The organism is Chitinophaga pinensis (genome assembly GCF_007896845.1).
GTDB classification, from domain to species: domain Bacteria; phylum Bacteroidota; class Bacteroidia; order Chitinophagales; family Chitinophagaceae; genus Chitinophaga; species Chitinophaga pinensis_C.
The window spans coordinates 1-57,671 of the sequence record NZ_VOHS01000008.1 but is presented as its reverse complement, the minus strand read 5'-3'; the positions used below and the strand labels follow the sequence as shown (position 1 = coordinate 57,671).

Below are 57,671 nucleotides of genomic sequence, written 5' to 3'. Positions count from 1 at the left end.
TAGCAGGCTGGATTGATTTTACGGATGAGATCAGGCCTGATGCTGCCCAGATGGTGCAGCTGTTACAACATAGAGGGATTAAACCAGTCCTGCTGAGTGGAGATACAGAAAGAAAATGCCGGGAACTGGCAGCACAGGTGGGTATCACGGAAGTCTTCGCCGGACAGACACCGGAGCAGAAATTGCAGAAAATAGATGCATTAATGAAAGAAGCCGCCGTGGCCATGGTCGGTGATGGTATCAATGATGCTCCTGCGCTTGCAAGGGCCAGTATTGGTATTTCACTGAGTGATGCTACACATGTAGCCATGCAGAGTGCGAATGTGATCCTGCTGAATAACCGTCTGTCCTCATTGCCTCTGGCACTGGGACTGGGACGGCATACTTATCTTACTATCAAACAGAATCTCTTCTGGGCATTTATTTATAACATCATTGCTATTCCTTTCGCTGCATTTGGCGTATTAAGCCCTATTTCCGGCGCCGGAGTAATGGCACTGTCAGATATCGTGCTGGCAGTGAACTCAGTCAGATTACGCTATAAAAAGGTGGTCTGAGTATTGCTTCCTGTAGGTGCAGATTCTTTATTTTTACACCTGCTCAGATATGCTTAATCCGTCCGACATACTCAAGAAGTTCTGGGGATACGAACAGTTCCGTCCTTTACAGGAAGATATTATACAATCGATCATCAACGGAAAAGATACCCTGGCATTGCTGCCTACGGGTGGTGGGAAGTCTATTTGTTTTCAGGTACCGGCCCTGATGAAACCGGGATTGTGTCTGGTAGTGACGCCTTTGATTGCGTTGATGAAAGATCAGGTAGCAAACCTGCAAAAGCGGAATATACCGGCTGCAGCAATTTATGCCGGTATGTATTATCAGGATGTGGAACGTCTGCTGGAAGAAGCCCGCAGAGGGAAATATAAATTTTTGTACGTTTCTCCGGAGCGTTTGCAGAGCAATCGTTTTCTGGAATATTGTGACGGGATGCCGGTGAACCTGCTGGCGATTGATGAAGCACACTGTATTTCACAATGGGGATATGATTTTCGTCCCGCCTATCTTGAAATAGCAGCTATCAGGGGCTATTTTCCCGGAGTGCCGGTACTGGCACTTACTGCATCCGCTACCCCTGAAGTACAGCAGGATATCTGCAAAAAGCTGCTGATGAAACAGGCCGCAGTATTTACCAAAAGCTTTGCCCGCGCAAATCTTTCCTATAGTGTTATTGAAGAGGATAATAAGCCTGAAAAGCTGAAGCATATCCTGCAAAGAGTGCCGGGTAGTGCAATCGTCTATTGCCGTAACCGGAAACGCACCCGTGAGATTGCCGATATGCTGGAACAGGAAGGTATTGGCGCTACTTATTACCATGCGGGACTGACCGGGGAGGAACGTACCGCACGACAGGAATTGTGGATCAATGGACGTATACGGGTGATTGCCTGTACCAATGCATTTGGTATGGGGATCGATAAACCAGATGTGCGGGTAGTGGTGCATTATGACGCCACAGATGCGCTGGAAGCTTATTATCAGGAGGCTGGACGCGCAGGCAGGGATGAAAAGAAAGCTTATGCAGTACTTTTATACCAGCAGCAGGAACTGAATGAAATGGTGCAGAATATGCAATTGCAATTTCCTGAAATACCTGCTATCCGTGAAGTGTATCAAAGTCTGGTAAACTATCTGCAGGTGGCTGTGGGTAGTGCAGAAGGGGTGTATTATGACTTTGATATTAATGATTTCGTAAGAAGGTTTAATCTCAATATAACGACTGCCTACAGCGCATTACGCATACTTGAACAGGAAGGTATATTGCAACTTAGCGAAAGTGTGTTTATGCCTTCAAGAGTAGAGTTTGTGATCAGTAAGCAAACACTCTATGATTTTATAGATCTCCAGCCTGACTTTGAATCGGTCACGCAGACATTATTACGCACGTACGAAGGCATCTTTGATACGCCGGTGCCTGTGTATGAAAAACAACTGGCACGCATACTAAGGAAGCCGGAACTGCAGATTGTACAATGGTTACAACAATTGCATCAGAGGAGTATTATCAGCTATAACCAGCGTAAGGAAGAACCGCAGCTGTGTTTTTCGCAGGAGCGCGTATCTGCGCAACACCTGCAGATAGATGCGGGAAAAATAAAAGAGCGTATGCAGGCATATAAAGCGCGACTGGATGCCATGCTGGACTATGTAGGGAACCGGGAGATCTGCCGCACGCAATTGCTGGTCAGATATTTCGGAGAGAAGGATACAGCAGCATGTGGTACATGTGATGTGTGTATAGAGAGGCGGAAAAAGCCGCTTGAAGCAAAAACGGGCGCGACAATTGCGAGTCAGCTGATTGCAGAGTTAGGGACCGAACCGGAAGATTGGAATGTAGTAAGGAACCGGCTTTTAGCTATAGACGAAGATACACTGCTGGAAGTGATGCAGTTCCTGATTCTGGAAGAAAAAGCCGCCAGGGATGCTGATGGAAAGGTATATCTCAGATAATATGATTTTGTATAAAAGCGAAAGCCGTACACGTGAAGGGTACGGCTTTCGCTTTTATACAGACTGATTGTTTTACAGTTTGACGATACTGCCGGTTTTACTGCTTTCAAAAGCGGCTTCAATAACGCGGATCACATTGACAGCGTCAGTTGGTTCAACCGGTACAGGCGCACCATTGGCAATGGCTTCATACATGCCATCGAAGAATTCCAGATAGTTGCCTTTGGGTGATGGCAGATATTTTCTGATGACCTCTCCATCTTTCTCTGTGTGTATCAGTCCCCATTCATGAATACCTTCTATACCCCATCCTGGCGCACCGGGCATAAGTCCCTGTTGTAGCATGGTCTCCTGTGTGTCGGCCTTTGTTTTGATGAAAGAACCTTTACGACCATGGAACTGATAGGAAGGAATAGGTTCTCTGGTGATATAGCTGCATTTCAGGCGGACGCGCAGTTTATCATAAAAGAATACCAGTTCGAAGTAATCATCTACCAGTGAATCTTTACGGATGATACGGATATCAGCCCAGATACCATCAGGCATACCGAAGAGTTGCAGTCCCTGATCTACCAGATGAGACCCGAGGTCATACAGTCCGCCAGTGCCGGGGAGGGCAGCTTCTTTATGTTTTTTATAACTGAGTTCTTCGCGATAGCGGTCATAGTGTATTTCTGCTTCCAGAATATCTCCCAGATCACCGCTGTTTATTACTTGTCGTACGATTTTGAAATCACTATCAAAGCGTCTGTTATGATATACGCTCAGTAAAAGACCTTTGCTTTTGGCCAGTTCCACCAGTTCCTGTCCTTCTTTGGATGCAACGGTGAATGGTTTTTCTACGATCACATGTTTGCCTGCTTGCAGAGCCGCTTTGGTGTATTCGTAGTGTGTATAGTTCGGCGTATTTACAACGATCAGTTCCAGGCTTTCATCCTGGAGCATCTCTTCTACACTTTTGTACACTTTTACATCAGGATATCTTTCCTGAGCCATGTGTTTACTTCTTTCCACTACAGCCGTGAATGCAAATCCGGGATGTACATGAATAAAAGGTGCGTGGAAAACGTGGCCTGACATGCCGTAGGCGCATATGCCGGTTTTGATGATTTTTTCCATGTAATCTTTAGTTTGATCTATTGAGGCAATAAGATAGTGAATCTTGAGAAATCATTGTCAATAAAATGTATGACAGGTAGGAGCGGGGATAAAAATGCCCGGCAGTAAGACGTGTGTGACGCCGCTGCCAGGCAATAAGGTGATTGTAGCAAGGTTTAGTTCTGTACCGTTCCGGTCAGATGTAATTCTTTTTCCTGGTCAATTCCTTTGATCTTTACCCAGATCGTTTTGTTTTGTTGTCCAACCGAGTTGGCAGAATAAGTAGTAGTTACTTTTCCTGTTTTACCTGGCAGCACGGGTTCTTTCGTCCATGTGGGGGCAGTGCATCCGCAGCTGGTCCTTACATTTTCAATCAGCACCGGTTGTTTCTCCACGTTGGTAAATTCAAAGTTGACAGTAACAGGTTTGTTAAAAGCAGTGGTACCGAAGTCAACATTTTCCTTTTTGAATTTTACTTTGCTGTCTGCTGGGTGTTCCGGAGTGGTAGAGGTATTCGTCTGAGCCTGGGTGTATAAGAAAAAGAGGCTGACGAAAAGGGTTAAAGCTAATTTCTTCATGTTATACTTTTGAGGGTTTATAGATAAAGTAAATTTAAAGAAAATGTGGTAAACGCTATAAAGGATTTATTTTAGCTATCTGAAGCCCTTTTTAAAAACCCTGAAATATGTTACCGATACAACAACTTACTGCCGCCGGATTTGGCGCTTACCGTACATCAGTTAACCAGCAGGAACATCATGAAGCCCTGCTTGCTGCCATATATGCCGGATGCAATCTGCTGGATACAGCAGGTAATTACCTGAATGGCGCTTCTGAGCGATTGATAGGAGAGGTCCTCTCAGCACATCAGCTTAGAGAAAAAGTATTTATTGTGACGAAAGCGGGTTATATACAAGGTGAAAGCCTGCCCCTGTTAGACAGGGTAGACAATAAGCTGCTGGAAGATGAAGTGATTACTTTCTCTGAAAGAATGAAATATTCTATTCATCCGGTGTACCTCGAATTGCAGTTAAAGCTATCTATGGAGCGCATGCAGGTGGATTATGTGGATACATTTCTGTTACATAATCCTGAACATTACTTCCGGCAAACAACAGTACCATTGAGTAGAGATGAGTATTATCATCGCTTCAGAAAAGCATTTGAATGGCTGGAAGAACAGGTGAGCAAAGGAGTTATAAGGTACTATGGTGTCAGTTCCAATACCTTTCCTTTTGATACAGTTGCAGATGACACAACAGACCTTGACAGATTACTGGATATTGCGCGTAGTATTAAGTCCGGCCATCACTTTAAGTTCATACAATTTCCTTTTAACCTGATAGAGCAGCAGGCGCTTACGCCGCATCATAATGGCCGTAGTCTTATTGCTGCTGCAAAAGAGAATGACATTATCACAATTGCAAACAGACCACTCAGTAGTCAACAAGGAAATGAAATAATCAGGTTTGCATCTTATGAGAAAGAGACAGCGAAATTGCAGGAGGAAAAAGACGTATTATTGGTTGAAAAGGCAATTACGTTGATACAACAACGCATGATCAGGAATGGTCTTGAAGAGGATGCATTGTCACTGCCTGTTGTGAAAATTATTAATGACAGATGGAGGAGTATGGGGACGCCAGATGCCGTGGAGCAAGTATTTCAGACGCATTTGTATCCTTTACTCAGAACGTTGTATGACAACAATATTCCGATTACACATAAACGCATCTACGAAAAATTGAAGCAGTTGTGTAAAGATTACTCACGAAAAGAGCTCACATTGAAAGCAAATGCATGGAGAGAAAAATTTGTCCAAAATGGCTTTTTACCAGATAATGATAAACGAAAAATTTCTGAGCTCGCTTGCGAGTATTGTCTGAAAGCCGGTATGGATCACGTTTTGGTAGGAATGACAAAGAAGAGTTATGTGAAATCTACTGAGCGTTTGTTCTCAATGCGTGACTAAATTTTTTTGGAGGATTGGAAAATGTTACTAAATTCGTTTTGAAGATTGAAGAAAGGAAGTAAGAAGTGTTGCCCAATAATTAAGACCCATAACATAACATCCACAACACTATGTTACCCCTCAATATCACGCGGAGACCGGATCAATCAACAGATTTTATTGATGATCTCAAGCTGCAGGATAAGTTGGAAGAACTTGCGCAAACAATAAAAATACTGGTATACAAGGAGGACGAAAATATCATATCCCTACTGGACATCAATGATGATGATATCTTTCTGGAACCACTGTTATTTGCCCGGTTTAATAACGCAACAGCACCCAATTGTCCTTCACTGGAACAGATCCTTTTTGGATACATTTCTGAAGAACTGCGCCCAAATTCGTTTACAGCGACATTTGATCCGCATGGTATAGCTTATCTGCCTAAGATGGGAAGCATTTGCCTTACCGGTGCAATCCATGTAGAAACGGCGCAGGTGCGCTATAGAGGAGGAACAGCCTTTGAAGTAAGAGATGGTGATACATTGCTGCCACATACTTTTGTGCCGCTGCAGATGGTTGGTGATTTTGAATTGTTGCCATTTAATCATCCACTTTTTTATAAGTATTTTGTCCCTGTACGTGAAGACGCTGAAGTAGATGCATCAGCGATCGATACCTACAACATCAGCGTGTTACAGCGCAATAATCTGGAACGTGCATTGAAGCTCATAGAAACGCACTGTCCTGTCTTTTACAGGTTATCCTGTATGACAAACAGTAAGATCGTGATCTTTAACAGCGAACCAGTGAACAGCTTTGCTACGAAAGAATTACAAGGAACTGTCTTCCTGAATGCAAATGAAAACAGCAGCGTCGCTTTCTTTCTGGATGATCTGATACACCAGTGGTCACACAATATGCTCAACGCTTACATGTTCAATATGGACGAGTATTTTGTGATCAATCCTGAACTAAAACTATTATCAGATTATTCGGGGATAACAGCTGACAAAAGAAATATCTACGATGCTTTCCATGGAATATTTACCGTGGGACAACGTGTGAAATGTTTTGATGTTTTGTTTCGGATAAAGGATGCATTCTCCAAAGAGGAACGCCATGAACTGATAGCCCGATACTGTGACCAGAGCCGCAGATACAAGACCGGTATGCAGAAAGTTGTTTTTTCAGAAGTCTATACCGATGCAGGAGAAAATCTCTATACATCTTTGCATGAAGGTATTGAACATACACTGGAAAACATCAGACATATACTGGATCGTGCGGACTTCTCCAATCAGGTTTCCAGGTTTAGTTATCCTAATTTTTGTCTCTTAAATGATTACTCAATAACCAGCGAATAACCAATAGATCCTGTTCCGATTTGCTTTTAAATGAAAACCTATGATGAGCGCTTGTAAAAAGACAGCGTCACTGTTAGTATTGTCTGTACTCATTCACCTACAGGTGTTAGCCCAGTTACAGATAAGAGGAACAGTGAAGGAGGATAGTACGCAGTTACCTATCGCATATGCTAAAATTACTGTGTTGAATCTGCCCGATTCGACAATAGTTGCCAATGCCGAAAGCGATGCTGCAGGTGGCTATGATATCAAACACCTGAAGAAAGGTAACTATGTGCTCAAAGCAGTATTAATCGGTTACAGGGAATTAGCAGTTCCATTGAATCTGTCTGGTGTTGATAACAGTCCTGTAGAACAGCTACTGGTATTGAAAAGAGATCCCCGTTTGCTAAAAGAGGTGACGATCGCATCGCGTAAGCCACTGATAGAATATAAGATTGATAAGATAGTACTGAACGTAGAGAAGAGTATTCTCACCAACGGTAATTCAGTGTGGGATTTACTTGGTAAATCGCCCGGCGTTGAAACAAGTGGCAGTGCAGTGTCTATACTCGGTACTACCGGTGCTGTAGTGTTGATCAATGGTAAGTCAACTTATCTGCGCGGAGAGCAGCTGAGTAACATGCTGAGAGGTATGGCAGCTGATCAGGTGAGTCAGATAGAGATTATCAAACATCCATCTGCCCGCTATGAAGCAGGACAAGGGGTTGGTGTGGTCAATATCAGAACCGTAAAGAATCAGGCAGAAGGCACAAACGGAACGGTGTCTTTTACATATGGACAGGGAAAGTATGATAAGTATAGCCCTGCGTTAAACCTGAATTACAAAGTGGGAAAGCTGAATGCTTATGTGAACTATTCTTTCATGAGCATCAAAGATTATCAGCGGCAACCTTCTTATGTAGATTATGCAGATCAGGCAGTACCGGTTTACTTCGATCAGCAACAGTATGCACGTACAGTCAATAAATCACATACGCTGATAGGAGGACTGGATTACACGATCAATGCGAAACATACCATAGGGTTTCAGGTTAATGCACAGCGCGTACGCAGGAAAAGCCTGTATGACAACGATACCTATATTCAAAGTAAAGGCAACATCGACTCTATTGTACATACCAACAGTGCTATCAGATACCCTTCAGGTGTGCAGTTGTATAATGTGTATTATAATCTGACAATGGGTACGAAAGGATCGCTGAGTGTAAACGCAGACTATGCACATTACAACGCAGACAATGGACAGGACTATTTCTTTTCCTACTTCAATCCCAATATGGAAGAGCGTAAGCCATCTGCTTACTTCAGAAATGAGGCGCCTGTAAAATTGAATGTGAAGGGTATTACGGTTGACTTTACAAGAAAACTGAAGAATGATTATACCCTTGAGTTAGGTGCCAAAAGCACATGGATGGAGAATAACAGCGATCTCGTTTATGCAGAATTGCAGGGTGATAAATACAGAGTAGATACTTCACAACTGAATAAGTTTGATTATACTGAAAATGTGAACGCTGCCTATTTTAATCTTGAGAAGGCATTTAAGAAATGGACAGTAAAGGCAGGCACACGTGTGGAGCAGACCATTGCAAAAGGCAGTGTATTGCGGCAGGAAGATATCGTTGATAGAAATTATTTCAGGGTGTTCCCTTCTGTGTTCGCACAGTATGTGGTCAATAAAAACCATGAGTTTAATTTCTCTTACACCACAAGTTTTGAGCGGCCGAACTATAACTATCTCAGTCCACTGGCTATCCGGAGAGATCCGAACGCCTATTCAACGGGTAATCCTTTTCTGAAACCGTCTTATACCAATACACTGGAACTGGCTTATATATTCAAAAAGAAGTATCGCGCAGCAATCGAGATAGATCAGATCAGAGACAGAATTGAACAGTCAGTACAGCAGCATTATGATTTACAGTCATTGCAGAATATCATTGCGAATATTGATTACTGTTATTACTACCGTATATACTTTATTATCCCTGTCACAGTCACGAAATGGTGGCAGAGTAATATCACCTGGAATAACTACCTGATACAGTATAAGACACCTTATCTGAATGGTACTTATAATATAACCAAACCGGTATTCTACATCAACGCCAATAACACGTTCCCTATATCAAAAAGTGTGACGGCTGAGATGACCGCTTATTACAGAACACCATCGTTGAATGGTCTCTATGAAGTGGGTACACGTTTCTTTGTAGATGCTGCTATCCGTAAAACATTTTCTGCAAAGTTTGCAGCTGTGTTAAGTGTGACGGATATCTTCTATACCAACAGGTGGCAGTGGGACATCAACTATCTGGACCAGCACTCCGGATACAAGACCTATACCGATTCAAGAGTTGTTAAACTGAACCTCAGTTACAAGTTTGGCAACAGTAAACTCAGAACTGCCAAAAGACATACCATCGGTATTGGCAGTGAAAGGGACAGAATGAAATAATTGTTATTTACAATACAAAGGGTTTTACAGAGGAAGCCGAAAATCTGCGACAGAGTAGGCGTTAACCAAATAAACGTTCATTGTATGAAAATGGGTAAAAACAGCTCCAAAGCTAACGAAACAAAGAAAAAACTGACCATCGAAGAGCTGAAAGCAGCAGCACAGTCAGTGAAAGCAGAAGATGCTCTGGCAAAAATCGTAGGTGGTACACTCGCATCTTGCCACACTACGCTGGAAGCAGCATCTGCGCTGTAATTGAAAAAACGTAAGAGTGTAAACAAGGGCAGTAGTAATACTGCTCTTGTCTTTTTCCCTTCACCAATAACCCCGCAATATGGATAACGAATTAACAACGTTCCATGCCGGTGATACGATCGTTGCCGCCAATGCAGGATGGACCTTCTCTGGTAAAACTGTGGCTGCCTTTGATACACACGCTCCCAAGTCGATCCCCTTATATCATGAAGGTCATGACCTCATCGTAAAATTGTCAGATTTCTTTTTGTCAGACGATTCCGTTTGTTATGAAATAGGTTGTTCAACAGCCGAACTTACAAAACAGCTGGCCATAAACTGTCAAAACAAAGATGTTGAAATCATCGGTATAGACAGAGAAGCTGATATGATCAGCGCTGCAAAAGAAAAGTGCAGGGAGTATCCGCAGGTTTCCTTTATACATGATGACATTCTGGATATTGATCTGAAAAAGAGTGATCTTATTATCCTCTACTATACACTACAGTTTATTAAACCCAAAGTGAGGCAACTGGTAGTGGACAAAATATACAATGCCCTGAATTGGGGTGGTGCATTGATCATGTTTGAAAAGGTACGGGCAAATGATGCACGCTTTCAGGATATTGCTACCAGCCTCTATACAGAATTTAAGCTGGCACAGGGTTTCACAGCTGGTGAGATTCTTGCCAAGAGCAGAAGCCTGAAAGGCGTATTGGAACCTTTTTCTACTACTGGTAATAAAGACCTGCTGACAAGAGCCGGTTTTGTAGACATCCTGTCTGTGATGAAATATGTTTGTTTTGAGGGTTTTCTTGCTATAAAATAATTCAGATGATTACATATACTGACATTGCTGCTGATCAGATGATCTGTCTGCAATGCGGAGCGCCTCTTATAAAGGAGGAGACATACAGTTGTGCTGCGTGTCATAAAGACTATCCACATCTTCATGGTGTGCCATTGTTTGTGAGCAACGAAGAAGAATATATTGCCGGTATGGCAAAACAATATGCAGATTTCGCCCAGCAGAAAGAAGCCGAGCTGGGAGAGCTGGAACAGGCTTTTGAAAACAGACCCTTACGGCAGGTATACTGGCAGCAATTGAGAAAAGCGTTGTCGGGTAATAATGAGCTGATAGGAACTCTGGTCAATATGTTATGTGAACGTGCGAGTCCTGCTGCCTTACTCAGGACGAAGTCTTCTCCGGTAACGGCTGCTGTCCTCAAGGATTTCCAATATCTGAAAAGAGACTGGTGCTGGCTGGAAGAAGGTGAACTACAACTTTCAGAAATTCTGGGACCACTTGAAGAAGTGATCAATGAGGCTATCAGTGACAGGGAAAATATCCTTGTTGCGGGAGCAGGTGTAGGACGTATTGCCGTAGAACTATGCGGTTATTTTGAAAAGGTATATGCGACTGATCTTTCCTTTTCTATGCTCTGGTTCTTTCAGCAGTTGTTGAAAGGTGCCAGTATCAATTTTCATGAAATCAATTATGCTAATATATTACAGGATACATATGTAGCCAGAGAACTGACTGCCAGTTATCATGCACCATTCAGCGGATATACACTGCCTGAGGTAAACGATAAACTGTTCTGCTATATTTCAGATATCCTGCATTCTCCACATAAAGATGGTAGCATCTCGGCATTCTGTTCCGCTTATTTCACGGACGTACTTGCCCTGAAATTGTTATTGCCCGAAGTGAAACGACTGTTGAAGCCCGGTGGGGTATTTATTCATCTGGGGCCATTAGGATATGGCTTTGAGGATGTTGGTGAGAAGCTTGCGGCTAACGAGATCAGGGCTGCTTTTATAAGGGCTGGTTTTGAAGTGGTACGGGAAGAAGTGATCAGGTGTAATCATCTGGAATCGGATTTGTCTATGCAGACAGTTACCCTGAAAAACTGGCTGGTCGTGTTTCGCAAGATGGAGTATGTGCAGCAGCCGATAGTGGATGCAACTATATTCGGTGTTTGTGAAGGGATAAAATATGAAGTCAGAGGCCGGCTGGAAGAAGATATTCCCATGGATCAGATCATGATCCGTACGGCTGACGGAGAGGCGGTCATCATCGCCGAACTTGCTTTTGATATACTTCGCTTTCTGGCAACACCACAGACTTTCGAAACATTGATCTCACATCTGGATAGTTGTTATGAGATTGAAGCACCTTCTATGATCGCAGATGTATTGCTACACCTTGAATCACTGAAAGTGATCAACAGAATCTAATTATCTTAAATCGTATATCAGTTGATCAGATTTTCCTCATTTCCGTTCTTCAGGCAGCTGGACCAGATGGACTGCGGAGCAGCCTGTCTGAAGATGATCTGTGCATTTTACAAAAAGAATTATTCCATTCAGCAGCTCAGGGAAATGTCAGGTATTACCAGACAGGGTGTCTCCGTGCTGGGGCTTTGCGATGCAGCAGAACAGATCGGGATGAAAACCCTGGCGCTGAATATAAGTTTTGAGTCATTGGTCAATGACGTGCCGCTGCCTTGTATCGTACATTGGCGGCAACGGCATTTTGTAGTGGTTTATAAAACAGATGATAAACACATCTGGGTAGCAGATCCTGCTTTTGGTAAGGTGAAGTATACCCACGCGAAGTTCCTCGAAGGCTGGTTATACAATAAGAAGATTAAGAAAGAAGAAGAGCAGGAGGGTTTTGCCCTATTTTTAGAGCCTTCAGCAGAGTTTTATAACAAAGAAGGAGAAGTAGCGGGCAGGCCACTTGATCTGCGATTTTTGCTGCCTTATTTGCGTACACACAAGCAGATACTCTATCAGGTAATGATCGGAGTACTGATCCTTTCTTTTATACAGGTTGTCTTCCCTTTTCTGACAAAGGCATTGGTCGATAAAGGTATCCGGTTTAATAACCTCAATTTTGTGTACCTGATTCTGGCAGGGCAACTGATATTATTTCTGTCTCAGACTGGAGCCGAAATAGTACGTCGATGGTTGTTGCTGTACATGAGTAAACGTGTAAATATTGCTATTGTTTCAGACTTCCTTGTGAAGATGATGAAACTGCCAATCGCATTCTTTGACTCCAAAATGATTACTGATCTTATTCAGAGGATAGAAGATCAGAAGCAGATAGATACTTTCTTGTCCAATACCTCTCTCAGCGTACTGTTTTCTCTTATCAATATATTGTTGTTTGGTACGGTGCTTTGCGTATTCAGCTTCCCATTATTCCTCATCTTTCTGGCGGGTAGTACTTTGTACTTCAGTTGGATCATGCTGTTTGTAAAGAAGAGGGCTGTCCTAAGTTATAAAAGGAGAGACGAGTCAGTAGAAAACAGGAGCAGCATTCTTGAGATCATGCATGGTATTCAGGAAGTAAAACTAAATAATAGTGAACGTCGCCGCAGATGGGAATGGGAGTCTGTTCAGAACAGGGTTTACAACACAGCGGTGAAAGAACTACGACTGGAACAATTACAGGTAGTGGGTGGCAATTTCCTGTTACAGCTGATGAATATCATTATCACTTTCGTGGCTGCGTGGTCAGTGATCGAGGGAAGGATCACACTGGGTGTGATGCTGGCAACACAGTATATTATCGGGCAACTGGCTACACCGCTGAATAGTTTTGTGGCATTTATTCATGGCGCTGCGGAAGCACGTATCAGTATAGAGCGTATCGGCGAGGTGCTGAATGTGGAGGAGGAAGATAAACAGAAGAATGTTTTCGATGTCTCTGATCAGGATGATGACCTTGTACTCGATAATGTGTCTTTTCGTTATGGCAGCACCAGTTCCCGGCTGGTACTAAAGAATATCAGTCTGACTATCCCGAGGGGAAAAGTAACTGCTATAGTGGGTACCAGCGGTAGTGGAAAAACTACCCTGATGAAATTATTACTAAAGTTCTATGATCCTTCTTCCGGCAGTATCAGCCTTGGAGATAAATCACTGGAAGCCTTAGACAGCCGTCACTGGCGTAGTAACTGTGGCGTGGTAATGCAGGACGGATTCATCTTTGCCGATACTGTGTTACGCAATATCACAGAGTCCGATAATGATTACACCATTGATAAAGAAAGATTGCAACAGGCAGTGCATGTTGCCAATATAGAAGACATGATTGAGCAATTACCTTCCGGTTATCATACCAATCTGAGCCATGGCGGTATTGCTTTGAGCGGGGGAGAATATCAGAGGGTGTTGATTGCACGGGCTGTTTACAAGGGACCTGCCTTTCTTTTCTTTGATGAGGCGACCAGTTCGCTGGATGCTAACAATGAGAAGGTGATCATGGAGAATCTGCAGGAGTTTTTTAAAGGCAGGACGGTCGTCATCATCGCACATCGTCTAAGCACTGTAAAACATGCAGATAAGATCATTGTACTGGATAAGGGGGAAATCATAGAGGAAGGCGATCATACAGAGTTAGTGGCCCTGAAACAACACTACTTCAAACTTGTAAAGAATCAACTGGAACTGGGAAAATGATAAAGCGATATAAAGCCATTGATGAGGTACCCGAGAAGGGAGATTTTGTACTTGAAGTACAGAAGGACAAGCCTCACTGGTTACTGAGGTATGGTAACCTGTTTATCCTGCTATTTCTGGCTGCGGGAATCTGTTTATTCCTCTATTGGAAAGACCGGATATAAAGAAAAAAGGCCGGCACATGGCCGGCCTGTATAAGTATTTGTACGCGGATCAGAACCAGCTGCTGCTTTTTTTGTTGCTTTTACCACCAAGACCAAGCGCCCCGAGCAAACTGCGGGTAATGATGTTGGCAGCGGTACGTCCTACCTGTCTGGCGGCAGAACTGGTCAATACAGTTTCCAGCACACTCTTTTCTTCTTTTTGTCTGCCTCCTTTTGACGCAGGCTTTTCCTGCTTTTCTTCGGCCGATTTTTCGGCTGCTTCCTGCAGCTTGGCAGTTAGTATCTCGTAGGCACTTTCATTGTCTATTTCCCGGTTATATTTCTTTACCAGTTTAGATCCATTTACCAGTGCATCCGCTTCTGCATCGGTCAATACGTCCATACGGGAGCGGGGCGATATTAACATGGTAGCGGCGAGTGGTGTAGGCTGCCCTTTTTCATTCAGACAGGTAAAGAGGGCTTCGCCAATACCGATCTGTGTCAGCAGGTCATCCGTCTTATAGAATTCAGAGATCGGATAGTTTTCAGCGGTCTGTTTGATCGCCTTTCTGTCATTCGCAGTAAACGCGCGCAGCGCATGCTGTACTTTCATACCGAGTTGCCCCAATACGGAAGGAGGTACATCCATCGGGTTTTGTGTACAGAAGAATATACCTACGCCTTTAGAGCGGATCAATTTAATAATGGTTTCTATTTGCTGCAGAAGAGCTGTGCTGGCTTCCTGAAATATCAGGTGTGCTTCATCGATGAACATCACCAGTTTTGGTTTCTCCAGATCGCCTTCTTCCGGAAGGGTAGCATAGAGTTCGGCCAACAGGCTTAACATGAAAGTTGAGAACAGCTTTGGGCGATCTTGTATATCGGCTACTCTCACGATGGAGATTACACCCCGGCCATCATCACTGATATGCATCAGGTCGTCCACTTCAAAGGAGGCTTCTCCGAAGAAGCGGTCTGCACCCTGTTGTTCCAGTCCGATCACCTTCCGCAGGATAGTACCGGCAGAGGTAGTAGATATTTTACCGTAGTCTTTTTCCATTTCGGCTTTGCCTTCGTCACTGACATATTGTAGTACTTTTTTAAAGTCTTTCAGGTCCAGCAGAGGAAGTTTGGTATCATCGCAATACTTGAAGATCATGGATACCAGTCCTTCCTGAGTATCGTTCAATTCGAGGATCTTAGAGAGTAGTACGGGGCCGAATTCACTTACAGTTGCACGGAGACGGGCACCTTTTTCATTACTGAGAGAGAGCAGTTCCACGGGGTAGGCTGAAGGAGACCAGCTGCCACCTATTTTTTGATAACGCTCTTCAATTTTTGCGTTGTTGGTGCCGGCGGCTGCAACACCACTCAGGTCACCTTTGATGTCCATCAGCAGCACAGGAACGCTGGCGTCACTAAGTGCTTCTGCTATGACCTGCAGGGTTTTTGTTTTACCGGTACCGGTGGCGCCGGCAATGAGACCGTGTCTGTTGAGTGTTTTCAGGGGTATGAATACATCAGCGCCGTTTACAACTTCGCCATCCAGCATGGCGCATCCAAGCTTAACGTGTTCACCCTTAAAGGAATAACCGTTGCGGATATATTCCAGAAATGCTTCTTTCGTTGCCATGGTGTGCAAATTTTTACTGAAGATAAAGAAAAGCGATTTCGGACAATAGTGCTGCACAAAAAATTACGAATGCCCGGTGAGGATGTTTTATCCGCACCTGACATTCGTAATAACTAACGGTGTAATTGCCGTTACAGATCTTCTTCGCGTTCCAGAAGCAGAATAGCGCCCTGTGGAACGATATAGTATTTTTCGCCCTGATAAGATACCTCGGTAGAACCACTCAGCAGGAAGATAGCGAGGTCGCCTTCTTTTGCCTGCAGCGGAATATATTTCACTTTCTCTTCTTCTGGTTTCCACGCTTCATCCTCTTCGGAAGGAAGTGGAAGGGCATATCCGGGACCTGTTTTGATAACGTATCCCTGTTGTACCTTTTCCTTTTCCTGCATGCCGGGAGGAAGGTATAAGCCGCTGTCTGTGCGTTCATTCGGAGTGGTCAGTTTGATCAGCACCCGGTCTCCTACAACAATTAGCTTCTTCAATTTATTGTCTTGAGTCAAATGTATAGCCATGATAATATAACCTCCGGTAAGGGTATTGCAAAATGTGTGCAGCAGGCATGTGCGGTGCCAATATGGCACTGCTTATACATCAGACAATCTGAATGTATCTGCTACACGGATGCCTTTTTCGGTCATCTGCAAAGTGCAACACTCTGTTACAGGATCGTGTTCAAAAAACAGAATATATTTATTCTCAACGGCCTCCTGGAGGAAATTTTTTTTCTCCTGAAGGGTTGTCATGGGAAACATATCGTAAGACATGATATAAGGAATAGGAATATGTCCCTTGCTCGGCAGCAGGTCAGCCATATACAGGATCGTTTTATCCTTGTACTGGATCTGTGGCAGCATCATGGAATCAGTATGGCCGTGTACAAAGCGGACGTTAAAATCGTTGCTGAAAGGAATGCCCTCTTCTCTGGGAATAAATTTCAGCTGACCGCTATCCTGTATAGGCAGGATATTCTCTTTCAGAAATGAAGCTTTTTCACGTTCATTCGGCTTTGTTGCCCATTGCCAATGTTCTTCATTGCTCCAGTAGGCGGCATTTTTGAATGCAGGTACCAGTTTATCACCCTGTCTTTCAATACAACCTCCACAATGGTCGAAGTGCAGATGTGTCAGAAATACGTCTGTAATGTCATTGCGGCTGAAACCATGTTTCGCCAGTGAATTGTCAATGGAATCGTTGCCATGCAGGTAATAATGGCTGAAGAACTTTTCATCCTGTTTACTACCAATACCGGTATCTATCAGGATCAGGCGATCTCCGTCTTCGATGAGCAGACTACGCATGGCCCACGAGCACATGTTGTTTTCATCAGCCGGATTCAGCTTATTCCAGATACTTTTAGGTACAACGCCAAACATAGCGCCGCCGTCCAGTTTAAAATTGCCAGTCTCTATTGTATATAACTTCATGGTGTTGTCTGTTGATTGCCTGCTGAAGTTCGTGCATTTCAGCTTTTTGCGGCGAGGCTTTTTTGTTTTTTCTGTGCTGATAGCAGCCAGATCAATCCAATCACAAAGAAAACGATCAGCGCCAGTACGGAGTTACGCATGCTGCCGGTAAGCTCGTGGATGTAGCCGAATGTGGTGAGTCCGACAGTGATGGATAACTTCTCCACGACGTCATAATAGCTGAAGAAGGAGGTGGTATCTTCTGTTTCGGGCATCAGTTTGGCGTAAGTGGAACGGCTGAGAGATTGCACACCACCCATTACCAGTCCTACAGCAACAGCCAGCATATAAAAATCGTTGGCGGTCTGCATGCGGTAGCCGGCAAGGCAGATACCGACCCATAGTACGATTACAACCATCAATACGGGCAGGTTACCGAATTTACCGGAAAGCTTTGCCATACCCCATGCACCTAATATTGCCACTACCTGAATGGCAACAACTGCCACGATCAGGTTGGTGGAAGGCAGGTGTAGTTCCTGACTGCCAAAGATGGTAGCTGCCATCATTACTGTCTGGACACCCATGCTGTAAAAGAAAAAGCCGCGCAGGAAGTTTTTGAGTACGGGCATCGTTTTTACCTGAGCATATACTTTTTTGAGTTCATGAAAGCCTTCGGTCAGTGCACCGGCTTTATGTTCCTGTATGGTTCCTTTGGAAGCAGGCAGCCGCAGGAAGGTGATCTGTGCGAAGCCTATCCACCATATACCTGTAAGCAGGAAAGTCAGACGAACAGCATCTCCGTCGCTGAGACCAAATGGTTTTACTGCCACCAGTACAAATCCGATCAGCTGTAATATTACGCTACCGATATATCCCATAGCAAAGCCTTTGGCACTGATCCGGTCACGGTCTTCCACGGCAGCCAGTTCAGGCAGGTAGGAGTTATAGAACACAAGACCGCCGCAATAACCAAGCGTGGCGAGGATAAAGAATATGACACCATATTCCACATTAGCGCCCCGGAAATTGTACAGTGCGATACAGCTCAATCCACCCAGCCAGGTGAACAGCATGAGATATCTTTTCTTATTACCTCTCGTATCGGCGATGGAGGAGAGGATAGGAGACAGCAAAGCGGCCAGAATAAATGCGGCAGCCATTGCATAATCGTAGAGTGCAGAGTTGACGAAGTATTTACCAAAGAAGGAGATATTATCGCCTGTTTCAGCGGAATGGGTTGCTGAGGTAAAGTAAATAGGGAAAAAAGTGGTGGTAATTACCAGGTTGTACACGGAGTTCGCCCAGTCATACATTGCCCAGCCATTGATTACTTTTTTACTGGCAGTTTGCATATTGAGTAAGTAAGTTATTGATCAAATATAAGAAACAAGACATTGGCAGCAACGGTCGGGGCTACTACCGGAGGGGAGCTTATTTATAATCCTGTATTCTGATGTGGTTGGGACACATGAAATATTCCTGTTCATCATTGGAACTGACAATGATCATGCGGTCACCACTGTAGTCAGTAATAAGTTGCTGATAAAGCCGGATACCTGCGGCATCGAGGTTGGTACAAGGTTCATCCAGCAGCAGCACGGGTACATCAGAGAAAATGGTCAATGCCAGTTTCAGGCGTTGTTTCATGCCGGATGAGAAGTTGCGGACCTGTTTGTGCATGGATTTCTCCAGACCGACAATGGCCACGGCGTCAGCGGGAGTAATATTGGGAATGAAATTTTTGAATTGCAGGTGGAATTGCAGACTTTCTGCGAGTGTAAATTCTTCCACCAGTTCAAGATAGGGAGCAGCGATGGCACAATGCCGGAAGAACTGATCATGACTGAGCAGTTCTTCCGGAGTGCTATAGGTAACAGTTCCTTCGTTTTGATGAAGGTGACCACTTATAACCTGTAATAGAGTAGATTTTCCCGAGCCATTGGGACCCAGTATGGCATATCGTCCGCCCTGTTCGAAGGTAGCGGAAACACGACGGAAGATCCAGTCGTAGTTAAAGCGTTTGCCTGTCTGGTCGAGCGTTATTTTCATTCGTCGCCGGCTAGTGACGTATAACCTTTCATAATGCCCCGGCCGGATTCACGGATAAAGGAGAGTATTTCATCTCTTTCGTCAGTGGCAGGATATTCTGCTTCGATGATACTGATCGCTTTGGAAAGCTTGTATCCTTTCACGAATATCACGCGGTATATGTCAAGTATGTGATTGATCTTTTCGAGTGAGAAACCTCTTCTTTTAAGACCGATGGAGTTTACACCTACATAAGACAGCGGTTCACGCGCTGCTTTTACGAAAGGCGGTACGTCTTTTCTTACCAGGGAGCCACCTGTAACAAAGGCATGATCGCCTATCTTACAGAATTGCTGTACGGCTACCATACCTGCAAGTACCACGTAGTCTCCTACGGTGATATGACCTGCCAGTGTAGTGCTGTTGGAGAATACGCAGCTGTTGCCAACTTCGCAATCGTGAGCAATATGGCTATAGGCCATGATCAGGCAGTTCTTGCCGATAACGGTTTTCCATTTGTCCTTGGTTCCACGGTTAATGGTTACATACTCTCTGATGGTGGTGTTGTCTCCTATTTCGGTTGTGGTGTCTTCGCCTGCAAATTTGAGGTCTTGCGGGATAGCGGAAATTACAGACCCGGGGAAGATACGGCAGTTCTTGCCGATCCTTGCGCCTTCCATAATAGTGACGTTTGAACCGATCCAGGTGCCTTCACCGATTTCAACATTTTTGTGAATAACGGTAAACGGATCGATTTTCACGTTTGGCGCCACCTTAGCGTCCGGGTGAATGTAAGTAAGCGGATGGATCATTGCTATGGTTTAGCTTTCTCTTGTTTTAATGATTTGAGCGGTCAGGTCACCTTCGGTTACTACCTTGTTCCCTACAAATACGGTTCCTCTCATTTCCACTATACCTCTCCTGATAGGGCTTAGTAATTCCATCTTCAGGATCATGGTATCTCCCGGAACTACTTTCTGCTTGAACTTACAGTTGTCTATCTTAACGAAGTAGGTATCGTAATTATGAGGGTCAGGAACGGTGCTGAGAGCAAGAATGCCACCACATTGTGCCAAAGCTTCCACCTGAAGTACGCCCGGCATAACCGGATTACTGGGGAAGTGTCCCTGGAAGAATGGCTCGTTGAAGGTAACGTTCTTGATACCTACTACCTGCGTATCAGTAAGATCGATGATCTTGTCCACCAGCAACATCGGAAAACGATGCGGCAGTGTTCTTTCAATACGTGGTAAGTCGAAGACAGCTGGTTTATTAGGATCGTACACAGGCATATCTTTGATATGCTTGTTCTTCTTGATATATTGCTTGATCTTACGGGCAAATTCCACATTGGAAGCATGTCCGGGACGGTTAGCAATGATATGCGCCTTGATAGGAACGCCCACCAGTGCCAGGTCACCTACGATGTCCAGCAGTTTATGACGTGCCGGTTCATTCGGGAAGTGAAGCTGGATATTATTGAGGATGCCTTCTCTTTGTGCTACACTGATATGTTCACGGTTGAATACTTTTGCCAGATGGCCCAGTTGTTCTTCACTAACCGCTTTATCTACGATGACGATAGCATTGTTGATATCGCCGCCTTTGATCAGATTGTTGGATATCAGGTATTCCAGTTCGTGCAGGAATACGAAGGTGCGACATGGCGCTACTTCCTGTTTGAAATCCTGCAGACTATTAAGATTAGCGTGCTGTGTACCTAATATCGGTGAGTTGAAATCGATCATGCAGGTGATGCGATAGTCAACAGCTGGTAATGCTACCATTTCTACGTTCTTTTTATCGTCGTAGAAGCTGATGTTGGTATCAATTGTATACCATATTTTTTTCGCATCCTGTTCTGCAATACCTGCTTCCTCTATTTTCTGGATAAAAGGGTAGGAACTACCATCCATAATAGGAATTTCAGGACCATCGATTTCGATGTGTACATTGTCTACTCCGGTACCAACCAGTGCAGCCATAATGTGTTCTATCGTACTTACGCGGGCGCCATTGTGTTCGAGCGTTGTGCTGCGGGATGTATCCACAACATAATCCACATCGGCTTTTACTACAGGTTGCGCCGGCAGATCCACACGTTGAAACCTAATACCATAACCGGGGTTAGCCGGCTTCAGAGTCATATTTACATGGGCTCCTGTGTGTAAACCAACACCCGATATCGTAACTGGGTCTTTTATCGTGTGTTGGTTAGACGACTGTTGATTATCCATATTTTTTTATAACTGTTTGTCCTAACTTTTAATCATCAAACACCTTCCCGCACGGAAAGCAGTTGTTTAACCATGTCTTCCAATTCCTTCACACGCTTTTCCAGATCGGGCAAATTTCTAAAAATTGCCTGACTTTTTAAGGAGCTTTTATAATCAAAAGCAGGAGATCCCATAAGGGCTGAATTCGGTTCTGCAATAGATTTGGACAGGCCACTCTGTGCATTGATCTTGGTTCCATCAGCCAGCTGGATATGTCCAACCAGACCAACCTGACCACCGATCACACAGTTCTTACCAATTTTAGTGCTACCGGAAATACCGGTCTGTGCTGCGATAACAGTATTGGTGTCCACATCTACGTTGTGCGCGATCTGGATCAGGTTATCCAGCTTTACGCCCTGACGGATGATAGTAGAACCCATTGTTGCACGGTCAATGGTTGTATTCGCGCCGATCTCAACATCATCGTGGATGATAACATTACCGATCTGAGGTACTTTTTTATAAGTGCCATCAGGCTGAGGTGCGAAGCCAAAACCATCTCCTCCGATTACACAACCGGCGTGCAGGATTACCCGGCTACCCAGTACACAGTTTTCGTACACTTTTACGCCGGGAAAGAGAGTAGTATCATCTTTTACGATCACATTATCTCCCAGATATACGCCGGGGTAGATCTTCACATTATTGCCGAGCACAACATTCTCACCCAGATATGCAAAAGCACCGATGAAAACGTTCTGTCCGGTTTTTACAGACGCAGGAATATGAGACGGCTGTTGAATACCCGTCTTATTACTCATGATCTGCTTATATTTTTCAAGTAAAAGGGCGAAGGCGCTGTAGGCGTCTTTTACCCTGATAAGCGTCGATTTTACAGGTTTTTCCGTTACAAGGCTCTCATTCACTATCAGTATGGAGGCATTGGTCGTATAGATAAACTCTTCGTATTTAGGATTGGCGATAAAGCTGAGCATCCCTTCACCCGCCTCTTCGATCTTGGCGATGTTGCTCACTTTTACGTCCGGGTTGCCTTCCAGCTTACCATCCAACATGGTAGCCAATTGTAATGCGCTAAACTGCATAGTTATTAATTAATAATGTTATCCGAATCTGACCAGCTATCAAAACGCTCAATTTGCCTATCGTATTTTTTTTATTCTTAATTGATAATTAGCCATTCATCAGATTTTTGGATGACAAATGTAGAATTTTTTTACGGGTATAGCCAGAGTATGACTAATCAGGGCATTATCAATGGAGGAAATGTCTTTTACGGTGCCGTCTTTGAAAAGAATGTTAATCTTCTCATTATTCATATTATATGTGCTGAGGCAGGCAGTTCCGGTAAAAACAAAATAATCCAGGTCAGCGCCACTGATGCCATATTCCCGCTGTACCTTTTGTTTCAGCAACTGGATACTTTCCATATCAAATGCCTCACTATTCAGGACGCATTTAAATAAGTTCCTGTCAATGAGCCATTTACATAATAAGGAGAGTACTTTGTCAGGATGTTGCGACCAAACTTTAATGGCCCCCATAATATCATAGTCATCCAGCAGGCAGAACTGCTGCAGACAGGACGGTTCCTGTTCAAAGTTGGCAGCGGTAATATTATGGTATAGAAAATATTGCAGCGCCGGTGAGGCAAAGAGCGTATCTCCCTGTAAAGCCAGTTCTTTGGCCCTGCGCAATATCTTAACCAGCAGATTCTCCGCGCTCAATACTGTTTTATGCAGGTATACCTGCCAGTACATCAGCCTCCTCGCTATAATGAACTTTTCTATTGAATAGATCCCTTTCTCTTCCACCATGAGCTCACCACGGTGTACAGTCAGCATCTTTATAATCCTGTCATAGCTGATTACCCCTTCGGAAACACCCGTATAAAAGCTGTCCCTGTTGAGGTAGTCCATTCTGTCTACATCCAACTGACTCGATACCAGCTGGTGCAAGAAAGTCTTGTGGTACCGGCCGTTGAATATCTCTATTGTCAGCGTCAGTGCCCCATTCATCTCCTTATTCAGCTCCTCCATCAGCCACTGGCTGATTTCTTCATGCGATACGCCTTCAATAATGCCGTTCTCCAAAGCATGTGAATACGGTCCATGACCTATATCATGCAAAAGTATGGCCATCTTTGCAGCAACCTCTTCTTCTTCCGTTATCTCCACTCCCTTCCCCTTCAGTTCGGAAAGCGCACAACACATCAGATGATAGGCTCCCATACTATGATGGAAACGGGTATGCATTGCGCCCGGATAAACCAGATGCGCCAGCGCCATCTGATGGATCCTGCGCAGGCGCTGATAATATGGATGGGAAATCAATGTAAAGATCAGTGGATGGTCGATCGTAATGAAACCATATACCGGATCGTTTACAATTTTACGCTTGCGTTCTGCCATTGACCGTTCTCCTTTAGCCAGACAAAGCTACGTTAAGGAATTATTATCTGTAACTTTTTCTAATGTATAGACGCACGAGGGGAGTCTTTCCCCTATCTTACCCGCTATTTTAACTATTTTTATGATCGAAATTATTAATATTTGACGACAGCTTACAGAACATGTTGTTTTTTAACAATTTATTGTGTCCCCCGAAAGGCGGAGGAACGGTTTTTGACCAAATGAAATGTTAACTTGAGTACTATAGTTGTCAGCGCCAACTATTCTTTACCTTACTATAAATACCATACTTGAATGAGTCAAATAAATATACTTTGGGTAGATGATGAGATAGAGTCACTGAAATCACAGATCATGTTCCTGGAAACAAAGGGTTATAAAGTTTCGGCACTCACCAATGGGTACGATGCGCTTGAGTTCCTGAAGGAACAGGTGGTAGATGTGGTTCTGCTGGATGAGTCTATGCCGGGTATAACCGGATTGGAAACGCTGGGTAAGATCAAAGAGATTGATCAGCAGATTCCGGTTGTGATGATCACCAAGAATGAGGCAGAGAATGTGATGGACGAAGCGATCGGTTCACAGATCACAGATTACCTGATCAAACCCGTGAATCCTAATCAGGTGTTATTGTCCTTGAAAAAGATCATCGACAACAAGCGTCTGGTAGCTGAAAAGACCACCATCGCGTACCAGCAGGAGTTCCGTAGTCTGTTTATGGCGCTTAACTCCAATCCTGACTATAATGAATGGATGGATATTTATAAGAAGCTGGTATACTGGGAAATGGAGATGGGTAAAACCAATAGCCCCGAAATGCTGGAAGTGCTCAATACCCAGAAGGCGGAGGCAAATACCGAGTTCGCCAAATTTATCAGCCGTAATTATGCCAGTTGGGTGAGTCCCAAGGCGAAGGACGCGCCGGTTATGTCGCATACCCTGTTCCGGGATAAGATCGTTCCTGCCCTTGATAGCGAGGTGCCCAATTTTGTTATTATTATAGATAACCTGCGTCTGGACCAGTGGAAGGCAATACTGCCTATCTTCCTGGAATCGTTCCGGCTGGTGCAGGAAGATACTTTTTACAGTATTCTGCCTACTTCAACCCAGTACAGCCGTAATGCCATCTTTGCGGGAATGCTGCCTATAGACATTGAAAGCCGTTTTCCGCAGGAATGGAAAAATGATGATGAGGAAGGAGGGAAAAACCTTCATGAGGAACACTTCTTTGCTGATCAGCTGCGTCGCCTGAAAATGGATACACGGTTTTCCTATACAAAGGTGACCACCCATAACGACGGGCAACATCTGGTTAACAATATTCATAACCTGATGGCCTATCCATTGAATGTCATTGTGTACAACTTTGTGGATATGCTCAGTCACGCGCGTACAGAAATGGAGGTCCTGAAGGAGCTGGCAGCAGATGAAATGTCTTACCGCTCTATTACCGCCAGCTGGTTTGAACACTCTCCGCTGCATCAGGCGCTGAGAAAACTCTCAGACAAGAAAATAAACCTGATCATTGCGACTGATCATGGCAACGTACGTGTAAAAACACCGATCAAAGTAATAGGAGACAAGCAGACCACTACCAATCTTCGTTACAAACATGGCCGTAACCTTAACTATGAGGCGAAGGAAGTACTGGCGTTCAGAGATCCTAAGGAGGCCGGACTACCAAGGCCCAATGTGAACTCATCTTATATCTTCGCCAAAGAAGACGGCTATCTCTGCTATCCTAACAACTATAATTACTTCGTTAATTTCTACCGGAATACTTTCCAGCATGGCGGTATTTCACTTGAAGAAGTGATTGTGCCGGTAGCCAGACTGGTGAGTAAATAGGAGCTCCCGACTTTTTCTTTATTTTTGTCGAATGAATTTTAAAGTCACGCCCAATAACCTGACCCGCCTCGAAAAAATATTTGGAGAGGCTAAGTATGAGTTGCGTTTCGAAAAAGGAACGTTTAACTCAGGCTATTGTGTACTTGAGCACAAGAAGGTGGTTGTAGTCAACAAATTCCTTAATCTGGAAGGCCGTATCAATACCCTCCTTGATATCCTTGGTGGCATGGAACTGGATGAAACCATGCTGTCTCCTGAGTCCCTGAAACTGTACAAACAGGTGCTGGAAAACAGGAATGCTCCGGAAGCAGAAGACAATACCGAAGAAAAATCACCTTCACCCGAACAACCTTCAGAAAATTGAAAGTAACCTTTTTAGGCACAGGTACATCACAGGGCGTACCTGTAATCGCCTGTGGCTGTCAGGTCTGCACTTCCTCCAACTCAAAGGATAAGCGTCTCCGCAGCAGCATCCTGATCAGTGATACGCCCGCCGGCAATATTGTGGTAGACACCACACCGGATTTCCGTTATCAGATGTTGAGAGCCGGTGTAAAACACCTTGAGGCGGTCCTGATTACCCATTCACATAAGGACCACATTGCCGGTATGGATGATATCCGTGCTTTTAATTATTTCCAGCAGAGGGCTATTGATATTTATGCGACCGAATTCAGTCAGCAGGTGATCCGCAATGAGTTTTCCTATGCATTTGCGGAGCAGAAATATCCCGGTATTCCGGAGTTAGATCTGCGTACACTGACCAGCGCGCCTTTCAATGTCAACGGACTGGATATTACCCCTATCAATGTAATGCATCACCTGATGCCGGTGATGGGATTTCGTTTTAATGATTTTACTTATATCACGGACGCCAACTTCATCGCCGAAGAGGAAAAAAAGAAGATTATCGGCTCCAAAGTGCTGGTATTGAACACCCTCAGAAAAGAAAAACATATCTCCCATTTTACGCTTGCCGAAGGCATGGAGTTAGCCAGAGAGCTGGGCGTTCCACAGGTTTATTTTACACATATCAGTCATCAGCTGGGATTACATGAAGAAGTGTCCGCAGAACTGCCGCATGGCATGGCGCTCGCCTACGACGGACTGGAAGTGATATTGTAACTTTCTGCCGGTAATGGCCGTTTTACTGGAAATCCTCATCTATGCGATTTGTATCTGTTTCACTGTCGTTAACAGGGCTGTTCCTGTTTCTCTCTGCCTGTGATAAGAATAAGGATAAATCCGCATTAGAAAAAGGACTAAAAAGAAGTGACGGATTGTGCTTCTTCAGTATCAGCAACGATACATATTACCTACAACTGATTAAAATATCCCTTACATGAAACCTTTATCAGCGATGATACTGATAAGCAGCCTCCTGATGGTAGCTCCCGGCTGTAGCAAAAATGACGTTCAGGAAAAAACAATCCTGCAGAAAGGATTAAGAGGTAAGATTGTCTATTCCTCCTGTGCAACAACGGTTGTTCAGGTGATGAATAAAGATATTGGTACGGATTGGACCAATTGTCATGATCAGAAGACCTACCAGCATATCATCGGTGTAAATATTATCAACAGGAATGGCATAGCGGCAGAAGCTGAATTTAATTTTAATATCATCGAAAGAGAACCAGAGATGAAATGCGATATGGGTGATTGTGGCCCTATTAACTATGAGACGATTGTTATCACCGGCAATTAACCTCAAAATTTTATCTATATGCGATCAGCTCCTTTTTTGTTATGCAGTGCCATCTTATGTCTGCTCTTCAGCGGATGTCGTAAAGATGACGATCAATATTATGAAGGCGTCGTTGTATATCAGTCCTGCACAACAACTGTTGTAGCAGTCACTAACCGCGACTATGGTGTCGCCTGGACCAACTGTCACAACGGAGCACGTTATGAACATGTTTTTGAAGCACACGTTGCCGGTACAGGCCATATTGGAGATGGGCTGCATCCGGGTGATAAAATCAGGTTTGAACTTGCGCCCAGAGAATCATTTGCATACTGTAAGGTAATGGACTGTACGCCTTCGCTGACAGCATCAATTATTCTCAGGAGAGTTTAACTTCGTATTAACCAATTCCGGCTGTTTATACGATAACTTGCCCTGCTTTAAAATCGTTAACCCATGAAGCAGGCGTTATGGAAGGCGTATTGCAGCTTTTCCGCGAAAGAACGGCAAGGAATTTTATTACTGTTATTAGTAACAGGTATCTGTGCAGTAACACCTGCTTTATGGGAGTATTGTGTGCCACCGGCGGCTCTGAATACAGACAGCACTTGGCTGGCTGAAGTCAGGGCATTCCGTTCGTCCCTGTCAGTGACTACTGTTGCCAGTAGTGATAGTGTAAGACATTACCAGTATTTTGATCCAAATACCATTGATGCGGCTGGATGGGCTGTAATGGGAGTGCCTGAGCGGACGATCCGGACGATAGCACGCTATCGTGAAAAAGGAGGACGGTTTCGCCGTAAAGAAGATCTGCTACGGATCTATGGATTATCGCCTGTACTTGCCAATGCTTTGTTGCCATATGTGCGTATTGCATCCGCAGCAGTAAGAAAAGATTCCGGATATCCATCAGGGCCTTCATTGAGAACGGGTTTGCCCTATAAAGGGGCAAAGCGCACTCCTGATCTGGATATTAACACCGCTGATTCAATGTTATGGGAAGCACTTCCCGGTATAGGGCCGGTGCTGGCAGCGCGCATTGTGAAATTCAGGGATAAGCTGGGCGGATTCTATGCTGTTGCGCAAATAGCTGAGACTTTCGGATTGCCGGACAGTACATTTAATAAAATTCAACCGTATTTGAAAATGTCTACGGTTTCACTAAAAAAACTGGACCTCAATCAGACGGATGAAAAATCTTTGGCCCAACATCCATATATCCGCTATAAACTGGCGCGGTTAATCATACTGTATCGCAGTAACCACGGGGCTTTCAGGCGACCGGAAGACCTTCTTGGCATACCATTGGTAGATGATAGTATTTATCGTAAAATTGAACATTACATCAAAACAGAAAATTCCCCATTATGAACTTTGAGCCCACTGAAATGCAGCAGCAGATTACACAGGTGATTCGCGATTTTGGAAAGACACATATGCAGCCCTATATCCTTGAATGGGATGAGAATCAATCTTTTCCTGTAGAGTTATTCAAACAGTTGGGAGAACTGGGGTTGATGGGCGTACTTGTGCCCGAAAAATATGGTGGCAGTGGTCTGGGATATCTGGAATATGTCACCGTCATCAGTGAAATAGCAAAGATCTGTGGCGCTATCGGATTAAGTGTAGCCGCACATAACTCACTTTGTACCGGCCATATTCTACAATTCGGATCAGAAGAGCAGAAACAACGTTATCTGCCTAAGCTGGCCAGTGCTGAATGGATAGGCGCCTGGGGCCTGACAGAGCCTAATACCGGTTCTGATGCTATGAATATGAAATGCGTAGCACGTAAGGAAGGAGATGAGTGGGTGCTCAACGGTACCAAATGCTGGATCACACATGGCAAAAGCGGAGATGTTGCCGTTGTGATCGCGAGAACCGGAGATGTCAGAGATAGCCACGGCATGAGTGCTTTTGTGGTAGAAAGAGGAACACCGGGTTTCAGTGGTGGCAAAAAGGAAAATAAGCTGGGGATGCGGGCTTCTGAAACCGCAGAAATGATATTTGACAATTGTCGTATCCCGGCCGCGAATATGCTGGGTAACGAAGGTGATGGCTTTATCCAGTCTATGAAAGTATTGGATGGCGGTCGTATCTCTATCGCTGCGCTTTCTCTCGGTATCGCAAAAGGCGCTTATGAAGCCGCTTTGAAATATGCACAGGAAAGACATCAGTTCGATAAACCAATTGCCAGTTTTCAAGGTATCTCTTTTAAACTGGCGGATATGGCAACAGAGATCATGGCTGCCGAATTACTGACCATGCAGGCGGCTGATGGTAAAACGAGAGGCGCGAAGGTGACCCAGCATGCTGCTATGGCAAAATATTATGCCTCTGAGGTAGCTGTGAAAGCAGCAAATGATGCGGTACAGATCTTTGGTGGATATGGTTATACAAAAGATTTCCCTGTAGAGAAATTCTATCGGGATGCGAAGTTGTGTACAATAGGAGAGGGCACTTCTGAAATACAGAAACTGGTGATTGCCCGTGAAGCATTAAAATAATATTAACAGATTCGTATAAGTGGTCACACCGTCGGGGAGTCTCCCGGCGGTTTTTTTATGTATTTACAGGCTTGTTTTAGTGTCTATGTACTGTTATTTCTTGTATGAAAGAAAGAAATAGTTATCAATTTCAAAGACTGGCGCTCAGGGACTATACTCTCTTCCCACCTTTTCTTATCTTCATCTGACTAAATTAACTATGTCATGAGCTTTGAAGAACAACTACACCAAATGTTCCCTACAGCTGACGCAATTCCTGCCGAATACAGGCTGGAGAAAGAAGTACATCAGCGGGAATACCTTTCAGGTGGTGAAATGAAACCATGGAATGGCGATGTGCATACAGTGTTATCTCCCATCTGTATTCAGACAGCAAACGGACTGGAGAGAAAAGTGATTGGATCCTATCCTTTATGCGGCCCTGAAGAGGCGATGGCTGCATTGGATGCAGCAGTACTCGCTTATAATGACGGCCGTGGTGAATGGCCTACAATGCCGGTTCCTGAGCGTATTGCCTGCATGGAGAAATTCACGGGCAAGATGATTGAAAAGAAGCCGGAGATCGTTCAGCTCATCATGTGGGAAATCGGTAAATCTTATGCCGACTCCGTTAAAGAGTTTGACCGTACTATAGAATATATCAACACTACCATAGATGCCCTCAAAGATCTGGATCGCAATTCCAGCCGTTTTGAAATTGAGCAGGGTATTATCGCCCAGATCAGGCGTTCTCCACTAGGAGTAGTGCTTTGTATGGGACCGTTCAACTACCCGCTGAATGAAACCTTTACAACACTGATCCCCGCGCTGATCATGGGTAATACAATATTGTTCAAACCTCCGAAACACGGTACTTTATTACATTATCCGTTGCTGGAAGCTTTTGCAGGCTGTTTCCCGAAAGGAGTGGTGAATACGATCTATGGTCGTGGTAATGTGATTATCGGTCCGTTAATGGAAACTGGTAAGATCAATGTACTGACGCTGATCGGTAGCAGCAGAGTTGCTAACCAGCTGAAGAAAATGCATCCGAAAGTTAACCGCCTGAGAGCAATCCTCGGACTGGATGCTAAAAATGCCGCGATTATCTCTGATAAGGCAGATCTTGATCTTGCTGTACAGGAAACGGTGCTGGGGTCATTATCATTTAACGGACAGCGTTGTACAGCCCTGAAGATCGTATTTGTACACAGCAAAGTGGCAGATGTGTTCCTGCAGAAGCTGAGTGCCGCTATCAGTCAGCTGAAGGTGGGTATGCCGTGGGAGAAAGGCGTTTTCCTGACTCCATTGCCTGAACCACAGAAACCGGCATATCTGAAGGAATGTATTGACGACGCAATTGCCAATGGTGCAAAAATCGTTAATGAAAATGGAGGTGCTTCCTATGAATCATTCGTGTACCCGGCGGTGTTATATCCGGTAAACAATAAAATGAAATTATACAGAGAAGAACAGTTTGGTCCGGTGATTCCGGTATTACCATTTGACGATATCGAAACACCGATCGAATATCTGATTGAATCTGATCACGGTCAACAGGTAAGTCTATTCTCCAATGATGCAGACGAACTGGCGTCGCTGATAGACCCGCTGGTAAATCAGGTTAGCCGTGTTAATATTAACTGTCAGTGTCAACGTGGGCCTGACGTATATCCGTTCACAGGACGTAAGGATTCTGCGGAGGGTACATTGAGTGTACCAGATGCTTTGCGTGCATTTTCGATTCGTTCAATGGTTGCCACTAAACAATCAGAAATGAATAAAAATTTGCTCAATCGCATCGTAAATGATCAGACTTCAAACTTTTTATCAACAAAATATATATTCTGATCAAAATATTATTAGTGGGTAAAATACTTGTTACGACACTATGCAATAGTTGGTTAACTATATTTTAAAATTATAATGTGAAGATTATTGTTATCTTTTTTTGCAAAAAAATGACTGTTAGTGGCTTAGGGTGATGGAATTGTGGATTAAGAACGTTAAATTTGGGTTAATTCATCACTCTTTACCATTTATCAACCTTCAACAAAAAGAAAGACAATCGAAACATTTTTACGCAACCCACAAGAAAAGCATCCGCTTCCACAAAGCGGATGTTTTTTTGTCCTGCGAAGAGTGTATAAACGATCGCTCTAACTGTTAGTAAGTCCCGGGTATGTGATCGACTACCGGACGAAAAGGAAAAAGGCCGATCTGTCTCAGACAGATCGGCCTTTTATTATCCTTTTACCTGGTTTACTTAGTGCTCCAGGAAATCATTTTCTTTACTTTCATCGGTTGTGCCGCTGGTGCCTGCTCTTTTTTCAATATCGGCAAACCATTTTTCAACTGTACCGGACAGGAATACGGGCACTTTCCCCCTTACATACTCTTTCAGTATTTCGAAAGTTTTCACTGCCTGCTCATTGGAGAGTCCGGCTTTTTCTTGAAGTTCTTTTAAGAGGTCCATATCGTATTGCTTTGAGTTTAAAGGTAGGAGAAAATGCAGTAAGTATGAATTATATTCTATTTTTGCCGGAGCAATCCCCTATACCTATGAGCAGAATACCTGTTGGAATCCGTCATTTTACAAGACGAGCCCTATCCAAAGAAGAGGCAGGATGCATTGATGCAATACCTTGTGCGTTGCAGCTTGAATATATCCAGTATTATTTTCACATTTGTCAGATACCGGTGATACCCACACAGGCCGGCTGGTATGCACGTACTAAAGAGAATGCCATTGAGAAATTGCCGGAAGATATAGCTGCGCAACTGACTGCTATCTATCATCCCCGTGTTTCTCTTTGGGCCTGTCTGGGTCCATTGATGCTGATAACGGTAGTGGCTCTGGTGTTCCTTGCAAAAGGATTGGCAGCGTACTACACAGAGACGAATATCTTATGACGCATTACTCCGGACTTGTCAGGTATAAGCCTCATTATTTTGCAGGAAGAAAGGTAGATCCTGCCGTATTAACTGTATACGTTACTCCGGATATTGTCAGCTTTGAATACATACAATGCAATCCATTATCATGAAATCCTGATTATAAGACCATACTTATGTTATTTATTTTTGGCACCAATTCCTATGTCCGGAAAACAATCTATCCTTCCGAATTGAAGATGGAGGTACCGGCTGATATCAGCTGCTTTGAATACGTGCAGCATTATCTGCATCTCTTTTTCCTTCCTGTCATGCCGGTTGACGCCGCATGGATTGCGCGCAGCAAGGAAAACAAGCGGAAGGCTTATAAAGTCAATCAATTGCATGAAGAAGCACTTTGGAAGCTATATGAGCCCCGCGTACCGCTTATATGTTTCCTGTTACCGGGATTGTTGTTAATTGGTTTGCTTGGCTTCTTTGGTACCAATATCATCAGGACAGAGACAGAAAGCTTTAGTGGTAACAGTGAGCAGATAGATTGGGATAATACGGCTTCAATCAGGGAACAACTTAATCATGCTGTGGTGAATGACTATCTCAGGTTCGGTAAAAAGGTCTTTGGTGAGCGGGACCGGCCGATATATGCAAAAGTGTTAGCCGTGAAAGATTCTGCCTTGTTATTACAGGTAGCAGATACGGCAAACGGGCAGATATATCATGGCGACAAGTTGTTTGAATTATTCGATGATTATATGCCTGTTATTAAGCCCGAATGGGTCAGGATTGATATGCTTAGAGGAATTACCTTACGTGGCCGGGAAATGACCTTATTTGGGGTGAAAAACCTATCTCTCAAAGAGGTAGGACATATAGAAGACAAGCGGAGTTTTGGTGTGCGTAAAGTGAACAGCTACGGTGAGCAGGACGAATTAGTGATGGAACATACAGGAAAGAACGTGCGTATTACGTCTATAGAGAATCTGGAAGGGAAGATAGCGCCTGCTGATAAGACGATGCATGCCCCCTATGAATTACCCACACTGTTTTCATTGAAATATCATATTCATAACACAGACAGCACCGCGAAATTTAAAGTGACATTGATAGATATGAAAGGGCGCTACTCCTACTATACCGTCTCGGTAAGAAGTGAAGAAGCGCAACTGATGATTATGCGGGATAGCTTGTAGAAAAGAAAAGGCGTTCGTTATTACGAACGCCTTTTTTATTTCCCTGTAGTATTAGTATAGTAAGTTTATTAAGCGACTTTCAGCTGTACGAGGGTGGATTTATCCAGTCTTTCTTCTGCATAAGCTCTTGTCAGTACGAAAGTGCTTTCATTAGAAGAAGGAAGGTTAAACATAGCGTCACTCAGTACCACTTCACAGATGGAGCGGAGACCACGTGCGCCGAGTTTATATTCCATCGCTTTTTCAACGATGTAATCCACTGCTTTATCTTCGATCACCAGTTCAATACCTTCTACTTTGAACAGTTTCTTGTATTGTTTCACCAGTGCATTTTTCGGCTCGGTCAGGATAGCTTTCAGCGCTTCATGATCGAGTGAGTTCAGGTAAGTCACAACCGGCAGACGACCCAGTAGTTCAGGGATCAGACCGAAGGCCTTGAGGTCCTGTGAGTTAACGTAGCGAAGGATGTGTTTTTTGTTCTCTTCTTCTCTGTCGGTATTAACAGTGAAGCCGATACTGTGTGTCTGCACTCTGCGGCTGATGATCTTGTCAACGCCATCGAATGCACCACCGCATATAAACAGGATATTCTGTGTATTCACCTTGATGAGCTTCTGCTCAGGATGCTTACGACCGCCCTGTGGAGGTACGAGTGCCTCGGTACCTTCAAGCAGTTTGAGGAGACCCTGTTGTACACCTTCGCCACTTACGTCGCGGGTGATGGAAGGGTTATCGCTTTTACGTGCGATCTTATCGATCTCATCGATATAAACGATACCGCGTTCAGCGGCTTCTACATCGTAGTTACATACCTGCAGAAGGCGGGTAAGGATGCTTTCTACGTCTTCACCTACATAACCTGCTTCCGTGAATACGGTTGCATCTACGATAGTGAAAGGTACATTAAGCAGACGGGCGATAGATTTTGCCAGCAGGGTTTTACCTGTACCGGTTTCTCCGACCATGATGATATTGGATTTCTCTATCTCCACATCATCATCACCAACTTGTTGGTTAAGACGTTTGTAGTGGTTATAAACGGCAACGGCCAGTATTTTTTTCGCGTCGTCCTGTCCAATTACATATTCATCCAGGAATTTCTTGATCTCTACCGGCTTCGCCACTTTAGGAACAAAGTGGGAAGGCGCTTTCTTGCCTTGTTGCTGAAACAGCTCCTGTTCTATGATTTCCTGCGCGTTTGCCACACAGTTCTCACAGATATGACCTTCAGCACCAGCAATCAGTATCTGCACTTCATCTTTTGAACGGTTGCAAAATGAGCAACGGATTTTGGACTCTTTCATAGCTTACAAAGGTACGTTAAAAGGGGAATTTAGATAAAAAAAAGGGTGCTGAAAAGTTATTTTCGCACCCTTTTACATTTAGCTTTTTCCGTAATCTATTATTGCGGAGTGTTGTTTTCCTGCTGTTTTCTTGGATTTCTGGTGAGTACGTCATCGATGATGCCGTATTCTTTTGCTTCATCAGCAGTCATCCAATAGTCACGATCTGAGTCTTTCTCCACTTTCTTCACTGGCTGACCGCAATGGGTAGCAATGATCTCGTTCAGCTCTTTTTTCAGCTTAACGAACTCACGTGCAGTGATTTCGATGTCGGAAGTCTGACCTTCTGCACCACCATGAGGCTGGTGAATCATAACCCTGGCGTGTTTCAGTGCAGTACGCTTACCTTTTGTACCAGCTACCAGCAGTACAGCGCCGAAAGAAGCGGCCATACCAGTACAGATAGTTGCTACATCAGGAGCGATGATCTGCATCGTGTCATATATACCTAAACCTGCATAAACGCTACCGCCGGGGCTGTTGATATACATCTGTATATCACGGGTACGGTCAGTAGACTCCAGGAACAGTAACTGAGCAGTAATGATATTTGCTACGTAGTCATTTACAGGGTCTCCCATGAAAATGATACGGTCCATCATCAAACGGGAAAACACGTCCATGATTGCCATATTCATCGGGCGCTCCTCGATGATGTTTGGCGTCAGGGCATTGATCTGATGACGGGTATAGCTATCTACTACCAGGCTGCTGATCCCTCTATGCTGGATGGCATATTTCCTGAATTCGTTATTAATGTTCATGATGGTGATGTTTATTAGGTAATTTAGCAAATTCTTCGGCTGTTACTTCCTCATCCTTCACATTTACCTTATTTTCTGCCCAATCAAACAATTTCTGGGTCACCATTTCGCGGTAAGTCTGGTCCACGAATTTCTCATCCTGCAGCAGACGTTCCATGTAGCTGTCCAGCCAGTCAGCACCATCGGTAGCAGCAGCGCCACCAAAATAGCCCATAACTTTCTGTTTAGCAGCTTCTTTCACCTCGTCGAAAGAAACGTCCAGCTGATTTTCGCGGATCAGTTTATCACTGATGAGTGTCCAGCGTAACTGATGATCAAAACCTGGATATTCTTTGTCAGCTTCTTCAGCGGTTTTTGGTTTTTCACCGCCAGTCTGCAGCCAACGTTTCAGAAAATCCTTAGGCAGCTCAATAGGCGTCTCGTGAACCAGCACTTCGAACAGGTCGTTGTGCAGGCGGTTGCGGCTTTCGGCATCCCAAGATTTTTCTATTTCTGATTGCAGTTTTTCGCGGAAAGCTTCTTCAGTGGTGATTTCTTCAGCATTGAATACTTCCTTGAAAAACGCCTCGTTCAGTTCTCTTTTCTCTATTAATTCTACCTTGGTAATAGTCAGTTTGTAGTATTTCGCAGAGATATCTTCGTGCAGACCCAGTACTTCGTGCTGGAACCACACCAGTTTATCTGCATCGATCGCAGCAGAAGTCAGCACTACAATGCTGTCATCTTTTTTCTTACCCTGCAGTTCTTTCTGAGTAGCAGCAGAGAAATTCTTTACAAGGAAAGAAACTTCTTTCTGCAGACCACCCTCTACAGGAGTACCCTGAGCGTCTGTTTCAACAACATTCAGGCCGAGTACGTTATTTTCAGAAGAAATAGCTTCAACTTCTTCAGATTTACCACCTCTTAACTGCAGGCGCTCAATCTCTTCGTTCAGCATTTCTGGAGTAGCTTTGATTTTGTAACGGGTCAGGGTAGTCTTTCCGGACTCAAGTGGAGTCACTTCGAAAGTTGGTTTCAGACCGATTTCGAAATCGAAGTTGTATTCAGATGGGCTATTGATATCGAAATTTCTCGCTTCTTTATCCAGGGACAGTGGTTGTGCAAATATTTCCACCTTCTCGTTCTGGATATATCCCATCAACTCTTTTTCCACGGTTTTCAGTACTTCATCCGCGAAAATGGCCTGACCATGCATCTTTTTTACCATGCCTACAGGTACCATTCCTTTACGGAATCCTGGTATATTGGCGGTTTTGCTGAGTTGCTTTACTGCTTTGTCAAAATTGGGAAGATAATCTTCCTGGCTCACTTTCACAGTGATCTTATCATTCAATAAACCGATGTTTTCTCTGGTAACGGTTGCCATAATAGTTTAAATGTTCTTGTATGAAGCAATAATAATTCCTTGTTTGTATTTTCTGCCATGAAGTCACAAAGGCACGAAGGAATGGCAGCTATGTGGGAGTTACTTGGTGACTTAGCGCCTTAATGGCAATTTTCAGAAGCCGGTTGCCGGATAAAAAAAACGCTTAATGCTGAGGCAGTCTCTGCGTTAAGCGGTCAGCATCTTGCATTAAGCGTCAAAAAAAGTGCGGGTGATAGGACTCGAACCTACATGCCGTGAAGCACCAGATCCTAAGTCTGGCGTGTCTACCAATTTCACCACACCCGCATTTAAATATTTGTAAGAACTATTTTCCCGTACAGAAATACTGGGAAAAGGACTGCGAAGGTATGTTTTTTTATGAATAAAAAAAATCAGACCCAACAGATTTTTTAACTGACTGTCAGTCCTTCCACTACGGGTCTTAACAGATGGGCCAGCCGCTCTGAAAAAGTACGTGTGTAACGATTGTCGGGGTCAAGGGTAGGATCCAGAATCGTAATATGCATTCCCTTGAAATACCCTGAGTTAACTAAAGGGATCAGGGTTTCCTCTAATTCGAGGTAGGAGAGACCGCCTTCCTCCGGACTATCAACACAGGGCATGATCTCATTATCCAATATGTCCACATCGAGGTGGATCCAGAATCCGTCCAGTCCTGCATGTCCTATCATCGTCAGGAATTCAGCCGTTATGGCATGTATCCCCCGCTCCCGGATAGATGGCAGGTCATAATAATGGACCTGACTGTCCCGGATGATCCGAACGTATTCTTCGTCCAGCTCCCGGTTCCCATAAGAATAGATGTGTTGCTCCATTATATATGGACGCAGCGAGTGAATATCACAAAGTTTAGGATGCCCGTTGCCGGAAACGATCGCCAGCCCCATACCTGCCGCTCCGGCAGTGCCGGAATGAAAAGGCAGCATATAGTCATGGTGCCCGTCCATGGAAAATAGTCCGTAGCTGCCTCCGCTACATTTCAGTCCGAGGGCAGTTCCTATCAGGATGCTACAATCGCCTCCGATAACGATAGGAATAATATCCTTTTGGACGGCTTCGCAGACTCTCTCCGCCAGCAACTGACTATAGGCGCAGATAGCATCCGCATTCCGGATCTGGCTGTCAGGGTCGATGTCCATAGTATATGGTGGAGCTGGAATATTGATAACATGATTAATGCCGGCTTCCCGGGCAAAGCCATTCCGGCGCAAAGCCTCCGGAAGAAAACGTACACCGGGTTCCACTCCCGGACGCGGTTCTTTCAAGCCCAGGTTAGATGGGGCCTCAATGATCATGAAATTACGCATTGGTAGACGGTTTTGTGTCGTTAACGTGGGTTATACAGTTGTCTACCGAAGTTAAGTGCTTTCATGCAAAGGCTGGACGCAGTGGCCGCTTTAAATTTTTTGCAACGCCATTTCTACTGCCGCGTCGCGGGCAGCTTTTGCTTTATTTCTGAAGAAAAGCAGGATATTGACTGTAATGATGGCACTGCAACCCAGACATACCGCCGGCCAGTGGCCGATATTCCAGAGGAAAAGTCCCATTGCTGAGCCGGTTGCGCCCCCGATGAAAGTAGAAGTCATGAACACCGTATTGAAACGGTTTCTGGCTTCCGGCATGATGGAATATATAATTGTCTGATTGGTGACCTGTACTGCCTGATGGCCTACGTCAAGAATAATAATGCCTGCCAGCAGCAGGAAAATACTGCTACCGGTAAAGTAAAAGCCAATAAAGCTTAATAACTCACATACCAGTCCTATTATAATATTGTTACGTGGATCGCGGCCGTCACTGATCTTTCCGACCAGTGGGGCAGCCAGTGCTCCCGCGGCTCCTGCAAGTCCGAACAACCCAATTTCAAAGCTCTTATATCCGAAAGGGGCGGCAGAGAGGAATAATACCATGGTCACCCAGAAGGCACTCAGTACAGCAAAGGAAAGCGCATTGGTGACAGCGGCCTGTCTTAACAGCGGTTGTGTCATCGCATAATGGGCGACAGATTTCATCAGCTGACCATAGTTACCATTGAAGGATGGCCTGCTCACAGGAAAACGGAGGCGCATCAATACCATGAGTATGGCACAAACGGCAGCTGCAATGTAATACATGGCTCGCCAGCCGTATAATGATCCTATTGCACCACTAAGACTGCGGGACGCTAATATGCCGACCAGCAAACCAGCCATTATGGCGCCGATCGTACTGCCACGTTTATGGTCTGCTGCCAGGGTGGCTCCCAATGGGAGGATAAGCTGTGGTATGATACTACATACGCCAATCAATACGCTGGCTATCTGTAAAATGATAAAGTTTTGTGCGGTGGCCGCCATCAGCAGGGCGACAATAGCAGCACCTGTACCGAAGAGTATCTGTTTGCGACGTTCGAGGATGTCTCCCAGAGGTACCAATAATAAAAGTCCCATAGCATATCCGATCTGTGTCAGATAGGTGACCCTTCCTGCTATGCTTTCATGTAATCCCCATTCTTTTGCCATTAATACAATCAGTGGCTGGCAATAATAGATGTTAGCAACGATCAATCCTGCGCAGGCCGCCATGAATGCTGTATCTCCCTTTCCTAGGTGTTTCTGTTCCATTCCCTGAGATTTCTGATAAAGCCGCAAAGTTACGACAATTACCGGAAGCCCTCCAGAAGAGCGACAGCCCCTTTTGCAAGAAAAGATGATCCGAAAGGAATGCAGGCCTCATTAAATATAACTTTCGGATGGTGCAGATAATAGTCTGGAGAAGCAGGATCCTGCGCGCCTAATAAATAAAACATAGAGGGGACCTTACGGGAATAATAACAGAAATCTTCCCCTGCAAGCAAAGGCACCTTTTCCAATGTATTGGTCTGGCCAAATACGTCAGTCAGGCTGCCCTGAAGCTGATGGTGTACATCTTTATTATTGAGTACACTGGGTATCGTGAAGTAAAGATCAAATATGATCTCTGTCTGATGAATCAGTTTTAAACCGTCAATCACCTGCTGCAGATGTGTAACTACACCTTCATAAATATCCAGATTCAGGGCACGGATAGTTCCTTCGAGCACGACCTTATCTGCAATCACATTGGGGGCGACACCTCCATTGATCTTGGTAAATGACAGTACGGCGGTTTCCATCGGAGGGGTCTGTCTGGATACAATAGCCTGAGCGGACTGTACCAGTTGCGACGCGATTAATACTGCGTCTATTCCCAGCTGTGGTGAAGCACCGGCATGCGCGGCTTTTCCTCTTACCTCAATAGTAAAAAAGCCGGTGCAAGCGAGGGCGGGCCCGAGTGCATAGGATATTTGTCCGACAGGTAGTGAAGGATCTACATGTAATCCAAGTGCTGCCTGTACATCATCCAGATGACCGGCTTCCACAAATTTTCTGGCGCCACTTTTCTTTTCCGGATCATTGGCCGGTCCTTCTTCGGATGGCTGGAACAGGAATTTAACGGAGCCGCGGAAGTCTGTCTCTTTCAACAAGGCAGCTGCACCAATCAGCATGGTAGTATGGATGTCATGTCCGCAGGCATGCATTTTTCCACTTACTGCAGAAGAGAACGGCAATCCGGTCTCTTCCTGCATTGGAAGTGCGTCCATATCTGCACGGATAGCTACACAAGGACCTTGTCCGCGTGTCAGTGTGGCAATAACGCCTGTGCCGGCAACATTTGAGAGATAATCTATTCCCAGTCTGTCTAATTCCTGTTTTACAAGGCGGGATGTGTTTTCTTCTTCGTACCCTAATTCAGGTTGTGTATGAATCTGTCTCCTGATCTGAATAAGCCTGTCCGTTAGTTGTGCGTCCATCTATGCAGCATTTTCCGTCAAGTTAAGTGGTTTTTCCGAAATTCTCTCGGAGAACAACGATAACGCTTGCGGAATACGGCGGTGAAGTAATTAGGGCCCCGATAGCCGCTGCTGATACTTATTTCTTTAATGCTGAGGGATGTCTGGGCCAGCAGCGAAGCTGCTTTTTTCATGCGCAGGTGCTCGATGTATCCTCTTGGAGATACGCTGAGCAGTTCTTTAAATGCTCTTTCAAAGGTATTAATATGCATACCAGCTTGCTTGCTCAATTCTGCGATGCTGAGATGATGATGATAATGCTCCTGAATATATACACAGATCTGTCGTAATTTTTGCGCCTGATCGCTGTTTTGCAGATATTTAGGCGTAAGGGCATTGAAGTAAAGTGTCAGTAATTCATGGAGTCTCGTATCAATATATGGCTTCAGTGTTTCTGTTGCAGCTGGCGACTGTCGCATTTCCAGCAATACTTTCAGATCAGAAACTTCCATACGGATAGCAGGTAACATAGATGCCCGGCGGGCCTGCCGCTGTTGCAGCTGAAAGATTTCTTCAAAAGACGGATGATGGGCAATGAATTGCCGCAGGAAAGCAGGAGAGAAAGAGATACATATCATTTCATAATAACCGGGTCGCAGATCCGCTGTGTTGTCGGAGTGATCGGGAATGTAATAGATACCAAATTCCTTTTCGATCAGCATTAGTTTCCCCTTTCCCTGCAGGCGACAGGAAATATTACCCTGCAGAATGCAATACATCGCAAGCATTGGTTGTGCAACAGAGGGACGCAGTCTTACTTTTTCTTTAACGAAGCAGTGCTGCCAGCTGATAACCCAGTCGGGTCCGCTGATCTGTTGTGTGATGTAACTGCCAAATGGGCCTTCTGAATACGTTGTTTCCGTGGCTTGTGCGATCCGGTATTGCTGATATCTTTCCGGCAGGCTCTCTGATGTCCGGACATGTGGCTGCATCGCTTCAGGGATCCCGAAATGCAGCGCCGGGGGATATAAGCTGGAGGTCATGTTCAGGCATTTAACCGGTGACTGTAATAAATTCTGGTTGTAATAATTTTGGCTACTTCCCAAATTTATGCCCCGGTACTGCGATGAAACTTCAGATGAATCGGCTGCTAAATATACTTCAGCCACCACTGGTTGTGCATTTTCCGGTATTCCCGGAACCATTTACATGGCTTATAAAGCACTGCAACAACTGCCATCCATAGCAGGTATACTATCGGTAATGAATAACCGAAATCTGCTGGCCGGAACAAAAATGGAATATTCGGATCGACGATATCTTTCGCTGTATATCCGCTAAGAAAGAAGGCGGCCACTAATAAAAAGTGCAGCAGGTAGAAATGTAACACATAATAGAAGAAGGGCACACTACCATATACCCGCGCAATTTCCTGCCAGCTGCCTTTTGCTTTTTCCAATGCTGCCAGCGCCAGCAATGCGGGTCCCAGTGTCATGCAAAGAAAATCCAATGAAGGCGGATATTTACTGACATCAATAAACTCCAGTAAAGTATCAAAGCCATTTTTCTGCGCTTCCCATGGTGTGGGATTACCGTATTTATTAATCGCTCTCAGTACAATGAACAACAGGATAGCAGCACTACCTGTCATGAGTAAGAAACGTCGGCGTATTTCAACAGCAATGCCGTTTTTAAAATAATAGCCCGCACAATAGCCAAGTAACATGGCACTGGTCCATGGGAGTACAGCATAAAATGCGAAGATGAATCGATTGCCTCCAATAGGTATCACTGTGCCGAAAGATGTAAAGAAGATCTTCCAAAGATTGCCTGGCAGATTGAAATAGTCAAGGATATTGTGTCCGAAGAAAAGTATCAGTCCCGTAATCAGTATCACTTTGAAAGAAGTTCTCATCAGCAGCCCAAGTATTACCATACTGACACCTATTGCCCAGATCACCTGCAGGATAAAAACGTTGTAAAGCGGATTAAAGGTGAGTCCCAGCGTCACAATCACCACTTCTGCAATAATGAGCCATAATCCTCTTTTTAAAAGAAATTTACTGGCTTCGGCGGGTGTTTTCCGTTGAGAAGAAAGATAGGCAGATAAGCCCGACAGAAATACAAATGTTGGTGCGCAATAATGAGTGATCCAGCGTGTGAAGAACAGCCATGGAGTAGTTGTATCAACATCTAACGGATCAGCGGTCATCGCTGTATTATGAAAGAAATCGCGTGTATGATCAAGGGCCATAATGATCATTACAATGCCACGCAGAATATCTATAGATGCAATACGGGGAGTGGATGACTGCATATGCTACGTTATTTACAGGTATGGTTGATACTATTGTGAATATAACGATGTTTAAGCAGCACTGCAATAACTTTCCTGAATTTGATTTAAATTCGGGGACACTCCAAAAATCCACCATTGTCATGACTACACAAGAAATCGCTAACCGCCTTATTGAACTCTGCAAAAAAGGTGACTTTGAGACAGCACAAAAGGAACTGTTCGCTAAAGATGCTGTAAGCATAGAACCTTATGCAACACCTGAATTTGAAAAGGAAACCAGAGGTCTTGATAAGATCTTTGAGAAGGGAGAAAAGTTTATGTCCATGACGGAAACCGTACATGGTGTTGAGCTCTCATCTCCGTTGATTGTGGGCTCCTCATTTGCTCTCACCCTTAAAATGGATATGACCATGAAAGGACAGGACAGAATGAACATGGAAGAATTGTGTGTATACGAAGTGAAAGATGGAAAGATCATTTCGGAGCAATTCTACATGTAACAAAGATGTATTATCTTTTCGGGAGAGAACTATCAGCGGATAATGAAAGGGCAGAAAAAGCGTCAGACGATCAACAATACGTTTTTACAGGAAGACAGCATCGGGCTGGAAATATTTACGATGGAGGAACTCCACGAACAGCACTATGCATTGTTATCACAACCACTGAGAACAAATACTTATCAGGTACTGATATTTTTTACAGCCATTCCACATCATGCTATAGATTTCTCTCCCGTTATCATCCGTCCTTATTCTACCTTTTTTGTACGAAAGGGAAGAGTACATACATTCGATCCACATGCACGGTACGAAGGTATTGTCATTAACTTTACAGAAGATTTTGCCTGTCGGGATGAGCATGACCTGATATTATTACATCAGCATCCTTTATTCAATGGTGGCGGACAAATAGACCTGCAGGATATTGATACTTACAGAGAGATGATAGAAACGATGATGGCTGAATCACGTAAACCCAAAGATGAATTCAGCAGAATGTTTCTTAGAAATCTGTTACAGAATTTTCTCATCCTATCCGGAAGAGAGTATACTGCAACACATCCTTTCAACCATATGAAAGGCCCGGATATGCAGTATGTACAACGATATAATGTGTTAATAGAAAAACATTATAAGACAGTCAGGACTGTCGCGGGATATGCTGCAATACTGCGTATAACAGAGAAACGATTAAATCAGGCAACAACTAATGTAAGTGGAAGATCTCCCAAACAACTAATAGATGATTATATAATGATTGCAGCTAAACGGCTGCTTTCTTTTACCATAATGACGGTAAAAGAAATTGGTTTTGAACTGGGGTTTTCGCAAACGACGCATTTTATAAAATACTTTACCAAACATACAGGTCTTAGTCCCGCCAGTTTCCGGCAACAACAATATATATAGGCTGAAATAGATAGCAAAAAGGAGCAAATGCGCCTTTCCGGCATTTGCTGCAAAGCTGAATTTTGTTGTAAAAATTTAGCTGTTATGCCAAAGATAAAAATGGCCCGGAAGTCCACCGCTGTTGATATGACAGCCATGTGTGATGTCGTGTTCCTGTTGCTCAACTTCTTTATTATGACTACCAGTTTTAAGCCGGATGAACCGGTGGCAATTGTTACTCCCTCTTCTATCAATACAAAGCTTATTCCTGACTCTGATGTTATACTTGTAAGTATAGATAAGGCCGGACGCGTGTTTTTTGATATGGATGGACAACCAAAAAGAAAGCAATTAATTGAAGATATCAACACGCAGTTCAAGCTGGGCTTGTCTGAAAAGGAGATGAATGCCTACATATTGGGGGCAAGTGTGGGCACTGATCTGCACCATCTGAAAGAATACCTTGGCTTAAAAAGCTCCGACAGGCGCAAGTATGCGGGTGAGACCGGTATACCGGTTGATACTGCCAATAATGAACTGGCTGTCTGGATAGAATACGCGCAGTCTGCACAGGGCACGGGTATCAAGGCATTGAAATATTGCATTAAGGCCGACAATGCAACGCCTTATCCGAAGGTAAAAAGCGTGATGGAAACTTTTAAGGAGAAGAATATACAGCATCTGAATCTGGTGACCAGTCTGGAGGCGGCACCAGCAGGAACTGCTGCTGCGGAGGAAGAGTAAACATTGCAACTAAAAAGGGGCTACATATTTGTAAGCCCCTTTCTTATTACCAGCCCCGTGAATTGGAACCGGACTCAATACAGTGGAGACAATATCGTTCAAATTCTTCCCCGAATTTGTCCTGATATACACTATAGCCAATAAAACCGATCTCACCGGAAGAGACGTTTAATGTAGCCACAGCCGGATTTTCATCCACCATATCATAATATTGTTCTCCCATGCCGACGATGAAGCACCTCCGGTGCAGGAAACCGTCATCTGTACCGCCAATGCGTTCATGGATTTCTTCACGGTCTATATGGAAGAGCTTTTCTTCCATGACGTGATTAAATTTCGTTAATTCCCGTTCATCCAGATAAATTAGCTGTTGCTGGATATGGTCTGTAATCTCTGAGGAAACGATGTTTCCGAGATACCTGATTAAGGAGGGATCATTGGTCGTAAGCGCTGTTTCTCTCAAATTATATAAATCTCTATCTGTTGTCCACGCCGTTTCAATGATTTCCCAGAATCTTGTTGCGTTCATAAAGACAGATTTTTGTATGTCGTGGAATAAGTGCCGGGTATAACTAATGTACATTTGCGAAGGCACCCTTTCTATAACACATAAAGGGGTGCAAAGTTCATCCCATATTTTAGAAGTATACCCGTGATTTTGCTATTTTGTCAGCTCCTGGATAATAACACCTCTAAACAGCATATTATTTTATGAAACATCTATTTTTTCTCGTCGCCCTCCTTTCCCTGGGGTTGACAATGCGGGCGCAACAAACCCAGAAGCCGCCACTACATGGACGTCACTGGATGGCAGTGACTGGTAAGCCACTGGCTGCCACAGCTGGTTCTATGATTTTTCAGAAAGGCGGTAATGCGGTAGATGCGGCCTGTGCGATGCTGGCGGCTACCTGTACAATGTGGGACGTATTGAGTTGGGGTGGAGAGACGCAGGCGCTTATTTTCAATCCGAAGACGAAGAAAGTCATTGCCATTAATGCCCTTGGTGTTGCTCCGACTGGCGCGACGCCGGAATTCTTCAAAGGCAAGGGCTATAATTTTCCGCCGGAATACGGTCCGCTGGCAGCGGTAACCCCCGGTACGCCGGGAGGTCTGTGTTATATGCTGGCGGAATACGGCACACTCAGTCTGAAAGAGGTGCTGGCACCTGCCATGGAAATGGCTGCCGGTTACCCAATTGAAGCACAGACGGCCAACAGTATGGAGAGAGCCAAAGACCGTCTGAAGCAGTGGCCTTACAGCAAAGCAGTTTTCCTGACTCATCCGGGCGAAAAAAGGGAAGCGCCGGAAGCAGGAGAGATTTTCGTGCAAAAGGAGCTACTGGCTACGCTGACTAAAATGGTGGAAGCAGAACAGGAGGCTCTGAAAAAGAAGAAATCCCGCAAAGAAGCGATTATGGCTGCCTATGATAGATTTTACAAAGGAGATATTGCAAAGGAATTTGTGCGTGGCTGTCAGGAACAGGGAGGTCTGATCACAGAACAGGATCTGGCCCGCTGGAAACCGATTGAAGAGGAGCCATTGCATGTGAATTATAAGGGGATCGAGGTCTATAAGCTTCAATCCTGGACACAGGGACCTATGTTGCTGCAAAGTCTGAATATTCTGGAGAACTTTGACCTGAAAGGAATGGGTTATAACTCTCCACAGTACATTCATACTTTGTATCAGACGATGAACCTGACTTTTGCGGACAGGGACTTCTATTACGGAGATCCTTATTTCACGCCTAAAACACCGATCACCGGTTTATTAAGCAAAGCTTATGCAAAGGAGCGGGCAAAATTGATCAACCCTGATCGTAATGATCCGGATCCCTTACCGGGTGATCCTTATCCTTTTGAAGGTAAAAGCAATCCTTATCTGCAATTGATGCAGCAACATCAGTCTTTGGCTGATACATCTTCCCGGAAAAAACCAACACGTTTTGTACCGAAGCATGATGCAGCCAGCATTCTTCAGGCTCCGGCTTCCGAAGAAATGTATGCAGTAAATGATATTGATAGTGCTTATATGGACCGATTATGGAGAGGTACTACCAGTGTGGAAGCGGCCGATAAAGATGGTTGGGTGGTATCAATCACACCAAGTGGTGGATGGACGCCAGCCTGTATTGCGGGACATACAGGGGTAGGTATGAGCCAGCGTTTACAGAGTTTTGTGCTTGACAGTGCCTTATGCCCTTTTAACGTTATTGCGCCGGGCAAACGTCCGCGTGTGACATTGACGCCTTCCATGGCTCTGAAAGACGGCAGACCTTATCTTTCTTTCGCTGTACAGGGTGGTGATACACAGGATCAGAATTTATTGCAGTTCTTCCTGAATATGGTGGAATTTGGTATGACAGTACAGCAGGCAACGGAAGCAGCGAATATTAATAGCAATCAACTCTGGCTTTCTCTGGGTGGTACTTCCATCAAAGAGCGTATGCCACATCCGGGAAGTATATTGCTGAACAATAATACACCGGCGACAACGAGAACGATCTTACAAAAAATGGGGTATACGGCGAGTTATAGTGAGCGTACAAGTGGTCCGGTGAATGCAATATTGCTGGATACTGCACATGGCTCATTATGGGGTGGTAGCAGTAACCACGGTGAAGATTATGGTATCGGCTGGTAATACAGCTCGCTTATAAAGGGAAAGGGCAGTCCACCATTGGTGAACTGCCCTTTTTACATAGAATAGATAGTAACAAGAATTAGTTAAACAGGTATCTGATACCGAACTGCATCTGCCAGCGGGAAATGATCGCTGTATTGTTTGCAAAGCTATTGGTCTGATGTACCTGATTGCTTGGATCTGCGTAAGGGAAAGAGAACAGAGGTGTAGTACCATCTGCTGCCAGACCTTCATACTTCAGAGGGTTGGTAACTGTCGCTGCTTTTACGATACCCCAGTTTTTGTTTAACAGGTTGCCCACGTTAATGATATCCAGTGATAAGCGCAGTGTGTGACGAGTTTTACCAGTCTTCATAGAGATATCTTCTGTAACGTTTACATCAGCTTTCTTGAAGAAAGGTAATGTAACAGCATTTGCTTTCGCAACCTCTCCACGGTGAGAAGACAGGTAACCGCTCTGGTTAATGAAGTTGTTCAGTTGTGTCCAGATCTGACCTGCAGTTCTTGGATCAGCAGCTGTACCGGTAGTAGAACCTGTGTGTGTGGTAGCATTGTAAGAACCAACGTTGATCAGGCTGATGTCTTTATCCGTTTTAGGAATGTACATCAGGTCATTGTTGAAGCCATCACCATTCAGGTCACCATTATAAGTGTAGGAAGTAACACCGGCAGGTGCTGCTTCATAAATCAGACCAAATGAAGTAGAGAAATATTTAGCGTAAGATACTTTGTAAGAAGCCATTGCTATAACGCGGTTAGGCAGTCTGTAAGAAGCATATGCCAGGTTCTCACCATTAGGGTCTGTACTTACACCACGTGCGCTCCACAGGGAAGAAGCGGTGCTACCTGTTTCAGCAGCATTGCGTGCATCACCATGCGTATAAGCAACGCTTACATACAGGTTTTTGTAAGTTTTCTGGATACGACCAGTAACGTTGTAAGAGTAACCTTTGTTAGTGTTGCTCATCAGGATAGCGTTACCAATATTAGGATTATCCAGAGTAGTACCTGAGTAATACTTGTTGCTGTTGGCAGTAGATGTCAGATAACGGTCTCTGTGATCACCGCCATTGGTCAGTGCAAACCCGTTTGTTTCATTCAGGTTGATGTTCTGGAAATATACAGCGTTGATATCTTTTGAATAAGTACCTTCTACTGTGAATACCCAGTCACCCGGCAATTTTTTATCAACAGCAACACTGGATTTCAGTACTGAAGGATATTTGAAATTCTTATCAGTCAGTGCTACAGCGTAAGCGGTGTTAGCAGCAGCTGATTCCGGACGATATTTGTTCGGATCAGTATCGAATGCTACACCACTTTTGGTGAATGAACCCCACTGAACACCGTTGTTGCTCGCCTGATTGCTGATCCATACAAATGGAGGAGGACCAGAGAAGATACCTAAACCACCTCTGACCTGTAAGGATTTATCATCCAGAATGTTCCAGTTAAAACCAATACGAGGAGAGATCAGCAGAGCATTACCCGGTGCTTTTCCGATGTCGTAGCTTTTACCGTCTTTAAACTTAAGTGCGTTGAACTGTGGATTTGCTTCGAAATCCTGTTTGTAGATAGTCATATCGAGACGCAGACCGTAGGTCAGGGTGAACTTGTCAGAAGCTCTCCATTTGTCCTGTGCGAATACACCTAATTCGGTGGATCCTGCATAAGCCCATGGGAAAGAACCGTCAGGTAATGCGGAGTACTGCAGATAGTAGCTCTTTGCATTCATATCACCATTCTTTGCACTGTTATAGAAATCAGTCAGGCTGGAGAACTGGTAAGCACCCTGATAACCGGGAGCGAACGCGTTCTTATACTTCCTGTAATAGTCCTGTGTACCAACAGTGATCTCGTGAGAACCTTTATAGAAGGTGAAGATATCAGAGATCTGGAATACGTCGGTATTCAGTACGTTATTGTAGGTGTAAGGCTCGTAACCGAAAGTTGTGTAGATGTTACCGTTGTTCAGGATATCCACCAGTGGGAACGTGCTGGAATTGGAGTGAGAAGAACGGAAGTCACGGAGTGCGGTATAACCAATCTGGAATTTATTGGAAGCTGAGTTACCAAAGCGGCTGTTCAGTTCAGCAATAAAGATGTTGAAGTTGTTATTGATTACATAGCCGCTTCCATAGAATGGCATAGAGTTAAAACCTGGCTGACCACCAGTAACACCTGCCGGTCTGCTGGTACTTGCAAACTGGTCAGAGAATGATTTCAGGCGGTTGTATTTCAGTGTCAGGGTATGGTTACTATTGATGTTCCAGTCTACTTTTGCAGTGATCTTATCACTGTTGGTTTTGAAGGAGTAACCGGAGTAAGCACCCGGATCATAACCATAGTTTGTTTTCAGGAAATTAGCCAGTGCAGCAAGTGTATCAGCATTTGCATTAGAAACACCACCGCCATTGCTTGGTGCATTTCCTGCACTTGAAGGTGTCCAGCTGGTAGCAGGAGTCGTTTGACGGGAAGATTCAGCGTTCACGAAGAAGAACACTTTGTTCTTAACGATGTAGCCACCCAGTGACGCACCACGAATATTGAAAGAGAGGTCAGTTTTAGGAACAACTGCGTTCTCAACTTTGTAACCCTGTGTACCTTCATTTTTGAAGTAGGTGTAAACAGTTCCTCTGAATGTGTTGGAACCACTCTTCGTCACGGTATTCACACCAGCGCCGGAGAATCCGCCCTGACGTACGTCATACGGTGCAACGTTCACCTGAATCTGATCGATCGCGTCGAGAGAGATTGGCTGTGCACCTGCCTGACCACCGAGTGTACCTGACAGACCGAATGAGTTGTTGAAGTTCGCACCATCCACAGTAAAGTTGTTATACTGGTTGCTGCGACCACCAAAACTTTGTCCGCCGGCAGTGCTGGCTGAAGTAGGTTCCAGTTTAGTGAAGTCCTGTGCTGACCTGTTGATGGTAGGCAGCTTTTCCAGCTGGTCACGGCTGATAATCTCCTGTGCACCTGTACGACCGTTATTAAATGTTTTGTCTTGTTTACCTGATTTTATGACAACTTCACTCAGTTGTTTTGTATCAGGTACGATGTTGAAGTCACCAGCATACTCCTGTCCCAGGGAGAGGGTGACGTTCTCAATCTTTTGATCTTTGTATCCGATGTAGGATACAGAAATGGTGTACGGTCCTCCGACGCGGACGTTTGGTACGTTATAACGTCCATCCTTACGGGTGGTTGTCATGTACTTCGTTCCGGTGGGATTGTGTAGTGCGATAATGACAGCTCCGGGAACTCCCGTTTGCCCATCTTTCACCTGCCCGTGGATTTCGGAGGTAGTCTCCTGGGCAAGTAGTAGCATAGGTAAGCTGATCAGCCCGAGGATGGCTGACAGGCATTTTTTTAATAGCATGTACTAATTGGATTTAAAGTTCGAAATACTCAAAAAAAAATCACATAACAGCAGTAGTTATGTTAACAAATTATTTAGATTTTGATTGACAGATTTACGATTACGAAGTGCTCCCTGAAGTAATTAAGCGCGGAAGATAAGTTGACCGGTAACGTTCCCGGAAAAATAATCTACAGGACCGGGAAGTATGTCTTTGAAACAGGTGTTATTGAACGACGGATTTTTTAAAACCCCTCGTTTCAGCAGTGGGTATATCCGCTTGTAATGTACAAGGGGTAAGAGTTTGAGCTTGTTTGTTTTAAGTCGCTTTTAAGTCTTATTTAAGCTGATTTTAAGGTCAGATGTCTGGCTGACTGTCTGGTATGTATGTTATATGTCTTCTTTGGTCGTATTTTCATTTTTAGCCTTCATCCAGAGATATAACGGAATACCTGTCATTTGTAAAAGAAAACCATAAAAAATGGTTTTTTGTCCGGCGCTGGCAATAGCCCAGAATACATACCCGAAAGCAATGGCGAATAAGAGTATGCATTGTGCCCATTCGCTGGTTGTCAGTTTTTTGCTTGTCCGTAATATAAAGTACGAAGCGGTTGAGAACAGGTAAGGTATTAATACAGAAAGTGTCGAAAGCAGTACGAGGAATTTAAATTGATCTACCAGTCCCTTGTTATAGTTCATGATCATAAATACAGAGATCAATATGCTGCTGAAGAACATCCCAACATAAGGCACGCCTTTCTTATTCTCTTTGCCAAATATGCGCGGAAACAGGTTGTCTTTTGCAATTGCGTAAGGTAATTGTCCCTGAATCAGGATCCAGCCATTTAAGGCACCAAATGCGGCAATCGCCACACCTGCGCTCACCAGAAAACGGGCATTGGGTCCCCACATGATGACTGCTGCATCTGCAAAGGGCGTCAGACTATTTTGCAACTGTGCCGGTGGAATGATGCCCATTACACTCACGGTTCCCAAAACATATACAATTGTAACTATAATCAGTCCCAGCATAGTAGCTCGGGGGATCGTCCGCTGTGGATCGGCCACTTTATCTGCCGGTACAGTGGCCGACTCAATTCCCACAAAGGCAAACATAGTGAAGGTCACCGTCTGTGAAATGACCTCAAACAATGACATATTGCTGTTATTGAAAGGAGGGAAGTTGTCAAGCCTAATGAAGAATAATCCGCAGAAAGCGACTGCGATTAAAGGTATCAGTTTAAGGATAGTGGTGATCAGCTGCACTCTGCCTGATACTCTTACGCCGGCGTTGTTGATGGCCGTCAGCAGCCAGATAGACGCCAGTCCTGTCGATGCTGCCGCCAACGTACTGGTAGATAGTAAAGGAATAAAAGTACTCAGCGCACTCACAAATCCTACTGTAATAGCGGCATTTGCACAGGCAACAGCAATATAATACCCCCATGCAATAGAGAAACCCATATAATCCCCGAATCCCCGGCGGGTGTAAGCGTATGGTCCGCCGGTAACGTTTGGAACAATCCGGCTCAGATTACTGAATATCTTCACCAGAAAAAAACAGCCTGTTGCAGAAATCACCCATCCAAGCAAACTGACGCTCCCAAAGGAAGATAAGGCCGCTGGCGCGAGGAATATGCCAGCACCAATCATGTTTCCGACGATCAGGGAGGTGCTGGTTACTAAACCCAGTTTGTTCTTTTCAGTGTGCGCTGTTTTTTCGGGCATATAGAGTCGTATTGGCGCAAAAATAGGTTTTGAGGGAGAAATTGGAATTATTATAGGGAATATTTGCTGATTTCAGGAAAATTTATACATTTGCACACCATTCAGCAGGGGAATTAGCTCAGTTGGCTAGAGCGCTTGCATGGCATGCAAGAGGTCACCGGTTCGACTCCGGTATTCTCCACATAAAGTTAAAAAGCCTTGTAAAGTGATTTACAAGGCTTTTTTTATTGATTTGATTTCTCCAGATGTAAAAGACTATTATTTCAGGTGCAATACATTTGAATTGTCTATTTCGTATTGAAAATTAAGTAATTCTTTCGCGTTGTCCAGGAAAGTAGTAATTGGATCTTTCCGATTCAACTTTCCGGTGAATATTTTAGTCGCCAGTGTGCTATCATCAATCACCACTTTTTTGCCGTACCAGCGGCTAAGCACCTTCGCAACATCCTCCATTCGTTGTGACTTAATGTAGAATACACCTTCTCTCCATGATAATTCGAAGTTTTCGTCAAACGGTGCTATAGAGATGTTTTCATTCAGCGTTGTAGCGAGCGTTCCAGGCTTCAGTAAAACAGAATCAGCTCCTGTTTTTAATGATACAGATCCACTAACCAGTGCAACTTTCGCGTGTTGTTCTTCATATGCATTTACATTAAAGCTGGTACCAAGGACCGTTACGTCTTTTCCACCGGGAAGATGGACGATGAAGGGGCGGCTGGCATCGGGAGCTACTTCAAGATAGGCTTCACCAGTGATTGTAATCTCCCGGTGTTTACCGAATTTGAATGGGAATTCCATTTGGGTTTCGGAATTTAACCTAACGAGAGTACCATCATCCAAGCGGATCTGATAATCAAGTCCGGAGGGTACGGTTAGCGTATTGATGGAGCTATTGTTCTTTTCTTCTGTGGTAGTAAAATTAAGTGTGCTCCCCTTGCCTTTTAGCAGCGCACCATCTGTTTTAATGGTTTGATCACCGGTGAGGGCTATGACCTCTCCCGAGGCAGTTGTTAAAGTGATGTTGTTTGAGGGGTGCTTAAGTCCGGATGTTTGCGTATACATATAGAAACCCACTAAAGCGCCCGTGATACAAGCGGCTGATGCAATCGCATATATCCTGCGGATACGATTTTTTTGCGCCCGGATTTGTTACTTGATTTCGACCAATCTGGCACATTTACAAATTCAGGCCTGTTGATATAATTTTGCGTTTCAATGTTATTGTATTCTGTCATCGCTTCTGCAGAAATAGCGCGTGCTTCCTCATTAGAATTGATTTGCTGTTGCAGGTATTCGTTTTGCTCCGGCGTACTTTGTCCGAAGGCTTTTAAATATGTCAGCCACTTTATCTCCGCTGCGAAATCTTCCTGTTGTAAATTTTCCATTGTAAATGTGCTTATGAACAATACTGATTTTGAGGGGTATTAATAAACAAACGATTCACCTGACGCCCAGTTTCTCTCTTAGTTTTTTCATGCCGATGTGGAGATGATTTCTAATCACTTGAGAAGTCACGCCGCATTGAGCCGCAATATCTTTTATCTTATACTCTTCAAGGTATTTTAATGTAATGACGTTTTTAGGCATGGGTTGCAGCTTCTGCAGAAATGTGGCGACACGTTGTTCCATATCGCTGATCTCGTGTGTAATTTCTGTTTGTATTTCTTCTTGTGCACCGTAAGTGGTTTCTCTATTTGTATCTTTGTTTCGTTTACGAAAATAATCTGCACACTTATATCGTACTGCTTTCTTTAAATAGCCTTCCAGTGAGAGATTAGACAGTTTTAGTCCTTTCAGAGCTTCCTTTTCCCACCACTCTTCGAAAATGTCGTGTACGAGGTCTTCTGCCTGATGCATCGAGCTTCTCAGCAGTGAACGTGCAAGGAGAATTGCCGGGCCCTTGTACCTCAGGTAAATCTCATCAAATGCCGTTGTATCACCATTTCGTAGTCTACTCAGCAGTATTTCATCATTAGTGTCAGTCATTTTCCAATACAATATAGATTAAGACTCTGCTTATGTAAGCATTTCAGTTGGCAGCCATCGGGAGAGTGCGTGTCATCCTGCGATGGTAGGTTATGTTTCGGAAACTGGTCATGAATTGATCATCTTTTCAGATATTCAAAGGCATGACATACTTTAACAAGGATGAATATTTCAACGATCTATTGGCAGAACGTATGAAAATGGACGAGTTGCTGATGAAGTAAACACTGTTTTATCTACGCTGTGAACATAGACAAAGTTTTTCAATTGTGTAGGTCAGGGATGTATGGTGACGAATATAATAAGTTTTACAATAATTTTTTGGTAAAAAAATTTAGCTATCACCATCATCATCCCGGATCAATAATGATCTTACCTCTTCCATTGTCTTTCCAAAGAACTCATAAAATGCATCCTTTAGGGAGATCAGGGATTGGTAACCCATTAACTCAGCTATGGCTTCGAAGGACTTTGAGGGGTTTGCAAGCATTGCAAATACACGGGAAAGCCGCTGGTTAGTGTAGTGATCTGTAAAGCGTTGGCCGTACAGATCCATAAACGCATTTTCCAGATCATCGGGAGCAATCTGGAATTGTCTGGCTATGCGGTTTATATCATGTGATTCAGATAAATGATTGGTTAAATAAGCGTTCAGCGCAAGCATGTTGGCCAGTTCCTGGTCGGATACCCGTTTCTTTCCGGAAAAATATGCATCCAGCTCCTGGCTATATTTACTACAGAATTCCAGTACCAGCTTATTGATCAGCTTTTCAAGCTCCCTGATAGCGGCCGGTCCGGTTTTCTGGTAATTTAACACCTGATTGACCAAAAATGTTTCGTATCCTACCATATTGTATGGCCGGAGATTAATAATTCCACCTGTTTCACTAAAGGATTCCTGTAGAAATTGAAACAATAGAAGAGAGTTGCGAAGATCTTGCTGAATTTTTTCTTTTAGAATAATATGGAAGCAGTAGTAAACACCTTTTTTAATCTGTGCAAAATGCCGGTGGCTGGGCAGCTGGAACATGTTATATTCCTGGGCTGTCAGCATTACGCGGCTTCCGCGGCGTAGACCGGCGTCAATGTTGCCCTGCAACATATAATGCAGTGTCAGAATATTTTCTCCGTGTTTAGGTCTGATGAGCGCGGTCCCTTCCGAATCAAATATGTGAAATTGTACATCATAGTTTGGTAGTTTAATTTTCTGAGATATAACCCTGAGCCCCGGCGTTGAGTAGGTGAAGCACTCTGCAATGGGAATTCTGAGGTGTTCAAACTCTTGAGGGAAGTAATCTGTTTGCATAGCTGCGGGAGATACAAACTCCATTTTGGTTGATTTATTACGTGGTGAATAAAATAAAAATGTACTTCGAGGGTATGAAAATCAGGCGATAAGCCTACTCCAATAAAATTATTCAAAAAAATAACAAAAAAATAAAACAAAAGTGCTTTTAGCTTCGACTATATAGTAAAGAGGTGCAGATACGAAGTTATTGTCAGGCATCAGGGAGTTAAAAAATCGAGATTGCAAAACCAACCAGTACTATTAAATACAACACTCATCTAGTTGTGAAGGACAGCTTATATCTATTTATCAATCAACCATTACTAGCTAATCACTTATGGCTTACAAATTTATCTTACTCAGAGCGAAGCAGGTCTTTACGATTCTGCTGATCTGTCTCAGTCCCTATCGAGACGCATTTGCTCAGGACAAAAGCGCCGAGAGCTACTAACATTTTCGGCTAAACGAACACCTATAGTGAAGTTTTTGATCAGGTGTTAAGCAGACGGGAACCACAGTTTGGTTTACCGATGATATTGGGAAACGTGTGGTTAGAGATGTGGTATTAAAGAATATGCCTATTCAGGAAGTAATGACTAGGATAATACCGAATGATTTTGACTGGATGGTGCGGGGGAGGGATATCGTTGTTAAAAAAAAGAATGATGATGAAGTAGTAACAAATAGTGCAGCCAATAATTTTTTGTTAATACCAGCAGTTCAAGAAATGTTGATGAGGAGTTAATTGATGTCACGGGTAAGGTGGTCGACGAGAATGGAGATCCCATACCAGGAGCCACTGTACTCATCAAAGGAACGATGCGGAACAACAGCTACTATCGAAGGCATTTTTTTATTGAAAAGTGTAAATTTAAATGCAATGAT

50 protein-coding genes and 2 tRNA genes (1 of these 52 running past the window's edge) are annotated in these 57,671 nt (G+C 44.1%); 24 read left to right on the top strand and 28 right to left on the bottom strand.

Annotated elements, in window-relative coordinates; genetic code table 11:
* Nucleotides 1–557, top strand: the final stretch of a protein-coding gene (locus FEF09_RS10445; protein ID WP_146305058.1) for a heavy metal translocating P-type ATPase. It extends 1,549 nt beyond the left edge of the window; only the last 557 of its 2,106 coding nucleotides appear in the window; its start codon lies off the left edge, out of view; its stop codon occupies nucleotides 555–557.
* A 49-nt stretch (nucleotides 558–606) separates the two neighbouring features.
* Nucleotides 607–2,511, top strand: a complete 1,905-nt coding sequence (locus FEF09_RS10440; RefSeq protein WP_146305057.1) for an ATP-dependent DNA helicase RecQ — start codon at nucleotides 607–609, stop codon at nucleotides 2,509–2,511.
* A gap of 72 nt (nucleotides 2,512–2,583) precedes the next feature.
* Here FEF09_RS10440 and FEF09_RS10435 read toward each other — a convergent pair whose 3' ends face one another.
* Entirely contained in the window at nucleotides 2,584–3,630 is a 1,047-nt protein-coding gene (locus FEF09_RS10435; protein ID WP_146305056.1) for a Gfo/Idh/MocA family oxidoreductase, read from the bottom strand.
* Between the two features lie 155 nt (nucleotides 3,631–3,785).
* Nucleotides 3,786–4,187, bottom strand: coding sequence for a DUF1573 domain-containing protein (locus tag FEF09_RS10430; protein ID WP_146305055.1), 402 nt, complete (start codon nucleotides 4,185–4,187; stop codon nucleotides 3,786–3,788).
* A gap of 107 nt (nucleotides 4,188–4,294) precedes the next feature.
* Here FEF09_RS10430 and FEF09_RS10425 point away from each other — a divergent pair, with 107 nt between their 5' ends.
* From FEF09_RS10425 to FEF09_RS10400, 7 genes are all read left to right on the top strand, one after another.
* Nucleotides 4,295–5,581, top strand: coding sequence for an aldo/keto reductase (locus tag FEF09_RS10425; RefSeq protein WP_146305054.1), 1,287 nt, complete (start codon nucleotides 4,295–4,297; stop codon nucleotides 5,579–5,581).
* Between the two features lie 110 nt (nucleotides 5,582–5,691).
* On the top strand, nucleotides 5,692–6,930 hold the full coding sequence (locus FEF09_RS10420) for an HEXXH motif-containing putative peptide modification protein (RefSeq protein ID WP_146305053.1): 1,239 nt from the start codon (nucleotides 5,692–5,694) through the stop codon (nucleotides 6,928–6,930).
* 40 nt (nucleotides 6,931–6,970) lie between these two features.
* Complete coding sequence (locus FEF09_RS10415) at nucleotides 6,971–9,391, top strand: TonB-dependent receptor domain-containing protein (protein ID WP_146305052.1); 2,421 nt, start codon at nucleotides 6,971–6,973, stop codon at nucleotides 9,389–9,391.
* Nucleotides 9,392–9,475: 84 nt separating this feature from the next.
* Nucleotides 9,476–9,646, top strand: a complete 171-nt coding sequence (locus FEF09_RS30685; protein ID WP_186774278.1) for a hypothetical protein — start codon at nucleotides 9,476–9,478, stop codon at nucleotides 9,644–9,646.
* Nucleotides 9,647–9,725: 79 nt separating this feature from the next.
* Nucleotides 9,726–10,454, top strand: a complete 729-nt coding sequence (locus tag FEF09_RS10410) for a methyltransferase domain-containing protein (protein ID WP_146305051.1) — start codon at nucleotides 9,726–9,728, stop codon at nucleotides 10,452–10,454.
* 5 nt (nucleotides 10,455–10,459) lie between these two features.
* Nucleotides 10,460–11,866 carry a methyltransferase domain-containing protein gene (locus FEF09_RS10405; protein ID WP_146305050.1) on the top strand — a complete coding sequence of 469 codons (1,407 nt, stop codon included), beginning with the start codon at nucleotides 10,460–10,462 and terminating at the stop codon, nucleotides 11,864–11,866.
* A 21-nt stretch (nucleotides 11,867–11,887) separates the two neighbouring features.
* Entirely contained in the window at nucleotides 11,888–14,101 is a 2,214-nt protein-coding gene (locus FEF09_RS10400) for a peptidase domain-containing ABC transporter (RefSeq protein WP_146305049.1), read from the top strand.
* Between the two features lie 213 nt (nucleotides 14,102–14,314).
* Here the strand turns inward: FEF09_RS10400 and FEF09_RS10395 are convergent, their stop codons facing one another.
* The 9 genes from FEF09_RS10395 to FEF09_RS10355 all read right to left on the bottom strand — a co-directional run bounded on the left by FEF09_RS10395 (nucleotide 14,315) and on the right by FEF09_RS10355 (nucleotide 23,959).
* A complete protein-coding gene (locus FEF09_RS10395) occupies nucleotides 14,315–15,877 on the bottom strand; it encodes a helicase HerA-like domain-containing protein (RefSeq protein WP_146305048.1) in 1,563 nt (520 codons plus the stop codon).
* 131 nt (nucleotides 15,878–16,008) lie between these two features.
* Entirely contained in the window at nucleotides 16,009–16,359 is a 351-nt protein-coding gene (locus tag FEF09_RS10390; RefSeq protein ID WP_261387409.1) for a co-chaperone GroES family protein, read from the bottom strand.
* Between the two features lie 102 nt (nucleotides 16,360–16,461).
* Nucleotides 16,462–17,301 carry an MBL fold metallo-hydrolase gene (locus tag FEF09_RS10385; protein ID WP_146305047.1) on the bottom strand — a complete coding sequence of 280 codons (840 nt, stop codon included), beginning with the start codon at nucleotides 17,299–17,301 and terminating at the stop codon, nucleotides 16,462–16,464.
* Nucleotides 17,302–17,339: 38 nt separating this feature from the next.
* Nucleotides 17,340–18,635: an MFS transporter gene (locus FEF09_RS10380; RefSeq protein WP_146305046.1), complete on the bottom strand. Its 1,296-nt coding sequence runs from the start codon at nucleotides 18,633–18,635 to the stop codon at nucleotides 17,340–17,342.
* A gap of 79 nt (nucleotides 18,636–18,714) precedes the next feature.
* Complete coding sequence (locus FEF09_RS10375) at nucleotides 18,715–19,332, bottom strand: ATP-binding cassette domain-containing protein (protein WP_146305045.1); 618 nt, start codon at nucleotides 19,330–19,332, stop codon at nucleotides 18,715–18,717.
* Nucleotides 19,329–20,123: an acyl-ACP--UDP-N-acetylglucosamine O-acyltransferase gene (gene lpxA, locus FEF09_RS10370; RefSeq protein ID WP_012788952.1), complete on the bottom strand. Its 795-nt coding sequence runs from the start codon at nucleotides 20,121–20,123 to the stop codon at nucleotides 19,329–19,331. The genes FEF09_RS10375 and lpxA overlap by 4 nt, the downstream gene beginning before the upstream one ends.
* A 9-nt stretch (nucleotides 20,124–20,132) precedes the next feature.
* Nucleotides 20,133–21,548 (bottom strand): bifunctional UDP-3-O-[3-hydroxymyristoyl] N-acetylglucosamine deacetylase/3-hydroxyacyl-ACP dehydratase, encoded by a 1,416-nt coding sequence (locus tag FEF09_RS10365; RefSeq protein WP_146305044.1) that lies wholly within the window; start codon nucleotides 21,546–21,548, stop codon nucleotides 20,133–20,135.
* 35 nt (nucleotides 21,549–21,583) lie between these two features.
* Complete coding sequence (gene lpxD, locus FEF09_RS10360; RefSeq protein ID WP_146305043.1) at nucleotides 21,584–22,633, bottom strand: UDP-3-O-(3-hydroxymyristoyl)glucosamine N-acyltransferase; 1,050 nt, start codon at nucleotides 22,631–22,633, stop codon at nucleotides 21,584–21,586.
* 99 nt (nucleotides 22,634–22,732) lie between these two features.
* A complete protein-coding gene (locus FEF09_RS10355) occupies nucleotides 22,733–23,959 on the bottom strand; it encodes an HD domain-containing protein (protein WP_146305042.1) in 1,227 nt (408 codons plus the stop codon).
* 294 nt (nucleotides 23,960–24,253) lie between these two features.
* Here FEF09_RS10355 and FEF09_RS10350 point away from each other — a divergent pair, with 294 nt between their 5' ends.
* The 8 genes from FEF09_RS10350 to FEF09_RS10315 all read left to right on the top strand — a co-directional run bounded on the left by FEF09_RS10350 (nucleotide 24,254) and on the right by FEF09_RS10315 (nucleotide 31,828).
* Entirely contained in the window at nucleotides 24,254–25,807 is a 1,554-nt protein-coding gene (locus tag FEF09_RS10350) for a response regulator (protein WP_146305041.1), read from the top strand.
* Nucleotides 25,808–25,838: 31 nt separating this feature from the next.
* Complete coding sequence (locus FEF09_RS10345; protein WP_146305040.1) at nucleotides 25,839–26,171, top strand: hypothetical protein; 333 nt, start codon at nucleotides 25,839–25,841, stop codon at nucleotides 26,169–26,171.
* Entirely contained in the window at nucleotides 26,168–26,932 is a 765-nt protein-coding gene (locus FEF09_RS10340) for an MBL fold metallo-hydrolase (protein ID WP_146305039.1), read from the top strand. The genes FEF09_RS10345 and FEF09_RS10340 overlap by 4 nt, the downstream gene beginning before the upstream one ends.
* A gap of 217 nt (nucleotides 26,933–27,149) precedes the next feature.
* Nucleotides 27,150–27,512, top strand: a complete 363-nt coding sequence (locus FEF09_RS10335; RefSeq protein WP_146305038.1) for a hypothetical protein — start codon at nucleotides 27,150–27,152, stop codon at nucleotides 27,510–27,512.
* An 18-nt stretch (nucleotides 27,513–27,530) separates the two neighbouring features.
* Nucleotides 27,531–27,884, top strand: coding sequence for a hypothetical protein (locus FEF09_RS10330; RefSeq protein WP_146305037.1), 354 nt, complete (start codon nucleotides 27,531–27,533; stop codon nucleotides 27,882–27,884).
* A 63-nt stretch (nucleotides 27,885–27,947) separates the two neighbouring features.
* Nucleotides 27,948–28,862: a ComEA family DNA-binding protein gene (locus FEF09_RS10325; protein ID WP_146305036.1), complete on the top strand. Its 915-nt coding sequence runs from the start codon at nucleotides 27,948–27,950 to the stop codon at nucleotides 28,860–28,862.
* Nucleotides 28,859–29,998 carry an acyl-CoA dehydrogenase family protein gene (locus tag FEF09_RS10320; RefSeq protein ID WP_146305035.1) on the top strand — a complete coding sequence of 380 codons (1,140 nt, stop codon included), beginning with the start codon at nucleotides 28,859–28,861 and terminating at the stop codon, nucleotides 29,996–29,998. The genes FEF09_RS10325 and FEF09_RS10320 overlap by 4 nt, the downstream gene beginning before the upstream one ends.
* A gap of 204 nt (nucleotides 29,999–30,202) precedes the next feature.
* On the top strand, nucleotides 30,203–31,828 hold the full coding sequence (locus FEF09_RS10315; RefSeq protein ID WP_146305034.1) for an NADP-dependent glyceraldehyde-3-phosphate dehydrogenase: 1,626 nt from the start codon (nucleotides 30,203–30,205) through the stop codon (nucleotides 31,826–31,828).
* Between the two features lie 415 nt (nucleotides 31,829–32,243).
* Here the strand turns inward: FEF09_RS10315 and FEF09_RS10310 are convergent, their stop codons facing one another.
* Nucleotides 32,244–32,453 carry a hypothetical protein gene (locus FEF09_RS10310; RefSeq protein ID WP_012788964.1) on the bottom strand — a complete coding sequence of 70 codons (210 nt, stop codon included), beginning with the start codon at nucleotides 32,451–32,453 and terminating at the stop codon, nucleotides 32,244–32,246.
* A gap of 86 nt (nucleotides 32,454–32,539) precedes the next feature.
* Between FEF09_RS10310 and FEF09_RS10305 the strand changes: the two genes are divergently transcribed.
* Together FEF09_RS10305 and FEF09_RS10300 are read left to right on the top strand one after the other, a co-directional pair.
* A complete protein-coding gene (locus FEF09_RS10305; protein WP_146305033.1) occupies nucleotides 32,540–32,890 on the top strand; it encodes a hypothetical protein in 351 nt (116 codons plus the stop codon).
* Nucleotides 32,891–33,048: 158 nt separating this feature from the next.
* A complete protein-coding gene (locus FEF09_RS10300) occupies nucleotides 33,049–34,062 on the top strand; it encodes a hypothetical protein (protein WP_146305032.1) in 1,014 nt (337 codons plus the stop codon).
* 68 nt (nucleotides 34,063–34,130) lie between these two features.
* Here FEF09_RS10300 and clpX read toward each other — a convergent pair whose 3' ends face one another.
* From clpX to FEF09_RS10255, 9 genes are all read right to left on the bottom strand, one after another.
* Nucleotides 34,131–35,366, bottom strand: coding sequence for an ATP-dependent Clp protease ATP-binding subunit ClpX (gene clpX / locus FEF09_RS10295; RefSeq protein ID WP_146305031.1), 1,236 nt, complete (start codon nucleotides 35,364–35,366; stop codon nucleotides 34,131–34,133).
* Nucleotides 35,367–35,464: 98 nt separating this feature from the next.
* Nucleotides 35,465–36,169 (bottom strand): ATP-dependent Clp endopeptidase proteolytic subunit ClpP, encoded by a 705-nt coding sequence (gene clpP / locus FEF09_RS10290; protein ID WP_012788968.1) that lies wholly within the window; start codon nucleotides 36,167–36,169, stop codon nucleotides 35,465–35,467.
* Nucleotides 36,159–37,535: a trigger factor gene (locus tag FEF09_RS10285; RefSeq protein WP_146305030.1), complete on the bottom strand. Its 1,377-nt coding sequence runs from the start codon at nucleotides 37,533–37,535 to the stop codon at nucleotides 36,159–36,161. Before FEF09_RS10285 ends, clpP begins: the two co-directional genes overlap by 11 nt.
* 224 nt (nucleotides 37,536–37,759) lie before the next feature.
* Nucleotides 37,760–37,841: transfer RNA gene (locus tag FEF09_RS10280), tRNA-Leu, on the bottom strand.
* Between the two features lie 104 nt (nucleotides 37,842–37,945).
* Nucleotides 37,946–38,863, bottom strand: coding sequence for an arginase family protein (locus tag FEF09_RS10275; RefSeq protein ID WP_146305029.1), 918 nt, complete (start codon nucleotides 38,861–38,863; stop codon nucleotides 37,946–37,948).
* A gap of 90 nt (nucleotides 38,864–38,953) precedes the next feature.
* Nucleotides 38,954–40,159, bottom strand: a complete 1,206-nt coding sequence (locus tag FEF09_RS10270; protein ID WP_186774277.1) for an MFS transporter — start codon at nucleotides 40,157–40,159, stop codon at nucleotides 38,954–38,956.
* Nucleotides 40,160–40,197: 38 nt separating this feature from the next.
* On the bottom strand, nucleotides 40,198–41,367 hold the full coding sequence (locus tag FEF09_RS10265) for a M20 family metallopeptidase (RefSeq protein ID WP_146305027.1): 1,170 nt from the start codon (nucleotides 41,365–41,367) through the stop codon (nucleotides 40,198–40,200).
* 17 nt (nucleotides 41,368–41,384) lie between these two features.
* Complete coding sequence (locus FEF09_RS10260) at nucleotides 41,385–42,389, bottom strand: helix-turn-helix domain-containing protein (RefSeq protein WP_186774276.1); 1,005 nt, start codon at nucleotides 42,387–42,389, stop codon at nucleotides 41,385–41,387.
* 107 nt (nucleotides 42,390–42,496) lie between these two features.
* Nucleotides 42,497–43,663: a DUF1624 domain-containing protein gene (locus FEF09_RS10255; protein WP_146305025.1), complete on the bottom strand. Its 1,167-nt coding sequence runs from the start codon at nucleotides 43,661–43,663 to the stop codon at nucleotides 42,497–42,499.
* A gap of 122 nt (nucleotides 43,664–43,785) precedes the next feature.
* On the opposite strand from FEF09_RS10255, the gene FEF09_RS10250 reads away from it, so the two are divergent.
* The 3 genes from FEF09_RS10250 (at nucleotide 43,786) to FEF09_RS10240 (ending at nucleotide 45,780) form a co-directional block, all read left to right on the top strand.
* Entirely contained in the window at nucleotides 43,786–44,145 is a 360-nt protein-coding gene (locus FEF09_RS10250; RefSeq protein WP_146305024.1) for a SnoaL-like domain-containing protein, read from the top strand.
* Between the two features lie 42 nt (nucleotides 44,146–44,187).
* Complete coding sequence (locus tag FEF09_RS10245; RefSeq protein ID WP_146305023.1) at nucleotides 44,188–45,057, top strand: AraC family transcriptional regulator; 870 nt, start codon at nucleotides 44,188–44,190, stop codon at nucleotides 45,055–45,057.
* Nucleotides 45,058–45,141: 84 nt separating this feature from the next.
* Nucleotides 45,142–45,780 (top strand): ExbD/TolR family protein, encoded by a 639-nt coding sequence (locus tag FEF09_RS10240; RefSeq protein WP_146305022.1) that lies wholly within the window; start codon nucleotides 45,142–45,144, stop codon nucleotides 45,778–45,780.
* Nucleotides 45,781–45,826: 46 nt separating this feature from the next.
* On the opposite strand, the gene FEF09_RS10235 is transcribed toward FEF09_RS10240, so the two are convergent.
* On the bottom strand, nucleotides 45,827–46,309 hold the full coding sequence (locus tag FEF09_RS10235) for a DUF4240 domain-containing protein (RefSeq protein ID WP_186774275.1): 483 nt from the start codon (nucleotides 46,307–46,309) through the stop codon (nucleotides 45,827–45,829).
* 182 nt (nucleotides 46,310–46,491) lie between these two features.
* On the opposite strand from FEF09_RS10235, the gene FEF09_RS10230 reads away from it, so the two are divergent.
* Nucleotides 46,492–48,423: a gamma-glutamyltransferase family protein gene (locus tag FEF09_RS10230; RefSeq protein WP_146305020.1), complete on the top strand. Its 1,932-nt coding sequence runs from the start codon at nucleotides 46,492–46,494 to the stop codon at nucleotides 48,421–48,423.
* Between the two features lie 79 nt (nucleotides 48,424–48,502).
* On the opposite strand, the gene FEF09_RS10225 is transcribed toward FEF09_RS10230, so the two are convergent.
* Together FEF09_RS10225 and FEF09_RS10220 are read right to left on the bottom strand one after the other, a co-directional pair.
* A complete protein-coding gene (locus FEF09_RS10225) occupies nucleotides 48,503–51,805 on the bottom strand; it encodes a carboxypeptidase regulatory-like domain-containing protein (protein ID WP_146305019.1) in 3,303 nt (1,100 codons plus the stop codon).
* 369 nt (nucleotides 51,806–52,174) lie between these two features.
* Nucleotides 52,175–53,512, bottom strand: a complete 1,338-nt coding sequence (locus FEF09_RS10220; protein WP_146305018.1) for an amino acid permease — start codon at nucleotides 53,510–53,512, stop codon at nucleotides 52,175–52,177.
* Nucleotides 53,513–53,619: 107 nt separating this feature from the next.
* Between FEF09_RS10220 and FEF09_RS10215 the strand changes: the two genes are divergently transcribed.
* Nucleotides 53,620–53,693, top strand: a tRNA-Ala gene (locus tag FEF09_RS10215).
* Between the two features lie 77 nt (nucleotides 53,694–53,770).
* Here the strand turns inward: FEF09_RS10215 and FEF09_RS10210 are convergent.
* The 4 genes from FEF09_RS10210 to FEF09_RS10195 form a co-directional block, all read right to left on the bottom strand.
* Nucleotides 53,771–54,574, bottom strand: coding sequence for a FecR family protein (locus tag FEF09_RS10210; protein ID WP_146305017.1), 804 nt, complete (start codon nucleotides 54,572–54,574; stop codon nucleotides 53,771–53,773).
* A gap of 11 nt (nucleotides 54,575–54,585) precedes the next feature.
* Complete coding sequence (locus FEF09_RS10205; RefSeq protein ID WP_146305016.1) at nucleotides 54,586–54,897, bottom strand: hypothetical protein; 312 nt, start codon at nucleotides 54,895–54,897, stop codon at nucleotides 54,586–54,588.
* 55 nt (nucleotides 54,898–54,952) lie between these two features.
* Entirely contained in the window at nucleotides 54,953–55,498 is a 546-nt protein-coding gene (locus tag FEF09_RS10200; protein WP_146305015.1) for an RNA polymerase sigma factor, read from the bottom strand.
* Nucleotides 55,499–55,832: 334 nt separating this feature from the next.
* Nucleotides 55,833–56,828, bottom strand: coding sequence for a helix-turn-helix domain-containing protein (locus FEF09_RS10195; RefSeq protein ID WP_146305014.1), 996 nt, complete (start codon nucleotides 56,826–56,828; stop codon nucleotides 55,833–55,835).
* Nucleotides 56,829–57,671: the final 843 nt, after the last annotated feature.

Excerpts from the sequence above, each read along its gene's own strand:
- FEF09_RS10365 (WP_146305044.1), bottom strand. The coding sequence starts at position 21,548 with ATGGATAATCAACAGTCGTCTAACCAACACACGATAAAAGACCCAGTT.
- FEF09_RS10330 (WP_146305037.1), top strand. The coding sequence starts at position 27,531 with ATGCGATCAGCTCCTTTTTTGTTATGCAGTGCCATCTTATGTCTGCTC.
- FEF09_RS10310 (WP_012788964.1), bottom strand. The coding sequence starts at position 32,453 with ATGGACCTCTTAAAAGAACTTCAAGAAAAAGCCGGACTCTCCAATGAG.
- FEF09_RS10210 (WP_146305017.1), bottom strand. The coding sequence starts at position 54,574 with ATGTATACGCAAACATCCGGACTTAAGCACCCCTCAAACAACATCACT.
- FEF09_RS10350 (WP_146305041.1), top strand. The coding sequence starts at position 24,254 with ATGAGTCAAATAAATATACTTTGGGTAGATGATGAGATAGAGTCACTG.
- lpxD (WP_146305043.1), bottom strand. The coding sequence starts at position 22,633 with ATGCAGTTTAGCGCATTACAATTGGCTACCATGTTGGATGGTAAGCTG.
- FEF09_RS10385 (WP_146305047.1), bottom strand. The coding sequence starts at position 17,301 with ATGAAGTTATATACAATAGAGACTGGCAATTTTAAACTGGACGGCGGC.
- FEF09_RS30685 (WP_186774278.1), top strand. The coding sequence starts at position 9,476 with ATGAAAATGGGTAAAAACAGCTCCAAAGCTAACGAAACAAAGAAAAAA.
- FEF09_RS10235 (WP_186774275.1), bottom strand. The coding sequence starts at position 46,309 with ATGAACGCAACAAGATTCTGGGAAATCATTGAAACGGCGTGGACAACA.
- FEF09_RS10200 (WP_146305015.1), bottom strand. The coding sequence starts at position 55,498 with ATGACTGACACTAATGATGAAATACTGCTGAGTAGACTACGAAATGGT.
- FEF09_RS10230 (WP_146305020.1), top strand. The coding sequence starts at position 46,492 with ATGAAACATCTATTTTTTCTCGTCGCCCTCCTTTCCCTGGGGTTGACA.
- FEF09_RS10425 (WP_146305054.1), top strand. The coding sequence starts at position 4,295 with ATGTTACCGATACAACAACTTACTGCCGCCGGATTTGGCGCTTACCGT.
- FEF09_RS10335 (WP_146305038.1), top strand. The coding sequence starts at position 27,150 with ATGAAACCTTTATCAGCGATGATACTGATAAGCAGCCTCCTGATGGTA.
- FEF09_RS10265 (WP_146305027.1), bottom strand. The coding sequence starts at position 41,367 with ATGGACGCACAACTAACGGACAGGCTTATTCAGATCAGGAGACAGATT.
- FEF09_RS10205 (WP_146305016.1), bottom strand. The coding sequence starts at position 54,897 with ATGGAAAATTTACAACAGGAAGATTTCGCAGCGGAGATAAAGTGGCTG.
- FEF09_RS10440 (WP_146305057.1), top strand. The coding sequence starts at position 607 with ATGCTTAATCCGTCCGACATACTCAAGAAGTTCTGGGGATACGAACAG.
- FEF09_RS10285 (WP_146305030.1), bottom strand. The coding sequence starts at position 37,535 with ATGGCAACCGTTACCAGAGAAAACATCGGTTTATTGAATGATAAGATC.
- FEF09_RS10315 (WP_146305034.1), top strand. The coding sequence starts at position 30,203 with ATGAGCTTTGAAGAACAACTACACCAAATGTTCCCTACAGCTGACGCA.
- FEF09_RS10250 (WP_146305024.1), top strand. The coding sequence starts at position 43,786 with ATGACTACACAAGAAATCGCTAACCGCCTTATTGAACTCTGCAAAAAA.
- FEF09_RS10320 (WP_146305035.1), top strand. The coding sequence starts at position 28,859 with ATGAACTTTGAGCCCACTGAAATGCAGCAGCAGATTACACAGGTGATT.
- FEF09_RS10300 (WP_146305032.1), top strand. The coding sequence starts at position 33,049 with ATGTTATTTATTTTTGGCACCAATTCCTATGTCCGGAAAACAATCTAT.
- FEF09_RS10345 (WP_146305040.1), top strand. The coding sequence starts at position 25,839 with ATGAATTTTAAAGTCACGCCCAATAACCTGACCCGCCTCGAAAAAATA.
- FEF09_RS10405 (WP_146305050.1), top strand. The coding sequence starts at position 10,460 with ATGATTACATATACTGACATTGCTGCTGATCAGATGATCTGTCTGCAA.
- FEF09_RS10380 (WP_146305046.1), bottom strand. The coding sequence starts at position 18,635 with ATGCAAACTGCCAGTAAAAAAGTAATCAATGGCTGGGCAATGTATGAC.
- FEF09_RS10225 (WP_146305019.1), bottom strand. The coding sequence starts at position 51,805 with ATGCTATTAAAAAAATGCCTGTCAGCCATCCTCGGGCTGATCAGCTTA.
- FEF09_RS10435 (WP_146305056.1), bottom strand. The coding sequence starts at position 3,630 with ATGGAAAAAATCATCAAAACCGGCATATGCGCCTACGGCATGTCAGGC.
- lpxA (WP_012788952.1), bottom strand. The coding sequence starts at position 20,123 with ATGATCCATCCGCTTACTTACATTCACCCGGACGCTAAGGTGGCGCCA.
- FEF09_RS10305 (WP_146305033.1), top strand. The coding sequence starts at position 32,540 with ATGAGCAGAATACCTGTTGGAATCCGTCATTTTACAAGACGAGCCCTA.
- FEF09_RS10325 (WP_146305036.1), top strand. The coding sequence starts at position 27,948 with ATGAAGCAGGCGTTATGGAAGGCGTATTGCAGCTTTTCCGCGAAAGAA.
- FEF09_RS10395 (WP_146305048.1), bottom strand. The coding sequence starts at position 15,877 with ATGGCAACGAAAGAAGCATTTCTGGAATATATCCGCAACGGTTATTCC.
- FEF09_RS10220 (WP_146305018.1), bottom strand. The coding sequence starts at position 53,512 with ATGCCCGAAAAAACAGCGCACACTGAAAAGAACAAACTGGGTTTAGTA.
- FEF09_RS10195 (WP_146305014.1), bottom strand. The coding sequence starts at position 56,828 with ATGGAGTTTGTATCTCCCGCAGCTATGCAAACAGATTACTTCCCTCAA.
- FEF09_RS10375 (WP_146305045.1), bottom strand. The coding sequence starts at position 19,332 with ATGAAAATAACGCTCGACCAGACAGGCAAACGCTTTAACTACGACTGG.
- FEF09_RS10410 (WP_146305051.1), top strand. The coding sequence starts at position 9,726 with ATGGATAACGAATTAACAACGTTCCATGCCGGTGATACGATCGTTGCC.
- FEF09_RS10260 (WP_186774276.1), bottom strand. The coding sequence starts at position 42,389 with ATGACCTCCAGCTTATATCCCCCGGCGCTGCATTTCGGGATCCCTGAA.
- FEF09_RS10415 (WP_146305052.1), top strand. The coding sequence starts at position 6,971 with ATGATGAGCGCTTGTAAAAAGACAGCGTCACTGTTAGTATTGTCTGTA.
- FEF09_RS10240 (WP_146305022.1), top strand. The coding sequence starts at position 45,142 with ATGCCAAAGATAAAAATGGCCCGGAAGTCCACCGCTGTTGATATGACA.
- clpX (WP_146305031.1), bottom strand. The coding sequence starts at position 35,366 with ATGAAAGAGTCCAAAATCCGTTGCTCATTTTGCAACCGTTCAAAAGAT.
- FEF09_RS10420 (WP_146305053.1), top strand. The coding sequence starts at position 5,692 with ATGTTACCCCTCAATATCACGCGGAGACCGGATCAATCAACAGATTTT.
- FEF09_RS10245 (WP_146305023.1), top strand. The coding sequence starts at position 44,188 with ATGAAAGGGCAGAAAAAGCGTCAGACGATCAACAATACGTTTTTACAG.
- FEF09_RS10275 (WP_146305029.1), bottom strand. The coding sequence starts at position 38,863 with ATGCGTAATTTCATGATCATTGAGGCCCCATCTAACCTGGGCTTGAAA.
- FEF09_RS10355 (WP_146305042.1), bottom strand. The coding sequence starts at position 23,959 with ATGGCAGAACGCAAGCGTAAAATTGTAAACGATCCGGTATATGGTTTC.
- FEF09_RS10255 (WP_146305025.1), bottom strand. The coding sequence starts at position 43,663 with ATGCAGTCATCCACTCCCCGTATTGCATCTATAGATATTCTGCGTGGC.
- FEF09_RS10270 (WP_186774277.1), bottom strand. The coding sequence starts at position 40,159 with ATGGAACAGAAACACCTAGGAAAGGGAGATACAGCATTCATGGCGGCC.
- FEF09_RS10430 (WP_146305055.1), bottom strand. The coding sequence starts at position 4,187 with ATGAAGAAATTAGCTTTAACCCTTTTCGTCAGCCTCTTTTTCTTATAC.
- clpP (WP_012788968.1), bottom strand. The coding sequence starts at position 36,169 with ATGAACATTAATAACGAATTCAGGAAATATGCCATCCAGCATAGAGGG.